Raw genomic sequence first — 57,671 nt, forward strand, 5'->3', positions numbered from 1 at the left:
ACGTGCCCGGCATGCGCGCGGCGCTCGCCCAGGCCCCCGGACCCGTCGTCGGGATCTCGCCGATCATCGACGGGCACGCGGTGCGCGGCATGGCCGAGGCCTGTCTGTCCGCGGTCGGCGTCGAGGTGTCCGCCGAGGGGGTCGCCCGCCACTACGGGGCCCGCGCGGAGGGCGGGCTGCTCGACGGGTGGCTGGTCCACTCCGGCGACACCGCCGACGTACCCGGGGTCGCCGTCCGGTCGGTGCCGCTGCTGATGAGCGACGCCGAGGCCACCGCGGCCATGGTGCGCGAGGCGCTCGACGTCGTGGGGCTGGCGGGTGTCTGAGCAGGCGGTGCCCACCGACCATGCCGCCCTCGGCGGGATCTCGGCCTGGGGCGTCGCCGGCCTCCCCGAGTTCCGCCCGGGCGACGACCTCGTGGCGGCCCTCGCTCCCGCTCTGGAACCCACCCTGGCCGACGGCGACGTCGTCGTCGTCACCTCGAAGATCCTCTCGAAGGCCGAGGGCCGCCTGGTCACCGTCCCGCGCGACCCCGAGGAGCGCGACGCGGCCCGGCGCCGGCTCATCGACGGCGAGACGGTCCGCGTCCTGGCCACCAAGGGCCGGACGAAGATCGTCACCAACCGCCTGGGGATCGTCCAGGCGGCCGCGGGGGTCGACGGCTCGAACGTCGAGGGCGACGAGGTCGCGCTGCTGCCGGAGGACCCGGACGGCACGGCCGAGACGCTGCGGGCGGGGCTCGCGGCCGCGCTGGGGGTCCGGGTCGCGGTCGTCGTCACCGACACCATGGGGCGCTGCTGGCGGCTCGGGCAGACCGACGCCGCGATCGGCTCGGCCGGGCTGGTCGCGCTGCACGGCTACGGCGGCGCGGTCGACGCCCAGGGCAACGAGCTGGTGGTCACCGAGGTGGCCGTCGCCGACGAGATCGCGTCCGCCGCGGACCTGGTCAAGGGCAAGCTCGGCGGGGTCCCGGTCGCGGTCGTCCGGGGCCTGCGCCACCTCATCGGGGCCGGGCGCTCGGCCGGCGAGCTCGTGCGCCCCGTCGAAGAGGACCTGTTCTGGCTCGGCACCGCCGAGGCGCTCGCCCGCGGCGCGCGGGAGGCCGTCCCGGCCCGCCGCTCGGTGCGCGCCTTCACCGCCGACCCCGTGGATCCCGAGGCGGTCCGCCGCGCCGTCGGCGCCGGTCTCACCGCGCCCGCGCCGCACCACTCCCGGCCGGTCCGATTCGTGTGGCTGCGCTCCGCGGAGCGACGGGCCGCGCTGCTCGACGCCATGGGGCGGGCGTGGCGGGCCGACCTCGCCGGCGACGGGTTCACCGAGGAGCAGATCGCCCGCCGGACGGCCCGCGGGGAGCTCTTGCGCGACGCCCCCGAGCTGGTGCTGCCGTTCCTGGTCCGGGGTCCCGACGGCGGGTCGCACGACTACCCCGACGAGCGCCGCGCCGCCTGCGAGCGCGCGATGTTCACGGTGGCCGGGGGTGCGGCGGTGCAGGGATTGCTCGTGGCGCTCGCCGCCGAGGGCCTCGGCTCCTGCTGGGTGGGCTCGACGATCTTCGCGGCCGACGTCGCACGGTCGGTGCTGGAGCTGCCCGAGGACTGGGAGCCGCTGGGCGCGGTGGCGGTGGGGCACCCCGCGGAGGCGGTGCCGCCGCGGGGCGAGGTCGTGGCCGACGACCGGCTGGTGGAGCGGTGAGGGAACCGACCGCCGCGGTGCACGTCGACGCCACCGCGACCCTCGCGGGATGGGAGGCGCCCGACCCCGGCCAGGCCGCCGTCCGCGAGGCCCTGTTGGCCTACCTCGCCGCCCGCCCCGACGCGTGCTCACGGTCCTGCGCCGCCGGGCACCTCACCGCCTCGGCGCTCGTGGTGGACGACGCGGGCGAGCGGGCGCTGCTCACGCTCCACCCGCGGGTCGGGCGCTGGGTCCAGCTCGGTGGGCACATCGAGCCGACCGACACCACCCTCGCCGGGGCCGCGCTGCGCGAGGCGAGCGAGGAGTCGGGGATCGAGGGCCTGGTGATCTCGCCGGAGCCGGTCCACCTCGACGTGCACCCGGTGACCTGCTCACTCGGCGTCCCGACCCGCCACCTCGACGTCCGCTACCTCGTCCGCGCGCCGGCCGGCGCCCGAGAGGTGCGCAGCGAGGAGTCGGTCGACCTGCGGTGGTGGCCGCTGGCGGAGCTCCCCGACGACGTGGCCTTCGGGCGCGCCCTGCTGCTGCGCTGAGCCGGGCCAGGGGCCGCTGGGGTGGGGCCCGGGTCGCCGTCCTGCGACCAACGCGTCACGCACACTCTTCCGCCTGCCGGCGGATCGCCGTTGGCACCACCGACGCGCCGCACACACACTCCTGTCCCCCGGCGGATCGACACTGTCAGCACCGACGCGTCCCGCACACGATCTCGCCCGCCCTCTGATCGACAGACGATGGACGTGGTGGCGCTCGATGACGAGGGCCGCACCAGGGTGCCGGGGTTCCTCGACCGCGCCGCGGCCGGGGCCGGCGGGGTCGCAGCGATCCCGCACGACCGAGTCGCCGCGACTCGGTGGCGCCGAAGGTGGTTGGGCCGAAGGTGGCCGGGCCGGCCGGGATCGTCCTGTGCCGTTCGAGCGAAGGGCACCCTCGCTCGATCTATCCGACCGACGGTGCCCCTCGCTCGAGAGCGGGTTCCTGTTCCGCGCGGCGGTTCCGTTCCCGCGGCTCGTGGCGTGCGCGCCCGTTGCCGTGCGCTGTCGTCGTCGTGTGCGGCACGCGCAGGTCCCACCGCGGCCTCTCGCCTCCCGGCCGACCGTGTGTGCGGCACGCGCAGGTCCCCCCACCACGACCTCGCGCCGGGCAAGGCGCAGGTGTGTGCGGCACGCACACAGCTGCGCCGCTCGTCCAGCCGGCCCGCGCCGGCGGATCAGGCCGGGGTGACGGCGAGGGCGTCGCGGGCGTAGGCCGCCGTGCCGGGCGCGTGGTGGTCCAGGACCTCGGCGAGGCGCGGCGGGACGTCGGGGCCGGTGACCGCGCGGTGGTGGCGGGCCAGCGCCTGGGCCGCGGCCCCGTCCACCGGCTCCCCCGCCGCCCAGGTCCGGGCCCACGCGGCGCCGAGGTCCGCGAGCGTCTCCGGGTCGAGGCCGGGGTCGGGGTCGCCGAAGCCGTCGAACATCGTCGCCGGGTCGTCGGCGCGCCCGCCAAGAGTGGCCCGGACCGCGGCGGCCTGACGGTCCAGCCGGTCGCGCACCGCGTCGAGGACGTCGAGGTGCCCACGCAGCGCGGTGTCCGGGTCGGGAGCGTCGGGGCCGGACAGGGCCGCGGCCACGTCGTCGTCGGGGAACCCGAGCGCGCGCAGGAGCAGCACGCGCTGGAGGCGGACGAGGTCGTCGCGGCCGTAGGCGCGGTACCCGTCGTCGGCGACGACCCCCGGCACCACGAGCCCACAGCGTTCCCAGCCCCGCAGCGACGCCACCGGCACCCCGCTCGCGCGGGCCACCTCCGCGGTGCTCCAGCCGCGCACGCCTACATCTCGCGGAAGTCGCGGGGCGAGTAGCGGGGGCCGAACCGCGGCCGGCGGAAGCCCGAGGCCTCGATGTAGCGGACCGCGCGCTGGCGCTGCGGGGCGTAGCAGGCGAGGACCTCGAGCATCCCGGCGTCGTCGAGCTTGCGGCCCACGAGGGCGTAGCCGACGGTCGAGGGGATGTGGAAGTCGCCGACCGAGACGGCGTCGGGGTCGCCCCAGGCCCGCTGCGCCACCTCGGCGGCGGTCCAGACCCCGATCCCCGGGACCTTGCGCAGCAGCGCCCGCCCCTCGGCCCCGCGCAGCGCGACCGCGCCCTCCAGCCGGTGCGCGACCGTGGCCGAGGCGAGGATCGCCCGACGCCGGGACTGGTCGACCCCGGCCTTGTGCCACTCCCAGTCCGGGATGGCCCTGGTCGCGCGCGGGGTCGGCGGGACGCGCATCCCGCGCGGGGCGGGCCCCGGGGCGGCCGTGCCGAAGCGCCAGCAGAGCTCCCGCCAGGAGCGGTGCGCCTCGGTCCCGGTCACCTTCTGCTCGAGGATCGCGGCGAACAGCACGTCCCACACCGCGCCGCACGCGCCGAGCCGCAGCCCGGGCATGCGGTGCCGCGCGTCGGCGACCACGGGGTGGTGCCCCACGAAGCCGGCGTCGTCGTCGTCCGCCCCGAGCAGCGCGGGCAGGCCGTCGAGCACCCAGTCGGCGCCGTCGCCCCACGCGTCGGCGACGACCTCGCTGCCGACCCGCCGGATGCGTGTCGTCGCGGGGCCGTCGGGCGTCGAGCCCACCCGCCAGACCACGCCGGCCTCGTCGATGCGGCACGTGGGGTCGCCCCGCCCGTGGCGCAGCGGGCCGATCAGGGCGCCGATGTCGAGGACGTAGCCGGGCTCCCACCGCCGGGTCCGCGCCGGGGCCGCGGGCTCCGCCGCGGGGAGGACGTCAGGCACTCCCCGAGAATCGCAGACCGCCGTCCGGGATGGTGATGCCGGGCCAGAGCCGCACGCCCTCGCGCAGCTCGCAGCCGGCGCCGACCGAGACGCCGTCGCCGACCACCGCGTCGCTCACCACGGTCTCGTCGCCGATCACGGCACCGGGACCGATCACCGAGCGGGTCACGGTGACGTTGTCGCCGATCCGGGCCCCGTCCATGACCACCGACCCGATGACCCGCGAGCCGTCGCCCACGACGACCTCGCGGCCGAGCGTGGTGCCGTCCGAGAGCGACGCCGAGGCGGCCGTCTTCGCGCCCGGCAGCAGCAGCGCCGTCCCGACCGGCCCGGGGAGGGCGGAGGTGGGCGCGATGCCCTGCACGAGGTCGGCACAGCCGCGGACGAACGCGGCGGGGGTGCCGAGGTCGAGCCAGTAGGACGACTCGACGTGGCCCTGCAGCCGGGCGCCCTGCCGCAGCAGCCCGGGGAAGGTCTCGCGCTCCACGGAGACGGCCCGGCCGGTCGGGATCGCGTCGACCACCGCGCGCCGGAAGACGTAGCAGCCGGCGTTGACCTGGTCCGTCGGCGGTGTGAGCGTCTTCTCGAGGAAGGCCTCCACCCGGCCGCTGGCGTCGGTGGGCACGCAGCCGAAGGCGGTCGGGTCGGCCACCTTCACCAGGTGCAGCGTGGCGTCGGCGCCCGCGGAGCGGTGCTCGTCGACGACGGCGGGCAGGTCGACCCCGGAGAGGATGTCCCCGTTGAAGACCATGACCTCGTCGTAGTCGCCCTCGAGCGCGTCGGCGGCGTGCCGGATGCCGCCGCCGGTGCCGAGCGGCTCGGGCTCGGGCACGCAGTCGAGCTGCAGGCCGAAGGCGGAGCCGTCGCCGAGGTAGTCGGCGAAGACCTCCGCGCGGTAGGAGGTGCCGAGCACCACCCGCCGGATGCCGGCCGCCGCGATCCGCGAGAGCAGGTGCCCGATGAACGGCACCCCCGCCGTCGGCAGCATGGGCTTGGGCGTCGAGGCGGTCAGCGGCCGCAGCCGGCTCCCCTGTCCCCCGACCAGCACGACGGCAGCCGTCCGCGCGAGCCGGTCACCGGCCTCGCCACGTCCCCCCGTGGTGTCCACGACCGACCTCCCTGATGATCGTGTGGGCCCGGTGTGACGACGGCGTCCCGTCCGGGCGCTACTGTTGGGTCCCTCGGCGCGTGCCGGTACGGCCTCGGATCGTCGGGGCCCCTCCGACCGAGATCGGGCAGGAGAAGCGTGGTGGAGCCGACGAACGCCTGGGACCGTGCTCAGCAGGCTATCGCCCGCGCGCAGCAACGCAACGGCACCGTCGTGACCCCGGACAACGCGGAGTCACCGTTCGATGCCTCGCAGACGCAGATGATCCCCACCCCGCTGAACCCCGACGGCTCGCCGAACACGCACGGTCAGCGGGGGCGTCCCGCGCCGGCGCCGCGTCGCCCGGGCGACGGCCGCCGATCGGGTCCGGGACCCGACCCCCAGTGGGGCGGGTACGGCCGGGGCCGGCCGGGCGAGCCGGAGACGACGCCGGTCGAGGTCTCCGACCCCACGCTCATGCGCCCGCTGCCGCCGGACGCGCCGACCGTGCGCACCTCCCGGCCGCGCACCGCGCCCTTCCCGGCCCAGCACACCCCGGCGCAGCACACCCCGGCGGGCGGGCAGCCCCGGCCCGGCCCCGCGCCGGACGACACCCCCACCACGCCGCCCGTCGGGATCCGCGTGCCGTGGTGGAAGCGCCTCTTCGGCCGCGGGTAGCGGATCAGGCCTTCCGGGTCGCCCACCGCGCGCGGGCCGCGAGCGCGGCCCGCAGGCCCAGCCGCAGCGGGGCCCACCGCGGGCCCCGGTAGCGGTCGGCCAGGAAGCGGTAGGCGCTGCGGTGGTGCTCGCGCAGCATCCGCGCCGACGTCGGGGCGTCGCGGGTGGTGGCGTGCCCACCGGTGTGGACCACGGCCGCCGTCGGGACGTAGACGTTGAGCCAGCCGGCGCGGCCGAGCCGGTCTCCCAGGTCGACGTCCTCGAAGTACATGAAGTACCGCGGGTCGAAGCCGTCGACCGAGTCCCACGCCTCGCGGCGCAGCAGCACGCACGAGCCGGAGAGCCACCCCGCGGGCCGCTCCTCGACCACGCCCTCCTGCCGGTAGGAACGGGTCCAGGGGTTGCCCGGCCAGACCACGCCGAACAGCGCGTGCCCCACCCCGCGCCCGAGGGACGGAACGAGCCGCGCGGACGGGTAGATCTCGTCGTCGGTGTGGATGAGCGGGCCCAGCGACCCGGCCCGCGGCCACCGGTCGGCGGCCTCGAGGAGAGTGTCGAGCGACCCGGCGCCCAGCACGATGTCGGGGTTGCTCACCAGCACCCAGCCGACCGAGCCGTCGAGTCCCGCCACGGCCCGGTTGGCGGCCGCCCCGTAGCCGAGGTTCTCGCCCATCGGCAGCACCTCGGCCCGGCCGGCGGCCGCGGCGGCCTCAGGCGCCCCGTCGACCGAGCCGTTGTCGGCGAGCACCACGTGCACCGGCCGGGACGTCGCGCCGGCCAGCGAGTCGAGGAAGGTGCCCAGGGAGTCGCCCGGGGAGTAGGTGACGACGACGACCGCCAGCCCGTCGCCGTAGGTGCGCAGGGCGTCCGAGCTGCGGGGGGCCGCGGTCATGGGGGCATCTTCGCGGAGCGCGCCCGGGACTCCCCGCGCGCCCCGCCGGAGTCGGCTCAGACGGGCCGGCGGACCTCGTCGGTGGCCGGCAGGGCGAGCGGCCAGTACCGCCAGGCGTCCGGCCCGGCACCACCGGTGTTCGCCGTCGCGGGCCGCGGCCCGGTCACCGGCCGCTCGACGGGCCGGCGGGGCGCGGTGGCGACGCCGAGCGGGCCGTCGTCGACGACCGTCCGGCGGGTGGCGCGGTCCATCCGCGCCTTGAGGCGATGGCGCTCGCGGCCCGCGTCGACCACCAGCCAGACCGCGACGACGCCCAACAGGGCGAGCAGGATCGTCTCCAGCGCCATGCCGGTCCAACGCGCGAGTCGCCGAGAGGTGACGCCCGGTCGGCGACACGCATCGACGGCTCCCGAGAACGGTCCCCTCGCCCACCGCGCGGCACCCGGTCCCGCCGCTCGACCGTCCGGCGTCTGACGACCGCCCCTCAGCGCACGACCGGTGCCCGTCCGAGCAGGTCGGGGTGGCGCCGGACGGCCGCGGCGAGGGCCTCCCGCCACGGGCGCAGAGGCGGTAGGCCCGCCGCCTCCCAGGACGCCGGCGACAGCACCGACCAGGCCGGGCGCGGCGCCGGCCGCGGGAACTGGTCGGTGGTGCACCCGTGCACGCGGCCGGGATCGGCGCCCAGCTCCTCGAACACCGCGCGCGCCAGGCCGCACCACGTGGTCACCCCGCCGCCGGTCGCGTGCCGGGTGCCCGACGGCGTCCCCGAGCGGCCCAGCGCGACCAGGCCCGCGGCGAGGTCGGCCGACCACGTGGGCGAGCCGTGCTGGTCGTCGACGACGTCGAGCGTCTCCCGCTCGCCCGCGAGGCGGGCCATGGTGCGGACGAAGTTGGCCCCGGTGCCGCCGTAGACCCAGGCGGTGCGCACCACGTGGTGGGCGTCCGGGGCGGCGTCGCGGACCCGCTGCTCGCCCTCCTCCTTGGTGCGGCCGTAGACCCCGGCGGCGCCGGTCGGGTCGTCGGGCTCGTAGCCGGCGGGCCCGCCGTCCGGACCCCGCCGCCCGCGCGGGCCGGCGCCGTCGAAGACGTAGTCGGTGGAGACGTGCACGATCCGCGCCCCGTGGCGCACGCACGCGCCCGCGAGCAGGCCGGGGGCGACGGCGTTGACCGCGTGCGCGGCCCGGGCGGCCTCCGGGTCCGTCTCGGCGAGGTCGACGGCGGTGAAGGCGGCCGCGTTGAGCAGCACGGCGCCCTCGTCACCACCACCGTCGGCCCACCGCGCGACGGCGTCCCCGACGGCGTCGGCGTCGGTGATGTCGAGCTCGGCCCGGGTCCGTGCGGTCACCGGCTCGCCCTGCTCGCGGAGCAGGCGCACGAGGTCCGTCCCGAGCGCCCCTCCCGCTCCCGTCACCATCCAGCGCACGTCGTGACCCTCCTGTCGTGGGCGTCCGCGGCGTCCCGGCCGACCGGGCCGTGGATCCCCCCTCGGGGCCCTCCTCCCGGCTCCGGGACCCCGCGGGGGCGTGTGTCATCCTCCGACGCGCCGTGAGAGGTCCGAACGGGTGGTGGGCACGAAAAGCACGGAGAGCCGTCTAGCCTGCCCTCCAGGCTGTGGTGCCGGAGGTCGATGTCCTCCGCGGGAGGACGTCGCCCGGGCGAGGATGCCCGTGCGGCCCGCACGTCCCGACGCCGCGCGCGACCCGGGGACACCGCACTGAGCCGATCGGAGATCGTGGAGGGAGGCCGCGTGGAGGACGAGCGCGGTCCCCGTCGTGATCCCGGGCGCCGGTTCGGGCCGTCCGCCGGGCGCGGTCCGGCCCCCGCTCCCCCGCGCGACCCGGCCCCGGGCCCCTCGGCGCGGCGCGGCAGCGACCTGCGGGAGATGCGCCCGGCCGGCGAGGGCCGGGACCGCCGCGGCACCGTCGGGTTCCGCGACGGCGCCGGCGACGCCCCGTCACGGGCCGCGACCGCGCCCACGGCACCGTCGCGCCCCGGGGGCCCGTCGAAGAACGGCGGCCGGTCCGACGCGCCGCCCGCCCCGCCGCCGCCCCGGCGGACGGCCCCCGCCCCGCCCGGCGGGCCGCCGCCCCGGCCCGCCCGGCCCGCGGCCGCCCCCGCGGGGAGGCCGCCGGGCCGCCGCGGCCGACGGCTGCTGCGCATCCTCGCCGTCGTCGCCTCCGCCCTGGTCTTCGCGGTGAGCGGCACCGCGTGGGCCGCCCTGTCCGGCAGCTTCTCCAGCTCCGGCGCCCTGTCGAAGAAGGGCACCGCCGCCGACGGGGCCACCGACATCCTGCTCGTCGGCACCGACAGCCGGACCGACGCGCAGGGCAACCCGCTGCCGCGTGACGTGCTCGCCCAGCTCGACGCCGGCTCGGCGGACGGTGAGCTCAACACCGACACGATGATGCTGGTGCGGGTGCCGAACGACGGCAGCCGCGCGGTCGCCTTCTCGCTGCCCCGCGACAGCTTCGTCCCGCTGCCCGGGGGCGGCAAGGGCAAGCTCAACTCGGTCTACCCGGGCGCCAAGGCCGCGATGACCCAGCAGCTGATCTCCGACGGCGACTCGAACTCCGCCGACGTCGACGTCAAGTCCTCCGAGGCCGGTCGCCAGGCACTGATCGACGCGGTCCAGGAGCTCACCGGCATCGGGGTCGACCACTACGCCGAGGTCAACCTGCTCGGCTTCTACAACCTGACCAACGCGATCGGCGGCGTCGACGTCTGCCTGAAGAACGCCGTCGACGACGACTTCTCGGGCGCCCACTTCCCCGCCGGTCCCCGCACCGTGCAGGGCCGGGACGCGCTCGCGTTCGTCCGGCAGCGCCACGGGCTGCCGCTCGGCGACCTCGACCGGGTGCGCCGCCAGCAGGCCTTCCTGGCCGGGCTCTCCCACAAGGTCCTCTCGGCGGGCACCCTCGCCGACCCGGTGACGCTCACCCGCCTGCTGGACGCGGTGAAGCAGTCGGTGATCCTCGACCAGGGCTGGGACCTGCTCGGCCTCGCCCAGCAGATGCAGGGCGTCTCCGGCGGCGCGGTCACGTTCATGACGATCCCGACCCAGGGCGGCGAGAACACCTCGGCCGGCGACGCGCTCAAGGTGGACCCCGCGGAGGTCCAGCAGTTCGTCGCCGACGCCATCGGCCCCAAGCAGGCGCCGGCGGCGGCCCCCGCGGGCCCGGCGCCCGCGACCATCCCGGTCGACGTCCGCAACGGCTCGGGCACCGAGGGCGCGGCGGCCCGCGTCGTGCAGATCCTCGGCGCCCAGGGCTACACCCACGTCACCTCGGGCAACGCCGGCCAGCGCACCGCGAGCTCGGCCGTGGAGGTCGCGCCCGGCAGCGAGGCGGCCGCGGGCGTCGTCGCCAAGACGCTCGGGGGCCTGCCGACGCGGACCGACGCGACGGTGCCGCCCGGCACCGTGCGCGTGCTGCTCGCCTCGGACTACAAGGGCCCCGGTGCGGTGACGACCCAGCCGAACGGCGACTCCGCGGACGCGGCCCCGCCGCCGCCCGCCCAGCCGCCGATCACCGCCGACGGGATCCCCTGCGTCAACTGAGCCGGCCGTAGGGTGCCGACCCGATGACCGTCACCGACGCGCTCCTGGCCCCCGTCCTCGCCGCCGACCCGCGCCGGCCGCTGATCACGTTCTACGACGACGCGACCGGCGAGCGGCTCGAGTTCTCCGGCGAGACGCTGGCCAACTGGATCGCCAAGACCGCGAACCTCCTGCGTGACGAGTGCGACGTCGAGCCGGGTCAGCGCGTGGCCGTGCTGCTGCCGGCGCACTGGCAGACCGCGGTGGCGCTGCTGGGCGCCTGGTGGAACGGCGCCGTCGTCGTCGGGGATCCGGCCGGGGCCGACGTCGCGCTGGCCGACGCCGAGCACCTCGACGCGGCGGCCGCGGCCGGCCTCGTCGTCGGGTTCTCGCTCGACGCGTTCGGGCGCCCGCTCGCGGACCTGCCGGGCGACGCCGTCGACTACGCGAGCGAGGTCCGGATGCACGGCGACGCGTTCGCCCCGTCGCCGGTGCCCGGCGACGCGCCCGCGCTGGCGGACGCGAGCGTGGACGACGTCGTCGGGACCGCGCGACGGCGGGCGGCGGAGCTCGGGTACGACGCCGGGTCGCGGGTGCTGTCGACGGCGGACTGGCCGCTCACCCCGGACGGCGACCTCGTCGACGGTCTGCTCGCGGTGCTGGCCGCCGGCGGGTCGCTCGTGCAGGTGCGCCACGCCGACGAGGCGGGGCTGGCGCGCCGGGCGGAGACGGAGCGGGCGACGCTCCGGTGAGCGCCCGGGGCGCGCCGCTGCGGCGTCAGCCCCGCAGGACCTGGCGGGCCATCACCATGCGCTGGATCTGGTTGGTGCCCTCGTAGATCTGGGTGATCTTGGCGTCGCGCATCATCCGCTCCACCGGGAAGTCGGTGGTGTAGCCGGCGCCGCCGAAGAGCTGCACGGCGTCGGTGGTGACCTCCATCGCGGTGTCGGAGGCGAAGCACTTCGCCGCCGAGGCGATCAGCCCGATGTTCTTCTCGCCCCGCTCGGCCTTGGCCGCGGCGACGTAGACCAGGTGGCGGGCCGCCTCGATCTTCATGGCCATGTCGGCGAGCATGAACTGGACGCCCTGGTTCTCCGAGATCGCCCTGCCGAACTGCTTGCGGTCCTTGACGTACTCCACGGCCGCGTCGAGCGCGCCCTGCGCGATGCCGACCGCCTGGGCGCCGATCGTCGGGCGGGTGTGGTCGAGGGTGGCGAACGCGGTCTTCAGGCCGGTGCCGGGCTCCCCGATGATGCGGTCGCCGGGGACGCGGCAGTTCTCGAAGTAGATCTCGGTGGTCGGCGAGCCCTTGATGCCGAGCTTGTGCTCCTTGGGGCCCACGGAGAAGCCCTCGTCGTCCTGGTGGACCACGAAGGCCGAGATCCCGTTGGCGCCCTTGTCGGGGTCGGTCTTGGCCATGACCGTGTACCAGTCGGAGATGCCGCCGTTGGTGATCCAGCACTTGGTGCCGTTGAGGACCCAGTCGTCGCCGTCGGGCTGCGCGCGGGTGCGCATCGAGACGGTGTCGGAGCCGGCCTCGCGCTCGGAGAGCGCGTAGCTGATCATCGCCTCGCCGGACGCGATCGTCGGCAGGACCTTCTGCTTCAGCTCCTCGGAGCCGGACAGGATGATCGGCATCGAGCCGAGCTTGTTCACCGCCGGGATCAGCGACGCCGACGCGTCGACGCGCGCGACCTCCTCGATGACCATGCAGGCGACGATCGAGTCCGCGCCCTCGCCCTGGTAGGCCTCCGGGATGTGGATGGCCTGGAAGCCGGCCGCGGTGAGCGCGTCGCGGGCCTCCTGCGGGAACCGGGGCGTCGCGTCGACCTCCGCCGCGAAGGGCGCGATCTCCTTCTCGCACAGCGCGCGCACCGACTCGCGCAGCGCGGCGCGCTCCTCGCCCAGGTCGTAGACGTCGAACTCCGGGTCCACCGCGAACTCCTCCCGCCGCAACACGTGGCACTCACGGTACAGCCAGGTGCTAGGACGTCCTATGGTTCGCGCTGTTGACTCCGTCTCGCCCGCCGGGAACGGGTCTCGACGTGCCCGTCTCCGTCGTCCCCCCGTTCCCCGCCTCGTGGCAGTACGCTCGGACCGTCCCCGGGGGCCGTGCCGGACCGGGCCGCGAGGAGCACGGATGCCGAAGCTGGTGGACCACGACCTGCGCCGCGGCGAGATGGCCGAGGCGCTCTGGCGCATCGCCGCGCGCGAGGGGCTCGAGGCGGTCAGCCTCAACCGGGTCGCCGAGGAGGCCGGGGTCTCGAAGGGCCGCGTCCAGCACTACTTCCCGTCGCGGGACGCCCTGCTCGCCTTCACCGCGGAGCACCTCGTCGACCGCGTGACGGACCGGCTGCGGGCCGCGGTCGCGGCGGCGCCCGACGCGCTCTCCGCCGTCCGCCGCGCCCTGCTCGAGGCGCTGCCGCTGACCGACGACTCGGTCGCCGACACCCGCGTCGGCGCCGCCTTCCTCATCCGCGCGCTCGGCGACGACGCGCTGCGCGCCCGCTACCGCGCGCGGAACGCCGAGTTCCTCGGCCTGCTCGCGACGCTCCTGACGACGGCCCGGGACCAGGGCGCCCTGCGCCCCGGCCGGGAGCCGGGCGCGCTCGCCGTCGAACTGGCCGCACTGGTCACCGGGCTCGCCGAACCGCTGCTGCTCGGCGACCTGACGCCGTCGCTGGCCACGGCGATCGTCGACGACGCCCTGGCCCGGCTCGTCTGACCCGGCCGGTCTGACCTGGCCGGGCCGGCGGGGTCAGACCAGCTGGGGCGCGACCTGGGAGGCGACGATCTCGAGCTGGTCGAGGTCGGCGAGGTCGAGGGTCTGCAGGTAGACGCGGGTGATCCCGGCCCGCTCCCGCCACCGCCCCAGGGCGTCGACGATCTCGGCGGGCGTCCCGGCGAGCGGGTTGTCGCCCAGCTTCTCCCGGTCCGCGCCCAGGGTCTCGGCCCGGCGGGCGACCGCGGCGTCGTCGCGCCCGATCACCAGCTGGTGCGCGGCGGAGCGGACGATCTCCGCCGGGTCGCGGCCGGCGGCGGTGCACGCCTCGGCGACCCGCTCGAACTGGGCCGCCGCGACGTCCAGCGTGGCGAACGGGATGTTGAACTCGGTGGCGAACCGGGCGGCGAGGGCCGGCGTGCGGCGCGGGCCCAGCCCGCCGACGATCACCGGCACCGGGTGCGCCGGCTTGGGCAGCGCGGGCGAGTCGACGACGGTGTAGTGCTCGCCGTCGAACGAGTAGGTCCCGCCGACCGGGGTCTCCCACAGCCCGGTGACGATCTCGAGCTGCTCGGCGAGCCGGGCGAAGCGCTCCTTCGTCGGCGGGAACGGGATGCCGTAGCCGGTGTGCTCCGCCTCGAACCACCCGGCGCCCAGCCCGAGCTCGACCCGGCCACCGGACATCTGGTCGGCCTGCGCCACGGCGATCGCGAGCGGGCCGGGGAGGCGGAAGGTCGCGGACGTGACGAGCGTGCCCAGCCGGATGCGCTCGGTCTGCACCGCGAGCGCCGAGAGCGTGGTCCAGGCGTCGGTCGGTCCGGGCAGCCCGGACGTCCCGCCCATGGCCCGGTAGTGGTCGGAGCGGAAGAACGCGTCGAACCCCGCGTCCTCGGTCGCGCGGGCGATGCGCAGGAGGTCGGCGTAGGAGGCGCCCTGCTGGGGCTCGGTGAAGATCCTCAGGTCCACGATCCCCACGCTAGCCGCCGTCCTCCGGGATCGGCCGCCGTCCTCCGGGGTCAGCCGCCGGCGGGGAGGACCCCGCCGATCGCGACGCGCAGGTGCTGGGGCCCGCGCAGGACCGGGTTGGCCCGGTACGGCGGCGGGTCGACGACGAGCCGCGGGTCGACCAGCCGGCGGCTCAGCTCCGTCAGGGCGATCTGGGTCTCGAGCCGGGCCAGGGGCGCGCCGAAGCAGTAGTGGGGGCCGCCGCCGAACCCGAGGTGCTGGTCGGTGTCGCGGGCGAGCCCGAACCGGTCCGGGTCGAAACGGTCGGGGTCGAACCGGTCCGGGTCGCGGACGTGGGCGGGGTCGCGGCTGCCGGCGGCGAGCACCAGCGTCACCGGGGACCCCGCCGGGATGGTGGTGCCGCCGATCTCGATGTCGTCGAGGGCGGAGCGGTTGGGCAGGAACTGCACCGGGGGCTCGTAGCGCAGCAGCTCCTCGACCAGGTGGATGACCAGCTCGGGCTCGCGCCGCAGCCGCGCGAGCACGTCGGGGTGGCGCAGCAGGGTGAGCATGCCGTTGGCGATGAGGTTGACGGTGGTCTCGTGCCCGGCGTTGAGCAGCAGGAACGCCGTCGTCAGCAGCTGCGGGTCGGTGAGCCGGCCCTCGGGGCTGTCGTCGGTGGCGAGCGCCGACAGCAGGTCGGACCCGGGCGCCTGGCGGTGGGCGTGGATGAGCCCGGCGAAGTACTGGCCCATCTCCGTCATGGCCGAGACGCGGCGGCGCTGCCGCTCGGCCTGGTCGCCGCTGCCGGGGTCGAGCGCCGAGATCAGGGCCTCCGACCAGGGGTGGAACCGGGGCTCGTCCTCGCGCGGGACGCCGAGCAGGTCGCAGATCACGGTGACCGGGAACGGGTAGGCGACCTGGTCGACCAGGTCGACCTCGGTGCTCCCGTCGAGGCCGTCGACGAGCCCGCTGACCACCCGCCGCAGGTCGGGGATCATGGCGTCGACCCGGCCGGGGGTGTGCGGCGGGCCGTAGTGACGCGTCACGATGCGGCGCAGCCGGTCGTGCTCGGGCGGGTCGAGCTGGAGGAAGGCCGGCGGGAGGGGCGACGCGGCCGCACCGGCCGGGAGGTCGTGCTGCTCGGAGCTGATCCGCGGATCGTGCAGGAGCGCGACGATCTCGGCGTAGCCGGAGACGATCCAGGTGCCGTCGGTCTGCCGGGCGACCGGGGTCCTGCGCAGCTCCGCGTAGAGCGGGTACGGGTCGGCGCGGTGGGCGGGGTCGAGGATCTGGTCGAAGACGCTCGGCGGCGCGGTGATCGCCATGGCGGCGGCCTCCTCCGTGCGGGCTGGTCGGGTGGTGTCGGCGCGGGTCACGGCGGGAGCAGGGTGGCGCGGCGCTCGTCGGGGTCGTGGCCGGTGAGGACGACGGTCGCGTCCTGGGTGGGGCTCGGGTGGGTGGGGAAGCCGGCGGGTTCCGGCTCGAGCGCCGCGGGCTGGTCGACGGTCCGCCAGCGCGGCGGGAACGGCGCCGCCCGCTCGATCTGCCCCTTGTAGAAGTCTAGCCACGTGGAGTGGTCGACGGTGACCGCGCCGACCAGGCGGCCGCGCCGCCCGTAGGCCGCGACGAACCGGCGGTCGGGCACCGACCCCTGGGTGACGACGACCTCGTCGGCGATGTTCGGCACACCGACCGACTTGATCTCGTGGCCGAACTGGGTGGACCAGAAGACCGGCACCTCCAGGTGGGGCCAGCGGTGGGCCTGGTCGCTGAGCATGTTGTGCGCGGCCACCTCGGCCTGCGCGACCGCGTTGCCCCAGTGCTCGAGCGCCAGGAACTGGTAGCCGAACGCCGGCTGGGGCGCGCGGGCGACGTCGCCGGCGACGAAGACGTCGTCGGTGACCAGGCCGTTCGCGTCGAGGGCGCGGCAGCCGGCGTCGCACGCGACCCCCCACGGGCCCGACGCGAGCCCGGAGCCCTCGAGCCACTCGACGTTGCGGATGCCGCCGAGCGCGGCCACCGCCACGTCGACGTCCAGGGTGCTGCCGTCGGACAGCCGGGCCCGCCGCAGCCGGCCGCCCTCGCCCTCGAGCGCGGAGACCCGGACCCCGCAGCGCAGGTCGACCCCGGCGTCGCGCTGCACCTCGGCCGCGATCGCCCCGATCGTCCCGCCCAGGGCGGCCACCAGGGGCGCCGCCCCGGCCTCGGCGACGGTCACCGGGATGTCGAGGGTCCGGCACACCGAGGCGACCTCCGACCCGGTGAACCCGGCGCCGATCACGAGGACCCGGCGCGGTCGCCCGGCCAGCAGCCGCGCAAGCCCGTCGGCGTCCTCCCGGGTGCGGAGGACGAGCACCCCCTCGAGCGCCGCCTCGTCGGGGTCCGGCCACGGCCGGGCCCGGACGCCGGTCGCGATCAGCAGCCGGTCGAACCCGACCGAGGAGCCGTCGGCGAGCCGCACCTGCCGCGCAGCCAGGTCCAGGCCGGTGGCCGCGACGCCCAGCCGCCAGTCGGCCTCGATGGCCCGCCGGCGGGGCAGCCCGGTGTGCCCCGCGTCGACCCGGCCCTCCTGGACCTGCTTGCTCAGCGGTGGCCGGTCGTAGGGGTCGTGGGCCTCGTCCCCGATCACGGTCAGCGAGCCGCGGAACCCCTTGTACCGCAGGGCGCCGGCGGCGCGGGCCCCCGCCAGCGAGGCACCGACGACCACGATCCGCCCCGTCCGCAGGAAGTCACCGGTCGAGCCGCCCCGGCGCGGGGCGGGCACCGCGGCGCGGTCACCGTTCCGGGCCGGTCCGCGGTCGAGGACGATGGCCTGGACGGGACACGCCGCGGCCGCACGCAGCACCCGCTCCCGCCGCTCGTCGGCGGGCTCGGGGTCGTAGAGCAGCGCCTCGCCCTGCCCCTGCATGGTGAAGTCGTCCGGGGCCAGGAAGGCGCACTGCGCGTACCCCTGGCACCGGGTCAGGTCCACGACGAGCCTCATGGGGGCGCTCTCCCGTCGCGCGGAGGTGTGTGCCGGACGCACCCACTCTCCGGACGCCCCGGCGCCGCGGCATCACCCGACGAGGATGAGGCGCACCGTGGACCAGCGCGGATGTCAGGTGCCAGGCGTCAGGAGTCCGCCCCCGCCGGCCCCAGCTTGCGGACCGCCTCGTCCTTGCCCGCCACGGACGTGCGCAGGTCGGCCTGGAAGTCGGCCATCCGCGCGGCGAGGCCCGCGTCGGCCGCGGCGAGGATGCGCACGGCGAGCAGGCCCCCGTTGCGGGCGCCCCCGATCGACACCGTCGCCACCGGCACCCCGGCCGGCATCTGCACGATCGAGAGGAGGGAGTCCATCCCGTCGAGGTGCTTGAGCGGCACCGGCACGCCGATCACCGGGAGCACGGTCGCCGCGGCGACCATGCCGGGCAGGTGCGCCGCGCCGCCCGCCCCGGCGACGACGACGCGCAGGCCGCGCTCGGCCGCCGTCTCGGACCACTCGAGCATCGCCCGCGGGGTCCGGTGCGCCGAGAGGACGCGCGCCTCCCACGGCACGCCGAACTCGTCGAGCGCCGTCGCGGCGGCCTGCATGGTCGGCCAGTCGGAGTCGCTGCCCATGACGATGCCGACGAGCGGGGGCAGGCGGGCGCCCGCCACCTGGTCGGCCTCGCCCCGGGTCGACACGGCCTGCCCGGGCACCAGCTCGCTGGAGGACATCAGTGCGCGCTCCATCCGTCGGTCCAGACACCCGTCGCGAGGTGGTCGGCGGCCAGGCGCGCCCGCCGCCGGACGTCGTCCATGTCGTCGCCCGTGACGTTCACGTGCCCGATCTTCCGGCCGGGCCGCTCACCCTTGCCGTAGAGGTGCACCCGCGCCTCGGGGAAGCGCGCGAGGGTGTGGTGCAGCCGCTCGTCCGGCCCGGTCGACGGCATCGTCGTCTCCCCGGCCGCCCAGCCGCCGAGCACGTTGGCCATCGCGCAGGCCGGGCGCAGCGTCGCCGTGGAACCCAGCGGATAGTCGAGCACCGCGCGGAGGTGCTGCTCGAACTGCCCGGTCACGGCACCGTCCATCGACCAGTGGGCGGAGTTGTGCGGGCGCATCGCGAGCTCGTTGACCACGACACGCCCGTCCGGCGTCTCGAAGAGCTCGACCGCGAGCAGCCCGACGACGCCGAGCGCCGCGGCGATGCGGAGCGCGAGCTCCTCGGCGGCCTCGGCGGCGTCGTCGGAGAGCCCGGGTGCGGGCGCGAGGACCTCGGTGTTGATCCCGTCGACCTGCACCGTCTCCACCGTCGGGTAGACCGCCGCCTGCCCGAACGGCGAGCGCGCGAGCACCACCGCCAGCTCCCGGCGCAGCGCCACCTTCTGCTCGACCATCAGCGGCGTCCCGGCGTCGAGCAGTTCGGGGACGGTCCGCGCGGTGTCGTCGGCGGAGCCGAGCATCCAGACCCCGCGGCCGTCGTACCCGCCCCGGACGGCCTTCAGCACGACGGGCCAGCCGTGCTCGGCCGCGAACGCCTCGACGTCGGCGGGCGAGGACACCGGAGCGAACGGCGGGACGGGCTCGCCGAGCTCGGCGAGGCGCCGACGCATCACCAGCTTGTCCTGGGCGTGGCGCAACGCCTCCGGGCCGGGGTGGACGGTGACCCCCTCGGCGACCAGCTTCTCGAGCAGCTCGCCCGGCACGTGCTCGTGGTCGAAGGTCAGGGCCTCGGCACCCGCGGCGGCGCGGCGCAGCGCGTCGAGGTCGCGGTGGTCGCCGAGGACGACGTCGGGGGCCACCAGCGCGGCCGGGTCGTCGGCGGAGACCGCGAGCACGCGCAGCGACTGGCCGAGGGCGATCGCCGCCTGATGGGTCATGCGGGCGAGCTGACCCCCGCCGACCATCGCGACCACGGGCAGGCCGGTGCGCTCCTCCACGAGCAGGGAACCCTATCCGCCGCGGGCGTCCGGGGCCTCACGTGGACCCGTCGTCCGGCTCTCCGGTCGCAGGGACGTCGAGGCCGGGGATGCGGTCGCGGCGCGGGGCGGGCGGCTCGGCCTCGCGGAGGCGGGCGAGGGTGTCGCGCGCGCCGGCGAGGGTGGCCGGCAGCGCGACGATGCGCGCCCCCGGCGTCCCGGTCACCCCGGCCGCCCCGGACAGGCGGCGGGCGAGCAGGCCGCGCAGCACCCGGACACGACCGGCCAGGCCCTCGCGGGGCGCCAGCACCACGACGGTGGACCGCCCGACGACCGCGATCGTCTCGCCGGCGTCGAAGACCACCGACGCGGCGTCGCCGGCCACGGTCAGCGGCGCGACGCGCGTCCACCCGGCGACGGGCAGGGTCACCGCGACGAGGGCGTGGGTCTCGGGGACGCGGGTGCCGCGGGCCCGGGCGGCGCGGTGGACCTCCGCGAGGCGGGTGATCAGGTACCGCGAGCTGGCGAGGCCGGAGAGGGGGTCGACGGCGGCGGCCTCGGAGAGGTCGCCGCACGCCACGTCCGTCCAGCCCAGCGAGACGACGCGCACCAGGCGCGAGCCGTCGGTGCCGGGCAGGGCGAGGCGCCGGCGGGGGCCGAGCTCGCCGAGCGCGCCGCTCACCGCGGTGTGCAGGGCGGCGAGGTCGGAGAGCGTCTCGTCGAGCCCGATCCCGGCGGACGCGCGGGCCCCGGCCCAGCGGGTCAGCGCCCGCTCCAGCGGCGGCCCGGCCGCGCCGTCGACGACGGCCCCGCAGACCTCGTCGACGGCGGGGTCCGGCCACTCGGAGGGGACGGACCAGCCGAGCGCGTTGGTGCAGGCGAACCAGCGTTCGCGCAGCGCCTCGAGGGCGAGCCCCCGACCCGGGCGGCGGGCGACGTCGTCGCCGTGCGGGCGGTCCTCCGAGGACGTGGTCTCCTCGGTCCGCTCGTCCGCGAGGGTCATGCCCCGTGCCTCCTCCGGGTCCGCCGGGCCCGCCCCCACGGCCGGGTCCTGTGGGGGCGACGCGCGAGACGGTCATCCGTGACGGTGACGCTGCCCGGATCCTCCCGCGCGCGGCCGCAGACTCCCCCGCGAGGGGGGTGGTGTGCCCAGATGGTGGACGGCGGAGTTCCCGAGCACGGGCCCGCGACCGGCGACGAGCCGGCCGGGCCCTCGGGCACGGACGCGCGCAGCGACGCCGAACTGCTGGCCGACCTGCGGGGACGGCCCGCCGACCACGCCTCCTCGTCGGCGTTCGCCACCCTCTACGACCGCCACCGCGACGCGGCCCGCGGCCTGGCCCGCCAGCTGGCCCGCTCCCCCTCCGACGCCGACGACCTCGTCTCGGCCGCCTTCGCCCGCCTTCTGGAGATCCTCCGGGCGGGCGGCGGTCCGACCGAGGCGTTCCGCGCCTACCTGCTCACCTCGCTGCGCCACCTCGCGTACGACCGCACCCGCGCCGAGCGCCGCCTCGACCTCACCGAGGACATGGGTGAGGTCATCGGCATCGACCCCGAGCGCACCGTCATCCCGTTCACCGACCCCGCGGTCGCGGGTCTCGAGCGCTCGCTCGCGGCGCGGGCGTTCGCGACGCTGCCCGAACGGTGGCAGGCCGTGCTGTGGCACCTGGAGGTCGAGGGCGACTCCCCCGCCGACATCGCCCCGCTGTTCGGGCTGACGGCCAACGCGGTGTCGGCGCTGGGCTACCGCGCCCGGGAGGGGCTGCGGCAGGCCTACCTCCAGGAGCACCTGGCCGGTGGGGCTGCGACCCCGCCGCGCGACCGCCGGCACCGCGAGACCGAGGAGAAGCTCGGGGCCTACACCCGGGGCGGGCTCTCGAAGCGCGACGCGGCCAAGGTCGAGGAGCACCTGCGCGAGTGCGCGGAGTGCCGGGCGCTGGCCGGCGAGCTCCGCGAGGTCAACTCGGGGATCCTGCGCTCGACGATCGCGCCGCTGGTGCTCGGCGCGGCCCTCGTCGGGTACCTGGCCGACCGGGCGGCGCCCGGGGTGTTCACCGGGGCGTGGCCGACGACGGCGGAGTGGGTCGTCGCCGGGGGCGGGGTCCTGGGGGTGCTGGGCGCGGTCGGGGGCGTGGCGCGGGCCGCCGAGGTGCCGCGGGCCCGCCGGCTCGGGATCGCGGCGGTCGGGCTGGCGGGACTGGGGGTCGCGACGGCGACCGCGCTGGGACAGGGCCCGACGACGCCCGAGGCCGCGCCGCCGACGTCGGTGGCGGTGCCTGGGGCGGTCGTGCCGGGAGCGGTCGTGCCGGGGGCGGTCGCGCCGGGAGCGGTCGTGCCGGGAGCGGTCGCGCCGGGCTCGGCGCTGCCCGGGCCGGGGCTCCCGGGCACCCCGACGCGCCCCCCTCCCACCACCGCACCCGCGTCGCTGCCCACCACGGATCCCCCGGGGTCGGACGCCGTCGAACCCGACGCCCCGCCGCGCCGGTCCGCCGCCTCGTCACCGGAGGCGTGGCGGACCGGCGCGGCAGCGCGCCCGGCGGATGTCCCGGCCAGCGGCACGGTGACCGCCGGCACCTGGACCTCCGGCGCCTCCGCCCGCCACGCGACGGCGGTGCCGACCGCTACCGCGCGACCGGGTCACGACGACCCGGTCGGCGACGACCGCACGACCCGGACCTCCCTGGTCGGCCTCCGCGTCGTCGGGCTGGGCCTCGACGTCCGCGCCGCACGCCGCGGGCCCGTCGAACCCGCCCTCGACGTCGTCCTGCGCTGATCCCAGCTCGCCCTGACCCGAGCGAAGGGCCCCCTCGCTCGGATAGATGGGCCGGGGGCGCCCCTCGCCGGAAGACCCCACCGTCGATCCCGATGACCGACGGGCCCCTCCGATCGAATAGAGCGACCGAAGGTGCCCCTCGCTCAGCACGGCCCGAAGACCCCCCGCGGGTCGTGCTCCGCCCGCACTCGGGCCAGCAGCTCGCGGACCGCGGGCGAGTGCAGCTCCGCCGCCGACACCGGCGACCCGCCGTAGACGAACGCCGCCATCCGCCCCAGCCCCGCGTCCGCCACCGGCGCGAGGACCGCCGCGTGCGCGGCCCGCACCGCCGCCGTCGACTCCCCCTCGGTCGACGACAGCACCCGCACGATCCACCCCGCGTCCCGGAACGACACCGCGTCGGGCCCGTCCGCCGGCCGGGCCAGCGCCCCGCCGAGCCGGCGCACGTCGACCACGCACCCCACCGACGCCGACCGCGCCGCGGCCACCACCGACCCCAGCGCCTCGTCCGACAGCGTCGTCACCAGCACGTTCGTCCCCTCGTAGGCGTGCGGCACCTCGGGCTCCCCGACGATCGACCCGCTCTCGGTCCACGGCAGTTCCCGCAGCCCCCCGAGCAGCACCGGCGCCGCCTCCCGGACGGCGTCCTCGGCGGCGCGGGCCACGGCGGCGTCGGGAGCCACGAGCCGCACGTGGAGCACCGTCCGCCCGCGAATCGGGGCCGGGACGACGTCGAGGTCCGGCACCGGCACGACGCCGAGCGAAATCCCCAGCGACTCCGGCGCCTCGTCCCCCAGCCGCCGGACCACCGGCACCAGCCGGCCCGCGTCCTCGGCCTCGACGAAGAGGCCCCCGCCCACGACCTCGCCGAGCGGGACGAGGCCGACCTCCACCGCGGTCACGATCCCCACCTCCGGCCGGCCCCCGCGCAGCGCCGCGAACAGCTCGTCGCCCGGACCCACCCGGCGCAGGATCCCGTCGGCGGTGACGACCTCGGCGGCCCGCAGGTGGTCGGAGGCCCATCCGTGCTCGCGGCCGAGCAGCCCCAGCCCGCCACCGAGGGTGTAGCCGACCACCCCCACCCCCGGGAACGAGCCGGACACCGGCGCGAGCCCGTGCCCGGCCGCCGCGCCCACCAGATCCGCCGAGCGCGCGCCCGCCCCGACCCGCGCGGTCCGCGACACCGGGTCGACACTCACCCCGCGCATCCGGCCGGTGGTGACGACGACGCCGCGCTCGAGGCCGGTGGTGTGCCCGTGGCCCGTGGCCTGGACGGCGACCGGGAGGTCGTGGGCGGCGGCGTGGCGGACGGCGGCGACGACGTCGTCGGCGTCCCGGGCCCCGACGACGACGTCGGGCCGGTGCGGGTGCGCGGTCTGGAACCCGGCGAGCTCGTCGGGCAGCCGGTCGTCGCCGCGCCGGAGGACGGCGCCACGGACGTCGCTGGTCAGGGCGGTCTCGGTGCTCCTCATGAGCTCATCGTCGGGAGCCATCGAGCAGAAGTCCAAGACCTGCTGGTGACCCCGGCCAGAAGCCCTGGTTCTGACCCGGGAGTCGTCACCCTCGCGGACGCACCTCCACCCCGGCCGGCGTCCGCGCCCCGGCGAGCCCGACGGTGAGGTCGAGCTCGGCGAGGACGTCCTCCACGACCTGCGCGACGCCCTCCGCGCCCGCCAGCGCGAGCCCCCACACCCACGGCCGGCCCAGGCAGACCGCCGTCGCGCCGAGCCCGAGCGCGATCGCCGCGTCCGACCCGGAGCGCACCCCCGAGTCGAGCAGCACCGGCACCCGCCCGTCGACCGCGCCCACCACCTCGGGCAGCGCGTCCAGGGCGGCGACGGCCCCGTCGATCTGGCGGCCGCCGTGCGTCGAGACCAGCACGCCGTCGACCCCGGCGTCGACCGCGCGGCGGGCGTCGTCGGGGTGCAGCACGCCCTTGAGCACGATCGGCAGCCGGGTGCGCCCGCGCAGCGTCGCGAGGTCGTCCCAGGACAGGTGCGGGCGGGAGTAGACGTCGAGGAAGGTCTCGACGGCGGCCCGGGGCAGCGGCGAGGTGAGGTTGTCGAGGAAGCCACCGGGGTGGTGGCGGCTGATCTCGAGGAACGTCCGCACCGCGCGTGGGGTGATCCGCGGCTCGGGCCCGGACCGCGGGGCCGCGGCCCGCTCGGCGGCCAGCCGGAGGAAGACCGGGTCGGAGGTGTACTGCGCGATCCCGAGGCCGCGGCTGAACGGCAGGTGGCCGAGGTCGAGGTCGCGCGGGCGCCAGCCGAGCATCGTCGTGTCCAGCGTGACCACCACCGCGTCGCACGCGCTGGCCTCGGCGCGGGCGAGGAAGCTGTCGACGAGGTCGTCGGAGGTCGACCAGTAGAGCTGGAACCAGCGCGGGGCGGCGCCGCCGGCGGCCGCGATGGCCTCCGTCGGCGACCCGGCCTGGTTGCTGATGATCATCGGGACGCCCGCGGCGGCGGCGCCGCGGGCGACGGCGAGGTCGGCGTCGCGGCGGACCAGGTCGAGCGCACCGATCGGGGACAGCAGCAGCGGCGCCGCCAGCGGCCGGCCGAAGAGCTCCAGCGAGAGATCCCGCTCGGCCGACCCCCGCAGCACGCGCGGGACGATCTCGTACCGGGCGAAGGCGGCCCGGTCGGCGCGCATCGTCGCCTCGGCGCCCGCACCCCCGCTGACGTAGGCGTCGGCGGCCCGGCCCATCGCCCGCCTGCCCCGGTGCTCCCGCTCCGCCGGACTGGTGGGGACGCGGGGCCGACGCCCCGAGACGCCGTCGCGGTAGATCTCCTCCTGGCGGGTGCGACCCGGTCCGACCGTCACGTCCCGGTCGTCTAGCACGGAACCCTCCCCGGTGACCACGCGTACACGACGCGTGTCGACATCGTCACCCTCCGCTTGCACGCCGGGAGATCCTCGCGGACGCTCGTTGCTGAGGCTAACAACCAATGCGAGGAGGTACCCGGTGGCGGACGACCGATCGCTGGCGAGCCGGTTCGAGCAGTGGGACGTCGTGTCGAGCGTGGGCCTGACCGCCCTCGTCGTGGCCGCGGGCCGCGCCGTCGACACCCACCGTGCGGACTCCCTGATCAACGACCCGTACGCCGAGTCGTTCGTCGCCGCGGCGAACCCGCCGAAGGCCCTGCCGACGCGTCCCACCTCGCCCAAGGACGACTCCGAGGACGAGACCTGGCAGATGATGTCGGGCTACATGGGGACCCGGACGCGGTTCTTCGACGAGTTCTTCGCCGCGGCCGGCGAGCGGGGCATCCGGCAGGTCGTCGTCCTCGCCGCGGGCCTGGACACCCGCGCGCAGCGCCTCGACTGGCCGGAGGGCACCGTCCTGTTCGAGGTCGACCAGGAGCTCATGATCCGGTTCAAGGACGAGGTCCTCGACGCCGAGGGCGCCACGGCCCGCTGCGACCGCCGCACGGTGCGCGTCGACCTGCGCGACGACTGGCCGGCGGCGCTCGAGGCCGCCGGGTTCGACCCGACGGCGCCCACCGCGTGGCTCACGGAGGGCCTCCTCCCCTACCTGCCCCCGGAGGCCCAGGACGCGCTCATGCGGGCCATCGACGAGCGCTCGGCGCCGGGCTCGGAGTGGGCGATCGAGGACTTCACCAACATCGGGCAGCAGCTGGCCGACCCGGCCTTCCGCCGCATCGCGGCGAACATCGGCGTCGACATGACCCAGCTCATCTACACCGACGAGCGCCCCGACCCCGCGGCCTGGCTGCGGGACCGGGGCTGGACCACGGACGTCTCGGTGGCCATCGAGGTCGCGAAGTCCTACGGCCGGGAGCTCGACACGCTCACCCAGCGGCTCAACGGGCAGAGCTTCCTGGTCGTCGCCCGCAAGCCCTGATCAGGCCTGCGCCCGGGCGGCCGCCAGCCGGGCGGCCGCCAGCCGGGCGGCCGCCCGCCGGCGCCGGCGGAGGGTCACGAGCACGACCGGCCCGATGATCGCGGCGGCGAGGAACGGCGAGACGGCCAGCAGCGTCCCCGGGGCCAGCACGAAGGCCAGCGCCGTCCGCACCCCGGCGTCGAGCAGGAGCGCGGCGCCCCATTGGAGCGTCGTGCGACGGTGCCCGGAGCGGATGCGGTCGTCGTCCCAGCTCGCCTCGAACGCGGCCAGCTCCGCGGGGGTCGAGGCCATCATCGAGCGGGAGAGCAGGAACGTCAGCGGCCGCGCCGCGAGCAACGAGGAGAGGAACACCAGCCCGATCGAGCCGGTGACCACCGACTCCTTCAGCAGCAGGAACAGCGGGCTGTGGAAGAGCAGGGCCCCGAGCAGGCCCAGGACGATGCCCGCGAGGGTCATCAGCGCGACCGGGTCGGGACGGCGGGTGCGCACCAGCGTCCACAGCGTGGCCGCGGCCGGGAACGCGGCCCCGACGGCGAGGGCGGTCGCCTCCGAGGTGCGCCCGCTCAGCAGCTCGTAGACCACGAACGGCGCGACGATCCCGCACAGCAGCGTCGGGTTCGCCGCTGCCCGCAGCGCCCGGCGCAGCCGGTTCCCCGACGGCGCCGCGCGGTGGGCGGCTGCGGTGCGCCGCGGCGTGGGGTCGGTGGCGGTGGTCATCTGGTCCTCCCCGGTGGTCCGTGGCCCGGTGTCCCGGACGGCGACGACGCTAGGGAGACGCCGGGCCCGCGACCTCGTCCTGCGGGTGGAGGCCGGGTGGAGGCCGGGGTGGAGACCGGGGTGGAGGCCGCGGCGGCGAGCGGCAACCCGACCGTCACACGCCCGGACGAACCGCGCCCGGCACCGGCTCGTTGGGCCGTTCGTGTCGGTAACCACACGGCTGCTCCCCGTGGCAGCCGCCGCGGCCCTCGCCGTCGCGTCCCTGCTCGTCCCGGGCGCGGCGACCGCGGCGACGCCCGCACCGGGCCTCGTCTCGCTGCACAACGTGCTGCCCGGGCTCTCGAAGGCGACCGACACCGGCGCGGCGCCGGCCGCCGCCCCGATGCACGTGGTGGTGACGCTGCAGCGCCCCGACGTCGCCGGCGAGGAGGCGATGCTGGACGCGCAGCGGAACGGTCGGGCGACGCCGATGTCGGTCGGCGCGTTCGTCGACCGCTTCGGGGTGCCCGCCGCGACCGCGGACGCGGCGAAGGCCTGGCTGGGCTCCACCGGCATGCGCGTGGTGTCGGTGTCGGCGGCGCGCGACCAGATCGCCGCGGACGGTCCGGCGAGCGCGGTGTCGCAGCTGTTCGCGACGCCGATCGACGCGTTCACCGGCCAGGACGGGAGGTTCCTCGCCAACACCGCGGAGCCGCGGGTGCCGGGGGACCTGGGGATCACCAACGTCGTCGGGCTCAACACCGTCCAGCAGATGCACACCCCGCACCCGCTGCCCCGCGGGCCGCAGCAGTCGACGTGCGCGACCGGGGCCTGCACGGGCGGCACGACGCCGGCGGACCTCTGGTCGGTCTACGAGCAGCCCGCCGCGCACACCGGGGCGGGCCAGCGGGTCGCGATCTTCGGCAACGGGGCCACCGACGGCGTCATCACCGACCTGCGGGCCTTCGAGAAGCACTTCGGGCTGCCGAACCCGCCGGTGACGGTCAAGCACCCGGCCGGCGACACCGACTTCGCCGACGACTCCGGCCACGTCGAGTGGAACATCGACACGCAGGCGGCCCACGGGATGGCGCCGGCCCTCGGCGGGCTGGACCTGTACTTCGGCACGGACCTCTCCGACGCCGACGTCGCCAAGGTCTTCAGCCGCTACACCGACGACCAGGACTCCCCGCGGCAGGCGTCCGCGAGCTACGGCGAGTGCGAGTCGGTGCCGGTGGTGTCGGGGATCCTCAACAACTCGATCACCAACCCGCAGCCCGCGCCGCCCGTCGCGCAGGGGCTGGGCAACGCCCTGGACACCACGCTGACCGCGATCACCCGGCAGGCGGCGCTCGAGGGCAAGACGATCTTCTCCTCGACCGGCGACACCGGCTCGTCGTGCCCGGTGGTCTCGCTGCCCGTCGTCGGGGCGGGCAACGGGGTGCTCAACCAGGGCGTGCCGATCACCAACTCGCCCGCCTCGCTGCCCTACGTCGTCGGGGTCGGCGGCACGGTGCTCTACACCGACGGCCACGGCGGGCGGGCCCGCGAGTACGGCTGGACCTTCGGCGGTGGCGGCTCGTCGCTGTTCACCCCGGCCCCGGCCTACCAGCAGGGGACGCCGGGCCTGACGATCCCGTGCGTCACCGCGCCGACCAGCGTGTGCCGCGGCATCCCCGACGTGTCGGCCCAGTCCGGCGACGTCCTCGGCAACGGCTACGACATCGTCACCAACGGGGAGCTCACCGACGGCGGGGGCGGTGGGACGTCGTTGTCGTCGCCGCTGTGGGCCGGGATGTGGGCGCGGATCCAGTCGGCGTCGGCGAGCGCCCCGCAGGGCGGGCTCGGGTTCGCCGACTTCGGCTTCTACCGGGTCGGGAAGAACCCGGCGACCTACGCGCGGGACTTCCACGACATCACCCCGACCGACCTCGGCTCGGGGCTGCCGAGCACGAACGGCGCCTACCCGTCGCTCCCGGGCTGGGACTACCAGACCGGGTGGGGCGTGCCCCGCGTCGGCGGGCTGATGTGCGACCTGGCCGGCGCCTGCTAGGTGGCCTCCGGCCTCGTGAGCACCAACTGTCGGTATAGCGACACTTGGTGCTCACGGGGCCGGAGGCCGCCTTAGACTCGGGCCCGATGGAGCACCCGACGACGCGGAACCGCGGCTCCCTCGCGTCGCTCACGACGCTCCTGGGGCGCCACGCCGAGCTGGTCCGGTTCGCCGTCGTCGGGGCCGGCACGTTCGTCGTCGACACCGGCGTCTTCCTGCTCCTCAAGACCACCGTGCTCGAGCCGAAGCCGGTCACCGCGAAGATCCTCGCAGTGCTCGTCGCGACGCTGGTCGGCTACCTGGCCAACCGCGAGTGGTCGTTCCGCGCCCGTGGCGGCCTCGCCCGGCGGCGGGAGGCGACCCTCTACTTCGTGGTCTCCGGGATCGCGCTGCTCGTCAACGCCGCGCCCCTCGGCGTCTCGCGCTACGTGCTCCACCTCGCCGAGCCGTTCGTCTCCGGCTTCACCGAGCAGGTCGCCGACCTGGTCAGCGCCCAGGTCGTCGGGACGCTGCTCGCCATGGCCTTCCGGTGGTGGGCGTTCCGCCGCTGGGTGTTCCCGACGGCGCTCGGGTCGGCCTGACGGCCTCGGGTCCCCGACGACGCGCCGTTCCTGCCACGGGATGCCAGCGAAGCGTCGTTGCTTGCGTCCAGTGGCAGGAAAGCCGCGTCCTCGTCAGCGCGGACCGGTCGCGGGCAGCGGTCGCGGGGCCGCGACGACCTGGTCGGTCCGGGGGACGGGCAGGAACACCGCGAACACCGCGGGCCGGGTCCGGGCCAGCTCGAGCCGCCCGCCGTCGGCCTCCACGAGCGCGCGGGCGAGCGCGAGCCCCACGCCGGTGGACGCGGCGCCGGACACGCCACGATCGAACACGTGCGGCGCGAGCTCGGAGGGCACGCCGTCGCCGTTGTCGGACACCTCGACGACGATGGTGTCCTTGTCGGAGTGCCGCCCGGTGAGGGTGATGGTGCCGGCGCCGTGGCGCAGCGCGTTGTCGACCAGTACGCCGAGCGCCTCGCGCAGCCGCGCCGAGGTCGCCCGGGCCACCAGCCCCTCGGCGCTGCGGACCCGCAGGGTGCGCCCCTCGGCCGTCACCGGGCCCTGCCACTCGTCGCGGACCGCCGCGAGCTCGCCGTCGAGCTCCAGCGGTGACGCGCTCGCGGCGCGCGCCGCCCGGGCCGAGCTCAGCAGCTCGTCCAGGACCTCGGAGAGCCGCTCGGCTTGCTCGAGGGCCGCCGCGCCCTCGACCGACACGTCCGGGTCGGGGTGCGAGGACAGCTCGTCGAGTCGCAGCTGCAGCGCGGTGAGCCGGCTGCGCAGCTGGTGGGAGACGTCGCCGACGAGGTCGCGCTCGCGCTGGACCAGCTCGGCGAGCGCGACGGCCGAGGAGTCGAGCACGTCCGCGACGCGGTCGAGCTCCGGGATGCCGTGACGGTGCGGCGCGGGCCGGAAGTCGCCCGCGCCCAGCCGGGCCGCGCGTCCCGCCACCTGCTGCAGCGGGTCGGCGAGGCGGCGCGCGGTGAGGGTGGCGACGACGGCCCCGACCGCCACCGAGAGCAGGACCGCGGACAGCACGAGCGCGGTGGCCTGCAGCTGCCGCGAGCGCATCTCGGCGGCGGGTTCGGAGAGCACGGCCGACCCGTTGAGCCCGAACGGCAGGGTCTCGGCGACCTGGGTGTGGTCGGTGGTGTCGCCGATGGCGCTCACACCCCGCGGGGTGCGGACGACGAGCGACCCGCCGGGCGGGACCGCGATCGCCACCGCCTCGAGGTTCACCGCGTGGTCCGACTGCGCCTGGGCGTCGAGGGTGTTGACCACCTGGCGCAGCCGCCCGGCCAGCTCGGCGTGGGTGAAGTCCTCGACGAGGCGCCACGTGGTGATCGCGAGCGGGCCGCCGAGCACGGTCACGGTGATCGCGACGACGAGCAGCGTCGAGACCAGGATGCGGCGGCGCACGGTTCGACCCGCCTCAGGTGTTGAAGCGGAACCCGACCCCGCGCACCGTCGAGATCCGCTTGGCCGTCGACGGCGCGGCGTCGGTGTCGCCGAGCTTGCGGCGCAGCCACGACATGTGCATGTCCAGGGTCTTCGAGGTCTTCATCTCGGGGTCGTTCCAGACCTCGCGGAGGATCTCCTCCCGCGAGACGACCTGCCCGGCGTGGGCGAGCAGCACCCGGAGGAGCTCGAACTCCTTGTTGGCGAGCCCCACCTCGACGCCGTCGACGAGCACGCGCCGCGCCGACGGCTCCATCCGCACCCCGCCCGCGTCGAGGATCTCGGGCGCGCGCCGGCGCAGCAGCGCCCGCACCCGGGCGAGCAGCTCGGCGAGGCGGAAGGGCTTGCCCACGTAGTCGTCGGCGCCCGCGTCGAGACCGACGACGAAGTCGACCTCGTCGGTGCGCGCGGTCAGCATGAGCACGGGCAGGTCGGGCTTGCCGGCCCGGACGCGACGGCAGACCTCGAGACCGTCCATGCCGGGGAGGCCGAGGTCCAGGACCATGAGGTCCACCTCGCCCTCGCCGGCACGCGTGACGGCCGACGGCCCGTCGTCGATGACGTCCACCTCGTAGCCCTCGCGGGTCAGGGCGCGCGAGAGGGGTCCGGCGATCGCCGCATCGTCCTCGACGAGCAGCACGGTGGTCATGGCAGGCAGAGTAGTCCCCACGTGCGTGATCTCCGTGCGGCGACGACGGCGGCCCCGGCGCGGTGGCTGGCAGGATGCGCGGCCGTGACCGACGCGTCCGCACTCGCCGCCGACCTCGACCTCGCCCGCCGGATCGCCGACGCGGCCGACGCCGTGACCCACGGCCGCTTCCGGGCGAGCGACCTGCGCGTCGACCGCAAGCCCGACCGGACCCCGGTCACCGACGCCGACGTCGCCTGCGAGGACGAGGTCCGGCGGCTGCTCGCCGCGGAGCGCCCGGACGACGCGGTCCTCGGCGAGGAGCGCGGCGGCGACACCACGGCCCGCCGGCACTGGATCGTCGACCCCATCGACGGCACCAAGAACTACTCCCGCGGGGTCCCGGTCTTCGCGACGTTGCTGGCGCTGGTCGCCGACGGCGAGCCGGTGGTGGGCGTGGTCAGCGCCCCGGCGCTCGGGCGCCGCTGGTGGGCCGCGCGCGGGCTCGGGGCCTTCACCTCCGACGTCGCCCGCGGGATCGACGCGGCCCCGATCGGGGTGTCCGCGGTGGCCGAGCTCGGCGACGCCTACGTGTCCACCACCGACCTGGACTACTGGCGGGAGATCGGGTCCCAGGACCGCTGGCTCGCCCTCACCCGCGCGACCTGGGAGAGCCGCGCGTTCGGCGACTTCTTCCACCACGTCCTGGTGGCGGAGGGCCTGCTGGACGCGGCCGTGGAGCCGGGGGCGAGCGCGTGGGACCTCGCCGCGCCCGCCGTCGTCGTGCGGGAGGCCGGCGGCCGGCTCACCGACTTCGCGGGCACCGAGCGCATCGACGGCGGGGACGCGCTGTCGACCAACGGACGGCTGCACGACGCCGTGCTGGGCCTCGTCGGGCGCTGAGGGCCCACCCGGGGTCACCGGCCTGCGGCGACCGCGCCGCGCAGCATCTGGGTCCAGGCCAGTCGGCCGAACAGGTGCAGGCAGGCGCTCGACTCCTCGTCGAACCGCGTCCACGACCACCGCGCGCCCTCCTCGGCCCAGTAGACGTCCCAGCCCTCGGGCCCGGAGACCACGCACCAGATCCGGTCGGCGCCGTCGGGGAGCGCGCCGTCCTCCCGCGCCCGGGCGACGAGGACCGTCGGCGGCGGTAGCCCGAGCGCCTCGAGCCAGCCCGGCAGTGCGTCCACTCCCACGGGTCTCCGACGACGCCGGGCCGGCGGCGGTTCCGATCTTCGTCGAGGGGCACGTGGGGCAGCCCCGAAACCCGCCCGACCTGCACACTGTGCCCCTGATCGGGGCCTTCCCGGGCGCGCGGACCTAGCGGGCGGCGGGGAGGGCCCGACGGCGGGTGAACGGCAGGCGGCGCCGACGCCGTGGGGCGGGCACGGCGGCCAGCGGACCACCGCCGTCGTCCCACTCGGCGAGGTCCTCGTCGTCCCGGTCGTCGGCGACGTCCCAGTCGTCGTCCCAGTCCTCGAGGTCCTCGTCGAGGTCCTCGTCCAGGTCGTCGTCGAGATCGTCGTCGCCCCGCCAGGCGCCCCACCGGTCCGGGCGCAGCCCGCCGCGTCGGCGCGCCATCCGCTCGACCTCGGACGCGACCCGCTCGATGCGCCCGATGCCGTCGAACTGCCACGGCTCGCGGCTGTCGTCGACGGCCACGACCAACGTCCCGCAGCCGAGGAACCGCTCGGACATCGTGCGGGTGGTGCGCACCGCGGTGATCGACGCGCCGACGACGGCGACGCCGGTGCGGGAGAGCACGCCCTCGCGCACCAGGATGCGCCGGTCGGTGACGACGAAGTGGGTGGAGCGCCACCGCATCACCGGCGCCAGCGAGAACCACCCGACGAGACCGAGCCCCACCACGAGGACAGCGACGAGGACCGGCACCGACCACGACGTCGGGCGCGTGAGCGCCACGAGCCACGCCCCCAGGAACGCCACCACCGGCGGGAGCGCCGCGGGCAGCACGAGCATCCGCCAGTGCGGCCGCACGTGCCGCGCGACCCGCTCCCCCGCCACGAGCAGGCGCTCCGGGTAGGCCGCCACGGTCCCCTCCCTCCGGTGCTCGTGGCCGAGCGTATCCGCAGGAAGAGCCGGATCCGAGCGCCGCGCCGCGCGCGTCCGCCGGTCGGAGGGCGGTCAGGGCCCGCCGTCAGGACCCGCCGTCGGGACCCGCCGTCACGACTCCACGGTGCGCACGTGCACGACGTCACCCGCCGACACCGTCGTCAGGGCTCCGTCGGTGCCGCGGACGACGAGGCGCCCGTCGTCGTCGATGTCCTCCGCGACCCCGTCGAGCTGCCGGTCCCCGGGCAGGGCCACCCGCACGGTGGAGCCGAGGGTCGCGCAGCGGCGCCGGTACCCCGCGAGCAGGCCGGCCCGGGCGGCGTCACCGCGGGCGGCGCGCCAGTCGGCGTCGAGGGACGCGAGGGTGGCCAGGACGTCGCCGAGCACGTCGGGCCGCGACCGCCGCACGCTCTGGGCGAGCAGCGAGGTGCCGCCCTCGGGCAGCTCGGCCTCCGGGGTGGCGACGTTGATGCCGATCCCGACGACGAGCGCGTGCCCGCCGTCACCACCGTCCACCACCTCGGACAGGATCCCGGCACCCTTGCGCTGGGCGGGACCCAGCAGCAGGTCGTTCGGCCACTTCAGCGCCGCGGTGACGGCGGCGTCGCCCGCGGCGGGCCGGTAGTCCTCCATGGCGACGACGAGGGCCAGCCCGGCGATCAGTGGCGCCCACCCCCACTGCTGCAGCGGCACCTCGGCCGGGCGCAGCAGCACCGAGAAGGTGAGGCCCTCCGACGGGGCGGACTCCCACGTCCGCTCGCGCCGCCCGCGCCCGGCGTCCTGGTGGTGGGCGACGAGCACGGTGCGGTCGGGCGCGCCGTCCGCCGCCGCGGCGGCGAGGTCGGCGTTCGTCGAGCCCGTGCGGTCGACGACGTCGAGCCGCGCCCACGGCCCCTGCGGCGCGACGGCGGTCTGCCGCAGCGCGGCCCAGGCCGCGGCTTCCTGGATCCCGGGTGGCATGCGCCGCACGCTATCGGCCACCCCCGACACCGACGCCGACGTGCCCGTTCTCACTCCCGGGTTCGTCTGGGTACGCGGCACCGGGTGTCGCTAGGGTCCGCGCTCATGACCGCCGCGACGACGCCGCCGCCCGAACCAGACGAGGCCGCGGACGAACCCGACGTCCACACCTCCGCCGGCAAGCTCGCCGACTGGTACCGCCGCCAGGACGACGTCGTCCACGCCGGGTCCGAGCGCGCCGTCGAGCGCCAGCACGCGCGGGGGCGCAAGACCGCCCGCGAGCGCATCGACCTCCTGCTCGACGAGGGCAGCTTCCTCGAGTTCGACGCCATGGCCCGGCACCGGTCCACGAACTTCGGCCTGGAGGCGAACCGCCCGTACGGCGACGGCGTCGTCACCGGCCAGGGCACCGTCGACGGCCGCCCGGTCTGCGTGTTCTCCCAGGACGCGACGGTGTTCGGCGGGGCGCTCGGCGAGGTCTACGGCGAGAAGATCGTCAAGGTCATGGACGTGGCCATGAAGATCGGCTGCCCCGTGATCGGCATCAACGACGGCGGCGGCGCGCGGATCCAGGAGGGCGTGGTCGCGCTCGGGCTCTACGGCGAGATCTTCCGCCGGAACTCGCACGCGTCCGGCGTCGTCCCCCAGATCTCGCTGGTCATGGGCCCGGCCGCCGGCGGCGCGGTGTACTCCCCGGCGCTCACCGACTTCACGGTGATGGTCGACGAGACGTCGTTCATGTTCATCACCGGCCCGGACGTCATCAAGACGGTCACCGGCGAGGACGTGGAGTTCGAGACCCTCGGCGGGGCCCGCACCCACAACACCACCTCCGGCAACGCGCACTACCTCGCCTCCGACGAGGAGGACGCGATCGCCTACGTGCAGGAGCTCCTGGGCTACCTGCCGTCGAACAACCTCGCCGAGCCCCCGCGGCTGCCCGCGGAGGAGGAGACCGGGTCGGTCGAGGACGGGATCACCGACGAGGACCGGGCGCTCGACGCCCTGGTGCCCGACTCGCCGAACCAGCCCTACGACATCCGTGAGGCGATCCGCGGCGTCGTCGACGACGACGAGTTCCTCGAGGTCCAGGAGCTGTACGCGTCGAACATCGTGGTCGGGTACGGCCGCGTCGAGGGCCGGGCGGTCGGGGTCGTCGCCAACCAGCCGACGCAGCTCGCCGGCTGCCTCGACATCGGCGCGTCGGAGAAGGCCGCCCGGTTCGTGCGCACCTGTGACGCCTTCAACATCCCGGTGCTGACCTTCGTCGACGTCCCGGGATTCCTGCCCGGCACCGACCAGGAGTACAACGGCATCATCCGGCGCGGCGCGAAGCTGATCTACGCCTACGCCGAGGCCACGGTCCCGCTGATCACGGTGATCTGCCGGAAGGCCTACGGCGGCGCGTACGACGTCATGGGCTCCAAGCACCTCGGCGCCGACCTCAACATCGCCTGGCCGACCGCCCAGATCGCCGTCACCGGCGCGTCGGGGGCGGTGAGCATCCTCTACCGCAAGGAACTGAAGAAGGTGGAGGACGAGGGCGGGGACGTCGAGGCCCGGCGTGCCGAGCTCCAGCAGGAGTACGAGGACACGCTGGCCAACCCGTACGTCGCGGCCGAGCGCGGCTACGTCGACGCGGTCGTCCCGCCGTCGTACACCCGCGGCTACGTCGCCCGGGCGCTGCGCTCGTTCGGCAACAAGCGCGAGACGCTGCCGCCCAAGAAGCACGGGAACATCCCGCTGTGAGACGCAGCGGAGCGGAGCTCGACCGGAGGGTGCTGTGAGCGGCGAGCAGGAGGGTCCCGACGGCGAGGCGGTGCCGCAGCGACCCCTGCTGCGGATCGTGCGGGGCGACCCGTCGCCCGAGGAGGTCGCCGCGCTGACCGCCGTGCTCGCGGCCGCCTCCGGCGGCTCCGGGGAGCCGGAGGACACCGGCCCGGCGTCGGCGTGGGTCGAGCGGGAGTCGCTGGTCCGCCGGCCGCTCACGCCCGGGCCGCACGCCTGGCGGATGTCGGCCTGGCGCTGACGGGCCCTCCGCCTCCGCCGGGCGCGAGGGGAACCCTCGTGCGGCTGGAGCGACCGCATCGTCCCCTCGCGTCCCGCCCCGCCGGGCGCGAGGGGAACCCTCGTGCGGCTAGAGCGACCGGACCGTCCCCTCGCACCCGGCGCGCACCGGCCCGGCCCCACCCCTAGGGTCCCGGGCCGTGCGCCTGGTCCTCGCGTCCGCGTCCCCCGCCCGCCGTGCCGTGCTGAGCGCGGCGGGCGCCGAACCCGACGTCGTGGTCTCCCACGTCGACGAGGAGGCCCTGCTCGGCGAGCTCGGCGAGGCCGACCCCGCCGAGAAGGTGACGGCCCTGGCGCTGGCCAAGGCGCGGGTGGTCGCGGGGCAGGTGGCCGCCGAGGTTGACGGGGACGGGATGCCGTTCGACGGCGTCGTCGTCGGGTGCGACTCGATGCTCGACCTCGGCGGCGAGCTGGTCGGCAAACCGGGCACCGTCGAGGCCGCCCGGGGCCGCTGGGACCAGATGGCCGGCGGGCACGGCGAGCTCGTCACCGGCCACGCCGTCATCCGCGTGCACGACGGGGCACCCCAGGCGGAGATCTCCGGCCACGCCGCGACGTTCGTGACGTTCGCGACGCCGACCACGGCCGAGCTGGAGGCCTACCTGGCGGCGGGCGAGCCGTTGTCGGTGGCGGGGGCGTTCACCCTCGACGGGCTCGGCGGCTGGTTCGTGGAGGGCATCCAGGGCGACCCGAGCAACGTCGTCGGGATCAGCCTGCCGCTCACCCGCCACCTGCTCGCCGAGCTGGGCGTGGGGATCAACGATCTGTGGGCGGCGCCGGCCGGGCCGGTGGGCGGCTGACCGGGGGTCGCGACGACGGCGGGCCCGCCACGGGCGCGCGCGAGACGCCGGGCCGCGGTGGCAGGCCCGGCGCGGCCGACGCGGGCGGTGCCGCGGCGCGACCGGCCGCCGGCGGCGCCTCGGCAGGTGCCGAGGAGAGCGAGCGGACGACGCGGTCGGCGGCGGTGGCGTCGGCGGCCTGCCGGGGTCCCGGGCCGGCCACCGCGAGCAGCACCAGGCCGGGCTCCCCGCGTCCGCCCGCGACGGTGGTGACGCGGACCAGCGACCCGGGCCCGTCGGCCGTCGTCACCCGGCGCACGGTGGTGTGGGCGTCGCGCCCGTCGAGGGTGCCGGCGTCGTCGGACACGTCGGCGATGCGAGCCCGGTCCCCGGGGGTCTGGCGCATCGCGCCGTCGGCGAAGGCCCCGACGAGGCGGCGGGCCTCGTCGGCGAGAGCGTCCCGGCCGAAGCCCCGCGCCGGATCGAGCCGGCCGACGAGGACGGCGGCGCGGTCGGCGAGGGTCACGACCGTGGGGAAGCGCCCCGGCGGGACGGGCACGAGGTCCTGCGACCCGTCCGGCGCCCAGCCGGGGAGCACCTGCACCGTCGCCCCGAGGCTCGGCGCGCCGGCGCGGCCCGGGGCGGCCGCCAGTCTCGGGGCGGCCGCCGCGGTGTCCGCCGCGGGCACCGGCGTCGGCTGGCGCGACGCATCCGCGGCCACGCGCAGAGCCGCCTCGCGCTGGGCCGCATCGCGCTGGGCCGCCTCACGCTGCGCCGCGTCGCGGGCGGCCTCGGCGTGGCCGGCCTGCTCGCCGTCCGCGCCCGCGGCCGTGGCCACCGCCGCCACCGTGCCCGCCAGCGCCGCCAGCGACGCGCACGCGACGACGGCCTTCCCCCACCAGCGGCTCGCCCCGGCTCCGCCCGGGACGGGCTCGCTCTCGCGTCGGCTCATCGGGGACCGACGGTAGCGACCACCCCCGACGGTCCCGCCACCGACGCCCCCTGCCGCTGTGGCCATGACCACGCGGGGACCGGTGGTCCACGTGGCCTGACGTACGGGAGAGTCGCCGGAACGGTCACGGTGGACCGTTCGGTCGCGGCCCGGCCGGTCCGACGGCGACTCCACCCCTACACTGCGCGCGGATTCACCGACCAGTCCACGCAACGAAGCGCCCCTTGGAGGCAGTCCGATGGCATCGCCCGCTCCGCTGCACACCGTGCTGATCGCCAACCGCGGGGAGATCGCCGTCCGCGTGGCACGGGCGTGCAAGGACGCCGGGCTGACCAGTGTCGCCGTCTACGCCGAGCCCGACCGGGACGCGCCGCACGTGCGGATCGCCGACCAGGCCTTCGCGCTGGGCGGCGAGACCGCCGCGGACTCCTACCTGGACATCGAGAAGATCATCGCGGCGGCGAAGGAGTCCGGGGCGAACGGGATCCACCCCGGCTACGGCTTCCTCTCCGAGAACTCCGACTTCGCGCAGGCCGTCCTCGACGCCGGGCTCATCTGGATCGGCCCCTCACCGCAGGCCATCCGCGACCTGGGCGACAAGGTCACCGCCCGCAAGATCGCCGAGCGCGCCGGGGCGCCGCTGGTGCCCGGCACCAAGGACCCCGTGGCCGACGCCGACGAGGTGGTCGCCTTCGCCGACGAGCACGGCCTGCCGGTGGCCATCAAGGCGGCCTTCGGCGGCGGCGGCCGCGGCATGCGCGTCGCCCGTGAGCGCGACGAGATCAAGGACATGTTCGACGCGGCGGTCCGCGAGGCGGTCTCGGCGTTCGGCCGCGGCGAGTCGTTCGTGGAGCGCTACCTCGACCGGCCGCGCCACGTCGAGGCCCAGGTCCTCGCCGACCAGCACGGCAACTGCATCGTCGTCGGCACCCGCGACTGCTCGCTGCAGCGCCGCCACCAGAAGCTCGTCGAGGAGGCGCCCGCGCCGTTCCTGACCGACGAGCAGCGCAAGCGCATCCACACCTCGGCCCGCGACATCTGCGTCGAGGCCGGCTACTCCGGCGCCGGCACCGTCGAGTTCCTCGTCGGCGAGGACGGCACGATCTCGTTCCTCGAGGTCAACACCCGCCTCCAGGTCGAGCACCCGGTCTCGGAGGAGACCAGCGGGCTCGACCTGGTCCGGGAGCAGTTCCGGATCGCGAACGGCGAGGAGCTGCGGTTCACCGAGGACCCGGAGCCGCGCGGCCACTCCATCGAGTTCCGGCTCAACGGCGAGGACGCCGGCCGTGGCTTCCTGCCCGCGCCGGGCACGGTGACGCGGTTCGTCGCGCCCGCCGGGCCGGGCGTGCGCGTCGACGCCGGGGTCGAGGACGGCACCGTCATCGGCGGGCAGTTCGACTCCATGGTCGGCAAGCTGATCATCACCGGCGAGGACCGCCAGCAGGCGCTGGAGCGCTCGCGCCGGGCCCTGGACGAGATCGTGGTCGAGGGCCTGCCGACGGTCATCCCGTTCCACCGTCTGGTGGTCACCGACCCGGCGTTCACCGCCCCCGAGGGCGCCTCGTCGTTCACGGTGCACACCCGGTGGATCGAGACCGAGTGGGACAACACCGTCGAGCCGTACGTGGCCTCCGGCGGGGGCGAGGAGGACGACGACGAGGCGGCGGCGCGGCAGACGGTCGTCGTCGAGGTCGGCGGGAAGCGCCTGGAGGTGTCGCTGCCCGGTGGGCTCTCCCTGGGCGGGGGCGGCGCCGCGGCGCCGGCGGCCAAGAAGAAGTCGCGGAAGCGGACCGGCGGCGGCGCCAAGGTCTCGGGCGACGCGGTCACCTCGCCGATGCAGGGCACCGTCGTGAAGGTCGCCGTCTCCGAGGGCGACACCGTGTCCACGGGCGACCAGATCGTCGTCGTCGAGGCCATGAAGATGGAGAACCCGGTGACCGCCCACAAGGACGGCACGGTGACCGGGCTGTCGATCGAGCCCGGCGCGTCGGTGAACCAGGGTGCGGTGATCTGCGAGATCGCCGACTAGGGCCCGGGGGTTGCAAGCGAAGCGGCGTTGCTTGCATCCAGTGACAGGAAAGCCCCGTCGTCGTGGCAGCGCCTACCCTGGGTCGGGTGGGCGAGCTGCGGATCGGGACCCGGGAGCGTGAGCTCGCCATGGCCGCCCTCGACGAGCACCTGCGCGAGGGCCGGCTGGACCCGGGCGAGTACGCCGAGCGGTCCGCGACCGCCGCCAACGCCCGGTTCCGCTCCGAGCTCGACGGGCTGTTCACCGACCTGCCCGCCCCCCACCCGGCGTTCCCGTCGGCGCCCGCTCCCCCGCCGGGTCCCGACGCCGGGTCGGTGCCGGCTCCGTCGCCGGCCGCCGCTCCCACGACCGAGGCCCGGCACGAGCGCCCCGAGGCCGACCTCCCCGAGCTCGTGGCGCCGCTGGGTGCCCGCCTCGGCCGCAACGCCGGGAAGCTCTCGGCGCTCGTCCCCGTCGTCGTGTTCGCGCTGTTCGTGCTGACCGGCTTCCGCTTCCCGCAGCTGTTCCTGCTGATCCCGGCCTCGATCGCCCTCCTCGGCTACCTCGGGCACCGCCACGGCGGCTGAGCCCGGCACCGGATCCGCGTCACCCCCGGGGACAATCCGGTCGTCGGTTGTCAGGAGGTCGTGGTTCTCTGGGAAGAGTCGGCGGTGCGGCCGACGTTCCGACGACGAGCGGGCGGCCCTCCGTCCGCCCGCTGCTCCCGCCCATCCGAGAGGTTCTCGCCCATGAGCTCGGCCCCGACCACGTCGGACGCGCCCGCCGGCCCGGCGCCGGACGCCGAGGCCGCGGTCACCGCACCGGGCACCACGCGCGCCGGGGTGGTCATCGCGGTCCTCGTCGTCTCGGCGTTCGTGATGATCCTCAACGAGACGATCCTGTCGGTCGCGCTCAAGGACCTCACGGTCGACCTCGGCGTCTCGACCACCACCGTGCAGTGGCTGACCAGCGGCTTCCTCCTGACGATGGCCGTGGTCATCCCGACCACGGGCTTCCTGCTCGAGCGCTTCACGCCCCGCCAGGTCTTCCTCGCGTCGCTGACGCTGTTCAGCCTCGGCACGCTCATCAGCGCGCTCGCCCCGGGCTTCCCGGTGCTGCTCGTCGGCCGCGTGGTGCAGGCGTGCGGCACGGCAGTGATGATCCCGCTGCTGATGACCTCGATCATGCGTCTGGTGCCGCCGGAGCGGCGCGGTTCCACGATGGGCACGATCACGATCGTCATCGCGGTGGCCCCCGCCATCGGCCCGACGATCGGCGGGGCGATCCTGGCCTCGCTGAGCTGGCGGTGGATGTTCTGGATCGTGCTGCCGCTCGCGGTGGCGGCGCTGGTCCTGGGCGCGGTGCTGATGCGGCTCGACAGCGAGACGCGCTCGGTGCCGCTCGACCTGCTCTCGGTCCTGCTCTCGGCGATCGGCTTCGGCGGCATCCTCTACGGCTTCTCGACGCTCGGGGAGTCCGGCGGGTCGGGGCTGCCGCCGTGGGTGCCGATCGTGGTCGGCGCGGTCGCGCTGGTGCTGTTCGTGTGGCGCCAGCTCCGGCTGCAGCGTCGCGACGCGGCCCTGCTCGACCTCCGGCCGTTCACCCACCGGCAGTTCGTCGTGGCGCTCGTCCTGTTCGCCCTGCTGTTCATGTCGCTGCTGGGCGCGGCGGCGATCCTGTTGCCGCTGTTCCTCCAGACGGTGCTCGGCCAGGACACGTTCTGGACGGGCCTCGCCGTGCTCCCCGGCGGCCTGGTGCTCGGGCTGCTCGGGCGGCCGGTCGGCGCGCTCTACGACCGTGTCGGGGCCCGTCCGCTGGTGATCCCCGGGGCGATCATGATGGCCGTCGCCCTCTGGCTGTTCACCCTGCTCGGGGCGGGCTCGCCGCTGGGTGCGGTGGTCGGCATCCACGTCGTGCTCATGGCCGGTCTCGGCCTGATGATGACGCCGCTGATGACCGAGGGACTCTCGACCCTGCCGGGCGCGCTCTACTCCCACGGCAGCGCGATCCTCGCGACGCTGCAGCAGGTCGCCGGCGCGTTCGGCACCGCGGCGTTCGTGACGATCTCGGCGATCGCCTCGGTCACGGTGGGCGCGACGCCCGACGCGCAGGGGCTGCGGGTCGGGTTCATGGCCGCGGGCGTGGTCGGGGTCCTCGCGGTGATCGTGTCGCTGTTCCTGGGTGGCAAGCCGCAGCCGGTGGCCGACCGCTCCGCCGAGGTCGGGGAGCCGCTCGCCGCACCACCGGGCCCTGCCCCGGTGGACGACGCCTCCGACCACACCGGTCCGGTCGACGTCCGGCCGTCCCGCACGTCCTCCGCGGAGGGTCCGGCCGGGGTCCGCGTGCGGGGTCAGGTCGACCTCGCGGGTCCGGGCGAGGCCGTCGTCACGCTCGTCGACGAGCACGGCGCCCAGCACGGCCGGGCGGGCACCCGGGGCGGGCGCTACGAACTGGTGCTCCCGACGTCGGGCGCGTGGCTGCTCGTGGTCAGCGCGCCGGGGCACGCTCCGACGGCGGCCCGGCTCGTGGCGGAGCCGGGCATCACCGAGCTCACCCACGACGCCACGCTGCCGGTCGCCACGCCGCCGGCGTCCGGTCCGTCGGCCACGCCGCGGGAGCCGCAGCCCGCCGCCGGGTCCTGACGCCCCCTCCTGGGCCCGGGGGCCTGGGCCGCTCGCGGTGGTGGCTCCGCTCCGCGGTGACAGCAACGGCACATTGCTCTGGCTTCACACCGGCGGCCGACGCCGCTCACGCAGCCGGGCGAGGGGAGGATCCGGCCGCTCTATCCGCACGAGGGGCCCCTCGCGCGCCGGCCGAAGCCGACCGGCGACGGTCCGCGGGCCTTGGTGGCGCCGAGTGGTCCCCCACGGCTGCCGCGAGAGCCACGGCCGCCCACTCGGCGGGAACCCCGGCCGGCTAAGACGCCGAGTGGACCCCCACGGCTGCCGCGGCAGCCATGCAAGCCCACTCGGTCGCCCGCGCGGCCGTCGAGTGGACCCCCACGGCTGCCGCGAGAGCTATAGGAGCCCACTCGGCGGGTCGGCCGTGCACGGCGGCGACACGCGAGGGGACGATTCGGTCGCTCTAGCCGCACGAGGGCTCCCCTCGCGCGCCGGGCAGCCACTCACGCGAGGGGACGATTCGGTCGCTCTAGCCGCACGAGGGCTCCCCTCGCGCCCGGGGAGAACGGGTCGGATCAGCCCGTCCCGAGCGGCTCGAGGCGCTCCGCCCGCGGGTCGGGCGCCGCGACCCGGAGCTTGTCGGCCTCCTCGTCGGTGTCGACGGTCTGGGAGCGCCGCTCCGCCTCGACCCGCTCGACGTACGAGCGGACCTCCCGCTCGCGGGTCGCGTCGTCCCATCCCAGCAGCTCGGCCATCTGGTCACCGACGGACGCCGCGCACTCGGCCCCGCGGTGCGCGTACTCGATGGAGATGCGCGTGCGCCGGGTGAGGACGTCGTCGAGGTGCAGCGCGCCCTCGTAGGCCACCGCGTAGGCGACCTCGACCTTGAGGTAGTCGGACGCGCCCGGCACGGGCTCGAGCAGCGACCGGTCGTCATCGCTCATCGCGAGGAGCCCGTGCAGCAGGGAGCCGTACCGGTCGAGCAGGTGCCGGATGCGGTGCGGGTGCAGCCCGTAGCGCCGCCCGAGGTGCTCCGACTGGTTCACCAGCGCGAAGTAGCCGTCGGCGCCGATGAGGGGCACCCGGTCGGTGATCGACGGGGCGACACGGGCGGGGATGTCCTCGGCGGCCGCGTCGAGGGCGTCCTTGGCCATGACCCGGTAGGTCGTGTACTTGCCCCCGGCGATCGACACCATCCCGGGCATCACCCGCGACACCGCGTGCTCGCGGGAGAGCTTCGAGGTCTCCTCGCTCTCCCCGGCGAGCAGCGGCCGCAGGCCCGCGTAGACGCCCTCGATGTCGTCGTGCGACAGCGGCGTCACGAGCACCGAGTTGATGTGCTCGAGGAGGTAGTCGATGTCGTGGCGCGTCGCCGCGGGGTGGGCGAGATCGAGGCGCCAGTCGGTGTCGGTGGTCCCGACGATCCAGTGGTTGCGCCACGGGATCACGAACAGGACCGACTTCTCGGTCCGCAGGATCATCCCGACGTCGGACGGGATCTTGTCCCGGGCGACGAGGAAGTGCACGCCCTTGGAGGCCTGCACGTGGAAGCGCCCCCGGGTGCCCGCCTTCTGCTGCATCTGGTCGGTCCACACCCCGGTGCAGTTCACGACGACGTGTGCGCGGACGTCGGTCTCGCGCCCGGTCTCGACGTCGCGCACCCGCACGCCGGCGACGCGGTCGACCTCGTGGAGGAAGTCGACCACCTGGGTCGATGTACGTACGACGGCGCCGTATTGCGCAGCGGTGCGTCCGACCATCATCGTGTGGCGGGCGTCGTCGGCCTGGGCGTCGTAGTACCGCACCGCGCCGACGAGCGCGTCGCGCTTGAGCGCCGGCGCCATCCGCAGCGCCCCGGACCGGGTGAGCTGGCGCTGCTTGGGCAGCGAGCTCTTGCCACCCATCGTGTCGTAGAGGGTGACGCCGGCCGTCACGTACGGCCGCTCCCACACGTGGTGGGTGAGCGGGTAGAGGAACGGCACCGGCTTGATCAGGTGCGGCGCGAGGCGGGTCATGTTGAGCTCCCGCTCGTAGAGCGCCTCGCGCACGAGCCCGAAATCGAGCTGCTCCAGATAGCGCAACCCGCCGTGGAAGAGCTTCGACGACCGGCTCGAGGTTCCCGCCGCCAGGTCGCGGGCCTCGACGAGCGCCACCGTGAGGCCCCGGGTGGCCGCGTCGAGCGCCGCTCCGACGCCGACCACCCCGCCGCCGACCACCACGACGTCGAACCGCTCGTCGGAGAGCCGCTGCCACGCGGCCTCCCGCTGGGCCGGGCCGAGCCGTGAGGGCTCCGCGGCGGCATCCAGGTCGTCGGCGTCCGTGGTGGGCGGCGTCGACCGCCGCCCCGGATCGTGCCCTGCGGACTGCGCGGCCACGCGAGAACCTCCTCGTGTCCGATCGATCTGACCTGACCGTGGTGTATGCCCCTCACCACCCTGCCGCACGCGTCGCGGCAGGGGGCGTCACACCTGTTCGGGAGGGACCCGCTGCGCGGTGCTCGAGGCCGCCCCGTCGCCCCGTCCCTGGGCCGGGACCTCGACCTCGTCCTCGGTGCGCCCGGGCGGCGGCGGGGGCTCGACGCCGCCGTGCGCGGCGGCGCGGGCGTCGAGCACCTGGCCGATGACCAGGTCGTACACGAGGATCCCGATGACCCCGCCCACCAGCGGCCCCACGATGGGGATCCACCAGTAGTTGTCGAAATACGTGCCCGCGCCGGGGAAGGCGAGCGGACCCCAGCCCTCGATGTAGGTCCACAACCGCGGACCGAGGTCACGGGCCGGGTTGATGGCGTAGCCCGCGGACGTACCGAAGCTGAACCCGATGCCGACGACGACCAGGCCGATGATGAACGCCCCGAGGTTGCCGGTCGGCGCCTGGTTGCGGTGGTCGACGATCGCGGCGATGAGGGCGACCAGGAGCGCGGTGCCCACGATCTGGTCGAACAGCGGGCCCCACAGCGCCCCGCCGAAGTACTTGGCGGGGAACGTCGCGAAGATCGAGAAGGTGTCCTGCGAGGCAGCACGCGAGGCGATGTTCTTGGTCGCGTTGTACGTGTCGATCGCCGGGTAGTACACCGCGTAGATGAGCGCGGCTGCAACGAACGCGCCGGCCACCTGCGCCAACCAGTAGGCAGGGACCTTCCGCCACGGGAACCCGCGCCGCACGGCGAACGCCAACGTCACCGCGGGGTTGATGTGGGCACCGCTGACGCCGCCGGCGATGTAGACGCCGAAGACGACGGCCAGACCCCAGCCCCATCCGATGATGATCCAGTTGGCGGGTCCGAAGTCGGCGGTCTCGCGGCCCGAGCCGGGGAGCCCGACCACAGCGACCGCCACACAGCCGAGACCGAACATGATCAGGACGAAGGTCCCGAGGAACTCCGACAACATCTCGCCGCCCGTGCCGGACCTCCATCCGGCGGGCTTCTGCGCGCGGGTCACCTGCCACCTCCTCGTGGAGCTGAACACGCCCGGCATCGATAGGGCGTGGGTCACAGGCAAACGCCTGCTTGTGACCTGCGTCAACCCCTTGCCACGGCGCGGTCCGTGGGCAAGCGTTCCGGGCGAACAGGGCGGTCGACGCCCGGGCGCGAGTAGAGGAGACACGTCATGACCCAGTACGTCGCGGCGATCGACCAGGGAACCACCTCGACCCGGTGCATGATCTTCGACCACTCCGGTCGGGTGGTCGCCGTCGACCAGCTCGAGCACCAGCAGATCTTCCCGCAGGCGGGGTGGGTGGAGCACGACGCCGCGGAGATCTGGGGCAACACCCGACAGGTCTGCGGCGGCGCGCTCGCGCGCGCCGACCTGGACTCGTCGAGCATCGCCGCCGTCGGGATCACCAACCAGCGCGAGACCACCGTCATCTGGGACAAGGCGACCGGCGAGCCCATCCACAACGCGATCGTGTGGCAGGACACCCGCACCCAGGAGATCTGCGACGAGCTCGGGGCCCTCGGCGGCGGCGCCGAGCGGTACCGGGCCAAGACCGGACTGCCGCTGGCCACCTACTTCGCCGGGCCCAAGGCGCGCTGGATCCTCGACCACGTCGAGGGCGCCCGGGAGCGCGCGGAGCGCGGTGAGCTGGCGTTCGGGACGATGGACACCTGGGTGCTCTGGAACGCCACCGGCGGCGCCGAGGGCGGGCTGCACGTCACCGACCCGACGAACGCCTCGCGCACCCTGCTCATGAACATCGACACGCTGGAGTGGGACCCGGAGCTCTGCGAGGAGATCGGGGTGCCGATGGCGATCCTCCCCGAGATCCGGTCGTCGTCGGAGACCTACGGCAACATCCGCGCCCGCGGCACGTTCCGCGACGTCCCCGTCGCCGGCATCCTCGGCGACCAGCAGGCGGCGACGTTCGGGCAGGCCTGCCTCGAGGTCGGCGAGGCCAAGAACACCTACGGCACCGGCAACTTCGTCCTGCTCAACACGGGCACCGAGAAGGTCGAGTCGAAGAACGGCCTGCTCACCACCGTTTGCTACAAGATCGGCGACCAGCCGCAGGTCTACGCCCTGGAGGGCTCGATCGCCGTCACGGGCTCGCTGGTGCAGTGGTTGCGCGACAACCTCGGGCTGATCTCGTCGGCCCCGGAGGTCGAGGACCTGGCGAAGTCGGTGGACGACAACGGTGGGGCCTACATCGTCCCCGCGTTCTCCGGCCTGTTCGCGCCGTACTGGCGCTCGGACGCCCGCGGCGTCATCGTCGGGCTCACCCGCTACGTGAACAAGGGCCACATCGCGCGCGCCGTCCTCGAGGCGACGGCGTTCCAGACCCGCGAGGTCATCGACGCGATGAACGCCGACTCGGGGGTCCCGCTGACCACGCTCAAGGTCGACGGCGGGATGGTCGGCAACGAGGTCCTCATGCAGTTCCAGGCCGACCTGCTCGGCGTCGAGGTGGTCCGCCCGGTGGTCTCGGAGACGACGGCGCTCGGCGCGGCCTACGCCGCGGGCCTCGCCGTCGGGTTCTGGGAGTCCGAGCAGGACATCCGGGACAACTGGGCGCAGGACAAGGTCTGGGAGCCCTCGATGGACCCGGCCGAGCGGGACAAGCTCTACGAGAACTGGAAGAAGGCCGTCACCCGGACGTTCGACTGGGCGTAGCGCGGAGCGCATGTGAACGGATTCGGTCGTTCCGGCGACCACATCCGTTCACATGGCCTCCGGCCTAGTCCAGGTCGTCGTGCTGCATCAGGCGGCGACCCGCCTCGGTGACCGAGCCCGACAGCGACGGGTAGATCGAGAAGGTGTGGGCGAGGTCGTCCACCGTGAGGTTGTTCTGCACGGCCATGGCGAGCGGCAGGATCAGCTCGCTCGCGACCGGCGCGACGATGACGCCGCCGATCACCACGCCGGTCGCCGGCCGACAGAACACCTTCACGAAGCCCTGCGAGACGGCCTGCATCTTCGCCCGCGGGTTGGTGCCGAGCGGGAGCAGCACCTCGCGGGCGGCGAACTCGCCCGACTCGACCTGCCTGTGCCCGATCCCCACGGTCGCGACCTCGGGGCGGGTGAACACGGCGGACGCGACCGTCTTGAGCCGCAGCGGCGCCACGCCCTCGCCGAGCGCGTGCCACATCGCGATCCGTCCCTGCATGGCGGCCACCGAGGCGAGCGGGAGCAGCCCGGTGCAGTCGCCGGCCGCGTAGACCCCCGGGACCGAGGTGCGGGAGACGCGGTCGACGTCGATGTGGCCGGACTCGCGGAGCTCGAGCCCGATCGCGTCGGCCCCGAGGTCGCCGGTGTTCGGCACCGAGCCGACGGTCATCAGCGCGTGCGAGCCGGTGACCTCGCGGCCGTCGGACAGCGTCACCCGCACCCCGTCGGCGGTGGCGACGACCTTGTCGGCCCGCGACCGCGGCTCGATCACCACGCCGCGCTCGGTGAAGACCTCCTCGAGCGTGGCCGCGGCGTCGGGGTCCTCGTGCGGGAGCACCCGGTCGCGGCTCGAGATGAGGGTGACGGGCACCCCGAGCTCGGCGTACGCCGACACGAACTCGGCGCCGGTGACCCCGGACCCGACGACGATCAGGTGCTCGGGCAGCTCCTCGAGGTCGTAGAGCTGGCGCCAGGTGAGGATGCGGCGGCCGTCGGGCACCGCGTCGGGCAGCACGCGCGGCGACGCCCCGGTGGCGATGAGCGCGACGTCGGCCGTGACCGTCTCGGTCCGCCCGTCGGCGTGGGAGATCTCGATGTCGTGGGTGGCGCTGTGGGCGTCGCTGGTGCGAAAGCGCCCGCGGCCGTCGTGGACCCGGACGCCGGAGCGCTCCAGGTTCGCCTTGATGTCGGCGGACTGCGCCAGGGCCAGGCCCTTGACGCGACCGTTGACGCGCGGGACGTCGATGACGGCTTCGTCGTCGTCGACCTCGATGCCCATGTCGCCGTTGCGGCGGAAGCCCGCGCGCACCCCGGCCGAGGCGATGAAGGTCTTGCTGGGCACGCAGTCGTACGCCACGCAGTTCCCGCCGACGCTGTCCTCCTCGACCAGGACGACGTCGGCCTCGTGCTGGGCGGCGACGAGGGCCGCCTCGTACCCGGCGGGTCCGCCGCCGAGGATCACGATGCGGGTCATGGGAAGGACGTCCTCCGTTCGGTGACGGCTCCGAGGCGACGGTGCGGCCCGGGGTGGTGATCTCGGGCGGGTGGTGGTGGGGTGCCCGATCTGCCGGTCACGGACCATCCTGCCCGTTCGGCGTAGTGGGTGGCCTTCCGGCGTCGGTGACGGCCGTCCCCCGTGGCTACCCTGTCCGCCGTGCCGCTCTACGCCGCCTACGGGTCGAACATGGACCCCGCGCAGATGATGCAACGCGCGCCCCACTCCCCGGTGTCCGGCACCGGCTGGCTGGAGGGCTGGCGCATCACGTTCGGGGGCGAGGACCTCGGCTGGGAGGGCGCCCTGTCCACCGTGGTCGAGGACCCGACCTCACGGGTGTTCGTGGTGCTCTACGACGTCAGTCCCCTCGACGTCGACCAGCTCGACCGCTGGGAGGGCGGCGAGCTCGGCATGCACAAGAAGCTGCGACTGCGCATCCAGACCATGGACGGCCCCCAGCTGGCCTGGGTCTACGTCCTCGACGCCTACGAGGGTGGCCTGCCCTCGGCCCGCTACATCGGGGTGCTGTCCGACGCGGCCGAGGCTGCCGGGGCTCCCGACGACTACGTGCAGGCGCTGCGGGAACGCCCCTGCCGCTCGATCGGACCCGGCACGGCGACGTAGGCACGGCCGGCCGACGTCGAGGGGCACAACAGGCAGGCCGGAGCGCCTCGGAGCCCGCACTCCGTGCCCCTCGCGCTCGGCACCGCGGCCGCGCCCCTCTCGGCGGGCACAACAGGCAGGGCGGAGCGCTTCCGAACCTGCACCCCGTGCCCCTCGCGCTCGGCACCGCGGCCGCGCCCATCTCGACGGGCACAGCAGGCAGGCCGGCGAGGTCCGGCGCTGCGTCCAGTGCCCCTCGGCGACGCCGGCCCGCACCGGGTGGCTCTCGAGGGGTGCACCACGCAGGTCGCGGGGTGCCGCGGGCCGGGTGGTGTGCCCCTCGAGCCCGGACGTCAGCGGTCGAGGCCGGCCCGGCGCAGCGCGTCGGCCATGGCGCCGCCCGGCGCGGGGCGTCGGTCGTCGCCTCCACGACGACCGCCGCCCGACTGCCCGCCGCGGCCCTGCCCCTGCTGGCCGCCCCGGCCACCCTGGCCCTGGCCGCCGCGGCCCTGGCCACCCTGACCCTGGCCACCGCGACCCTGCCCCGACGACCCACGACCCTGCCCGCCGCGACCGCCCCGGCCCTGACCCTCCTGGCCGCCGTCGCGACCCTGGCCACCGCCGCGGCGCTCTCCGGGCTGGCCGCCCGCACCGGGCTCGTCGTCGAGCCGCAGCGTCAGCGAGATCCGCTTGCGGGGGACGTCGACGTCGAGGACCTTCACCCGGACCACGTCGCCGGGGCCGACGACGGCCCGCGGGTCGGACACGAACTCCTTCGACATCGCCGAGATGTGCACCAGCCCGTCCTGGTGCACGCCGACGTCGACGAACGCCCCGAAGGCGGCGACGTTCGTGACGACGCCCTCGAGCACCATCCCGGCCGCGAGGTCGGTGATCTGCTCGACGCCCTCGGCGAAGGTTGCCGTCTCGAACGCCGGCCGCGGGTCGCGTCCCGGTTTGTCGAGCTCGGCGATGATGTCGGTGACCGTCGGGACGCCGAAGGTGTCGTCGGTGAACTCGCGCGGGTCGAGCCGGCCGAGCAGCGAGGAGTTCCCGACCAGCGACGCCACGTCGGCGCCGGTCTTCTCGACGATGCGCCGCACGACCGGGTAGGCCTCGGGGTGCACCCCGGAGCGGTCGAGCGGGTCGCTCGCGTCTGGGATGCGCAGGAAGCCCGCGCACTGCTCGAACGCCTTCGCCCCGAGCCGCGGCACCTTCGTCAGCGCGGTGCGCGACGCGAACGGCCCGTGCTCGTCGCGGAACCCGACGATCGTCGTCGCCAGCCCGGACGAGATGCCCGAGACGCGGCGCAGCAGCGGCGCGGAGGCGGTGTTGACGTCGACGCCCACGGCGTTCACGCAGTCCTCCACGACACCGTCGAGCGAGCGCGAGAGCAGCGTCGCGGAGACGTCGTGCTGGTACTGCCCGACGCCGATCGACTTCGGGTCGATCTTGACGAGCTCGGCAAGCGGGTCCTGCAGGCGGCGGGCGATGGAGACCGCGCCGCGGATCGAGACGTCGAGGTCGGGCAGCTCCTTCGAGGCCTCCTCCGACGCCGAGTACACCGACGCGCCCGCCTCGGAGACCATCGCTGGGGTCAGCCCGGGAACGTTCCGTGCGAGTTCCTGGGCCAGCTTGTGGGTCTCCCGGGAGGCGGTCCCGTTCCCGATGGCGACCAGTTCCACCGCGTGCTGCTGGGCGAGCCGGGCGAGGGTGGCCAGCGACTGGTCCCACTGGTTGCGCGGCACGTGCGGGTAGATCGTCTCGTGCGCGACGACCTTCCCGGTGCCGTCGACGACCGCGACCTTCACGCCGGTGCGCAGCCCCGGGTCGAGGCCCATGGTCGGACGGGCGCCGGCGGGGGCGGCGAGCAGGAGATCGCGCAGGTTGCCGGCGAACACCCCGACCGCGCCCTCCTCGGCCACCTCGCGCAGCCGCACCCGCAGGTCGACCACCAGGCGCGACGAGATGCGGGTGCGCCACGCCCACCGCGCGACGCCGAGCAGCCAGGTGTCGGCGGGACGGCCGTGGTCGGCGATCCCGGCGGCCGCGGCGATGCGGCCCTCGTAGGCCGAGGTGTCGCCGTCGTCGTCGGCGGAGCACGGGTCGAACGTCAGCGCCAGGACCTCCTCGGACTCGCCGCGCAGCAGCGCGAGGATCCGGTGGGAGGGGAGCTTGGTGTAGGGCTCGTCGAACGCGAAGTAGTCGGAGAACTTCGCTGCCGCCGGGTCCTCGGCCTTGCCCTCGCGGGCGACGGCGACGACGCGGCCGCGGGTCCACATCCGCTCGCGGAGCTCGCCGACGAGGTCGGCGTCCTCGGCGAGCCGTTCGACGAGGATCGCGCGGGCGCCGTCGAGGGCGGCCTCGGCGTCGGGGACGCCCTTCTCGGCGTCGACGAACGCGGCGGCGGCGGCCTGCGGCTCGACCGTGGGGTCACCCAGCAGGCCGTCGGCGAGCGGCTCGAGCCCGGCCTCGCGCGCGATCATCGCCTTGGTGCGGCGCTTCGGCTTGTAGGGGAGGTAGACGTCCTCGAGCCGGCTCTTGGTCTCGGCGCGGAGGATCTGCGCGTGGAGCTCGTCGGTGAGCTTGCCCTGCTCCCGGACCGACTCCAGGACCGCGGACCGTCGCTCCTCGAGCTCGCGCAGGTAGCCGAGACGCTCGTGCAGCGTGCGCAGCTGCGCGTCGTCCAGCCCGCCCGTGGCCTCCTTGCGGTACCGGGCGACGAAGGGCACGGTCGCGCCGCCGTCGAGCAGCTCGATCGCGGCGCGGACCTGGCCCTCGCCGACCTCCAGCTCGGTGGCGATCCGGCTCGGGACGGGCGGCAGCGCGGCGGGTGCGGGCGTGCTCGGAGCGGTCACGGCAACCATCGTGCAACACCCCACCGACAGCCCGGGCCGGACCCGTGAAACGTCGTCGGGACCGCGTATGGCAGCCGGCACGACGGTGTGGATTTCCTGACGATGAGTGTCTGCGATGCGACACCGCTGACGCCGGGACTAGCCCTCCAGCGACAGCAGCGCCGCCTGCACCATCGTCCGCACGCCCACCGGCAGCGCCCGCTCGTCGAGCGCGAACGTCGGCTGGTGGATGTCGGACTGCCGGCCCTCGCCGGACCACACGCCGAGCCGGCCCATGGCGCCGGGGACGTGCTCGAGGTACCAGCCGAAGTCCTCGCCGCCGGAGGACTGCTCGGTGTCCACCGCCGCCCCCGGGCCCGCTGCCCGCTCGGCCGCCCGGGCCAGCAGGTCGGCCGACACCGGGTCGTTCACCACCGGCGGCACCCCACGACGGTGCTCGAGCACGTACCCGACCCCGGTGGGCGCCAGCAGCGCGGTGACGAGCTGGCGCACCAGCGGCTCGAGCTCGTTCCACGTGGCGTGCTGCGCCGTGCGCAGGGTCCCCGAGAGCGTCCCGATCTCCGGCACGGCGTTCGCGGCGTGCCCCGCGTCGACCTGACCCCAGACCATGACCGTGCCGGACCGGGGGTCGACCCGGCGCGAGAGCAGGTCCGGCAGCCCGGTGATGACGGTGCCGAGGGCGTGGACCAGGTCGGCCGTCAGGTGGGGCCGGGAGGTGTGCCCGCCGGGCGAGGTGAGGCGCAGCTCCAGCATGTCGCAGGCCGAGGTGATCGGCCCGACGCGCGTGCCGACGTGCCCGACCTCGAGGCGCGGGTCGCAGTGCAGCGCGAAGATGCGGTCGACGTCGGCGAGCCCGTCGGCCGCGATGACGTCGAGCGCGCCCCCGGGCTGGACCTCCTCGGCGGGCTGGAACACCAGCCGCACGCGCCCGGGCAGGCGGTCGGCGACCGACGCGAGCGCGAGGCCCGCGCCGAGCAGCACCGAGGTGTGCGCGTCGTGCCCGCACATGTGCGCCACGCCGGGAACGGTCGACGCCCACGGCACGTCGGCCTGTTCGTGCAGCGGGAGCGCGTCCATGTCGGCGCGCAGCGCGACGGTGCGCGGGCCGGAGCCGACGTCGCAGATCAGGCCGGTGCCCGGGAGCAGCCGCGGGCGAAGACCGGCGGACTCCAGGATCCGCGCGCAGAGCGCGGTGGTCGCCTGCTCGGAGCGCGCGAGCTCGGGGTGCGCGTGGATGGTGCGGCGCCAGGCGACGACGTCGGGGGCGTGCTCGGCGAGCCAGGCGTCGAGCCACTGCGGCCCGGTGCCGCTCCCGAGGTCCGTCACGCCGGCGTTCGCCCGCACGGTCCTCGGATCGTCCGGGCGGGTCTGCAGCAGCGTCACCGTTCCACCTCCTCGCGCCGCCGAACGGGTGCGTCCGGTAGCTGGTGACCCCAATATGCCTGGCGAGGTCGCGTCACCGAGGGCGTCCGGCGGCGATGGCGCCGAGGGGTCCGGACGATGCTGTCAGTGGCGGGATGCCCGGTCGTCCGGCGAGACGAACGGCGGGTCGGTGCAGGTCACCGGGTCAGCGGGCCGGAAACCCCGGTCGTCGCCCGACGAGCGGTCGCACACCGCGTGACGAGCGGCGCCATCGGGTTGTCCACCACCGTTGGTCGCCGGGCGCGGCCGGACGGGTGGGGCGACGGTCACCGGTGCCGGGGGCGCCATCATGGGGGTGTGAGCCCCCGCCCCGCCGAGACGCGCCGCCTCGTCGGCCGCTACCGCCTCGACTCCGAGCTCGGGCGGGGCGCGATGGGCACGGTGTGGTCGGCCTACGACGAGGTCCTGCACCGCCCGGTCGCGGTCAAGGAGGTGCGGCTCTCGCTGGTGCCGGTCTCCGAGCGGGCGATCGTGCGCGAGCGGACGCTGCGCGAGGCCCGCGCGACCGCGATGCTCAGCCACCCCAACGTCGTCACCCTCTACGACGTCGTCGAGGTCGACTCCGAGCCCTACGTCGTCATGGAGCTGCTGCCCTCGCGCAGCCTCGCCTCCTACATCGCCGAGCGCGGCACGCTGTCGCAGGCCGAGACCGCGGAGATCGGGTCGGCGGTCGCGTCCGCGCTGATGACCGCCCACCGCGCCGGGATCACCCACCGCGACGTCAAGCCCGGCAACGTGCTGATCGGCACCGACGGGCAGATCAAGCTCACCGACTTCGGCATCGCGCGCAATGCCGCCGAGTCGTCGATGACCCAGACCGGCACGGTCCTCGGGTCGCCGCCCTACATCGCGCCCGAGGTGGCGATGGGCCGCGCGGTCGGCCCGCCGGCGGACCTGTGGGGGCTGGGCGCGACGCTCTTCGCCTGCCTCGAGGGCCGGCCGCCCTACGACGCGGGCGATCCGGTCTCGACGGTGTCCGCGGTCGTCCACGGCGAGATCCCGCGGCCGTCGGGCCACGGCCCGGTGGTCGACGTCGTGCGCGGGCTGATGGTCAAGGACCCGTCGCTGCGCATGCCGCTGCCCGCGGTGCGTCGCCGGCTCCGCCCGCTGATGGCCGACCCGGAGGGCCCCATGCTCTCCGCGCCGCCCGCCCCGGCGACGACGGAGTTCCGCCTCCCGCCGACGCCGTCCGACCCGCCCGCCGACGACGCCCGCTCCGGCCTGATCCGGGCGCAGGGCCGCAGCGGGACGCTCGTCGAGGGCGCGCAGCCTGCCGGGCCCTCCGGGAGCGCGCCGCCCGGCGCGCCGGCGCAGCCCCCGACGCCCAGCCCCCCGACGTCCAGCCCCCCGACGCCCAGCCCCGCGCCGCGCCGGCCCACGCCGACGCCCGGGGCGCCCCGCACCGCCCCCCTGGCCGGCCCGGCCGCCGAGGGCGCGGCCGGGGCGGCGAGCGGGGTGGCCGCCGCGGAGGCCGGGACCGGCGACCGCGAGGCCTCCGGACCGGGCGCGACGACGGGTGCGGCGGGCACGCCGACGACCACGCCCGACGACGAGGCCGCCCCGGCGGCCGGGGAGACCGCGGCCGACGAGACCGTGGCCCCGGACGACGACGCGGAGGTCGGTGCGGCCGAGGCGGAGGACCACACCGACGCGCCCGGGGCGGCCGACGCGCGGGACGGCGCCGCGGCGGGCACCGCCACCGCCGGGCGGGGAGCCGCCGACCCGGCCGCGGACGACGACGCCGACGCCGCCGACGACGACGACGACGCCGCGGAAGGCACGGACGCCGCGGCGGAGGCGGCCCCGGACGTCAGCGGTGACGAGGCGGCCGGCCCGTCGTCGGGCCCGGTCCCGACGACGACCGACGGCACGGACGCCCCCGACGCCGCCGGCCCGGGGACGGGCGCCGGCCCGGGCACGGACGGCACCGCGACCGAGGAGGACGCGGCCGACGCCGACGGGACGGGCGCCTCCGCAGCGGCCGCCGGAGCCGCCGGAGCCGCGGTCGCGGCCGGAGCCGCGGTCGCGGCGGGAGCCGCGGCGCGGTCCGGTACGGGCGAGGCGGAGCCCGACCCCGCGGCGGCCGCCGGGGACGGGTCCGACGCCGAGGACGGGGCCGAGGACGGGGCCGAGGACGCCGACGCGGCCGACGACGGGGCCCCGACCGACCCGCCCGACGAGGACTCCCCCACCGACCCGCCCGCGGAGGAGGCCGCCGACGCCGGCCCCACCGACGAGCCCGGCTCCCCGACGCGGCCCGACGACTCCCCCGCCGGCACCGACACCCCCGCCGGCCGGCCGCCGAGCACGCCCTCGTCCGGCACGCCCGCGCGGGGCCGCACCCCCACCCCGCCGTCGGGCACGTCCCGCACGTCGACGCCGTCGTCGGGGTTCACCCGCACCCCGACCCCGTCGTCGGGGACGGGCGTCCCCGAACCGAGCGCGGCCGAGACGACGATGGTCACGCCGCGGCTGCCCGAGAGCGCCCGCCCGGCGCCGCGGCCCGCGCCCTCGACGCCGGGGCCCTGGTCGCAGCCCTACCAGCGGCCGCCCCGGGCGCCGATGGCCGCGCCGATGCGGCCGGGAGCGCCCCAGGCCCTGGCGGCCGACCCGGGTCCGCTGCCCTTCACCCCCTCGGCCCGCCCGGCCCCGGCCGCGAGCCGCGGGCGTCGCGTGGGAGTCGTCGTCCTCGTCGTCGTGCTGGCCCTCGCCGGGCTCGTCGGCGGCTACGCGGCCGCGCGGATGCTCGGCGGCCAGCAGCCGTTCGCGGTGTCGCTCGCGCCGCAGGGACCCGTCGTCGACGGCGAGCGCATGGTCTCCCACAGCGACGACAACGCCCGCTACAGCGGCACCGGGATGGGCTTCACCTCGCTGGTGCCCAGCACCTGGCAGCAGTTCCGGCTCCAGCAGCCCGGCGGCGACATCGTCGTGCGCTACGTCTCCGACGACGCCGACCGCGAGCTGCGCATCGACCGGCTCGCCGGCTTCTACCCCGCCCAGCGCGCCGCCGGGTACGCCGCGCTGCTCGCCCAGCCCTCGCGCATCGGCGCCGACGCGGTGCGGGTCGAGCCGCTCACCGTCGTCGCCCCGGCCCGGCCCGGCGCCGCGGAGCCGGTGCAGCAGACCGTCTACCGGGCGCGCAGCGGGAGCACGGACGACCGCACGACGTGGACCCGGCTCATCCCCTCCGGCCAGGACCTCTGGGTGGTGCGGATGACCGCGCCGAGCACCTCCCCGGGCGGGGCGCCCCAGCAGTTCTCGGTGATCGCGGACAGCTTCACCCCACCTGTCTAAGGTGGCGCGGCGATGAGCGCCGACCCCACCCCCCGCACCGACCCCGACGGCGCCGCCCGCGCCGCCGCCGCCGAGCTGGCCCGCCGGACCGGGGTGGCGCGCCACGACGTCGCCGTCGTCCTCGGCTCGGGCTGGGCGCCCGCCGCCGACGGGCTCGGGGCCCCCGACACCGAGATCCCGGTCGCGGAGCTGCCGGGCTTCACCCCGCCGGGCGCGCCCGACCACCGCGGCACCGCCCGGTCG

48 protein-coding genes and 1 pseudogene (2 of these 49 only partly in view) are annotated in these 57,671 nt (G+C 75.8%); 22 read left to right on the forward strand and 27 right to left on the reverse strand.

The features are described 5' to 3' along the window. The 3 genes in view from cofD to HH311_RS13450 are tightly spaced (each overlapping or abutting the next) and all read left to right on the forward strand, a layout consistent with a single transcriptional unit that may run on beyond the window. Positions 1 to 326: the end of a 2-phospho-L-lactate transferase gene (gene cofD / locus HH311_RS13440; protein WP_169184163.1), read on the forward strand. The gene continues 637 nt to the left of window position 1, outside the view; 326 of the gene's 963 nt are visible here — the last part of the coding sequence; the start codon falls outside the window, past its left edge; its stop codon occupies positions 324 to 326. Then, a complete protein-coding gene (locus tag HH311_RS13445) occupies positions 319 to 1,692 on the forward strand; it encodes a coenzyme F420-0:L-glutamate ligase (protein WP_312030127.1) in 1,374 nt (457 codons plus the stop codon). The genes cofD and HH311_RS13445 overlap by 8 nt, the downstream gene beginning before the upstream one ends. Then, positions 1,689 to 2,225, forward strand: a complete 537-nt coding sequence (locus HH311_RS13450; protein ID WP_169184164.1) for an NUDIX hydrolase — start codon at positions 1,689 to 1,691, stop codon at positions 2,223 to 2,225. Before HH311_RS13445 ends, HH311_RS13450 begins: the two co-directional genes overlap by 4 nt. A 674-nt stretch (positions 2,226 to 2,899) precedes the next feature. Here HH311_RS13450 and HH311_RS13455 read toward each other — a convergent pair. The 3 genes from HH311_RS13455 to HH311_RS13465 are packed head-to-tail and all read right to left on the reverse strand — an operon-like array spanning position 2,900 to position 5,548. Continuing rightward, a complete protein-coding gene (locus HH311_RS13455; protein ID WP_169184165.1) occupies positions 2,900 to 3,496 on the reverse strand; it encodes a MerR family transcriptional regulator in 597 nt (198 codons plus the stop codon). A gap of 2 nt (positions 3,497 to 3,498) precedes the next feature. After that, the gene (locus tag HH311_RS13460) at positions 3,499 to 4,440 is read right to left on the reverse strand and encodes a DNA-3-methyladenine glycosylase (RefSeq protein WP_169184166.1); all 942 of its coding nucleotides are present in this window, start codon (positions 4,438 to 4,440) and stop codon (positions 3,499 to 3,501) included. Beyond that, complete coding sequence (locus HH311_RS13465; RefSeq protein WP_169184167.1) at positions 4,433 to 5,548, reverse strand: sugar phosphate nucleotidyltransferase; 1,116 nt, start codon at positions 5,546 to 5,548, stop codon at positions 4,433 to 4,435. The genes HH311_RS13460 and HH311_RS13465 overlap by 8 nt, the downstream gene beginning before the upstream one ends. A gap of 138 nt (positions 5,549 to 5,686) precedes the next feature. Here HH311_RS13465 and HH311_RS13470 point away from each other — a divergent pair, with 138 nt between their 5' ends. Then, entirely contained in the window at positions 5,687 to 6,205 is a 519-nt protein-coding gene (locus tag HH311_RS13470; RefSeq protein WP_169184168.1) for a hypothetical protein, read from the forward strand. A 4-nt stretch (positions 6,206 to 6,209) separates the two neighbouring features. Here the strand turns inward: HH311_RS13470 and HH311_RS13475 are convergent, their stop codons facing one another. The 3 genes from HH311_RS13475 to rfbD all read right to left on the reverse strand — a co-directional run bounded on the left by HH311_RS13475 (position 6,210) and on the right by rfbD (position 8,511). Beyond that, a complete protein-coding gene (locus HH311_RS13475; RefSeq protein WP_169184169.1) occupies positions 6,210 to 7,097 on the reverse strand; it encodes a glycosyltransferase family 2 protein in 888 nt (295 codons plus the stop codon). Positions 7,098 to 7,153: 56 nt separating this feature from the next. Beyond that, positions 7,154 to 7,444 (reverse strand): hypothetical protein, encoded by a 291-nt coding sequence (locus HH311_RS13480; RefSeq protein ID WP_169184170.1) that lies wholly within the window; start codon positions 7,442 to 7,444, stop codon positions 7,154 to 7,156. 137 nt (positions 7,445 to 7,581) lie between these two features. Next, positions 7,582 to 8,511, reverse strand: coding sequence for a dTDP-4-dehydrorhamnose reductase (gene rfbD, locus HH311_RS13485; protein WP_169184271.1), 930 nt, complete (start codon positions 8,509 to 8,511; stop codon positions 7,582 to 7,584). A 333-nt stretch (positions 8,512 to 8,844) separates the two neighbouring features. Here rfbD and HH311_RS33295 point away from each other — a divergent pair, with 333 nt between their 5' ends. Then, a complete protein-coding gene (locus HH311_RS33295) occupies positions 8,845 to 10,653 on the forward strand; it encodes an LCP family protein (protein WP_312030128.1) in 1,809 nt (602 codons plus the stop codon). 23 nt (positions 10,654 to 10,676) lie between these two features. Beyond that, the gene (locus HH311_RS13495) at positions 10,677 to 11,384 is read left to right on the forward strand and encodes a TIGR03089 family protein (protein ID WP_169184171.1); all 708 of its coding nucleotides are present in this window, start codon (positions 10,677 to 10,679) and stop codon (positions 11,382 to 11,384) included. Between the two features lie 25 nt (positions 11,385 to 11,409). On the opposite strand, the gene HH311_RS13500 is transcribed toward HH311_RS13495, so the two are convergent. Continuing rightward, positions 11,410 to 12,567, reverse strand: coding sequence for an acyl-CoA dehydrogenase (locus HH311_RS13500; protein WP_169184273.1), 1,158 nt, complete (start codon positions 12,565 to 12,567; stop codon positions 11,410 to 11,412). A 205-nt stretch (positions 12,568 to 12,772) separates the two neighbouring features. On the opposite strand from HH311_RS13500, the gene HH311_RS13505 reads away from it, so the two are divergent. Beyond that, positions 12,773 to 13,357, forward strand: a complete 585-nt coding sequence (locus tag HH311_RS13505; RefSeq protein ID WP_169184172.1) for a TetR/AcrR family transcriptional regulator — start codon at positions 12,773 to 12,775, stop codon at positions 13,355 to 13,357. 33 nt (positions 13,358 to 13,390) lie between these two features. Here the strand turns inward: HH311_RS13505 and HH311_RS13510 are convergent, their stop codons facing one another. From HH311_RS13510 to HH311_RS13535, 6 genes are all read right to left on the reverse strand, one after another. Continuing rightward, entirely contained in the window at positions 13,391 to 14,320 is a 930-nt protein-coding gene (locus tag HH311_RS13510) for an LLM class F420-dependent oxidoreductase (protein WP_169184173.1), read from the reverse strand. A gap of 50 nt (positions 14,321 to 14,370) precedes the next feature. Further along, entirely contained in the window at positions 14,371 to 15,627 is a 1,257-nt protein-coding gene (locus tag HH311_RS13515; RefSeq protein ID WP_169184174.1) for a cytochrome P450, read from the reverse strand. A 47-nt stretch (positions 15,628 to 15,674) separates the two neighbouring features. After that, positions 15,675 to 17,285, reverse strand: a complete 1,611-nt coding sequence (locus HH311_RS13520; protein WP_169184175.1) for an FAD-dependent oxidoreductase — start codon at positions 17,283 to 17,285, stop codon at positions 15,675 to 15,677. A 128-nt stretch (positions 17,286 to 17,413) separates the two neighbouring features. Beyond that, a complete protein-coding gene (gene purE, locus HH311_RS13525) occupies positions 17,414 to 17,923 on the reverse strand; it encodes a 5-(carboxyamino)imidazole ribonucleotide mutase (protein WP_169184274.1) in 510 nt (169 codons plus the stop codon). 74 nt (positions 17,924 to 17,997) lie between these two features. Beyond that, the gene (locus HH311_RS13530) at positions 17,998 to 19,200 is read right to left on the reverse strand and encodes a 5-(carboxyamino)imidazole ribonucleotide synthase (RefSeq protein ID WP_169184176.1); all 1,203 of its coding nucleotides are present in this window, start codon (positions 19,198 to 19,200) and stop codon (positions 17,998 to 18,000) included. Between the two features lie 37 nt (positions 19,201 to 19,237). Further along, positions 19,238 to 20,182: a GGDEF domain-containing protein gene (locus tag HH311_RS13535; protein WP_169184177.1), complete on the reverse strand. Its 945-nt coding sequence runs from the start codon at positions 20,180 to 20,182 to the stop codon at positions 19,238 to 19,240. Positions 20,183 to 20,332: 150 nt separating this feature from the next. Between HH311_RS13535 and HH311_RS30990 the strand changes: the two genes are divergently transcribed. Then, the gene (locus HH311_RS30990) at positions 20,333 to 21,952 is read left to right on the forward strand and encodes a sigma-70 family RNA polymerase sigma factor (RefSeq protein WP_211190199.1); all 1,620 of its coding nucleotides are present in this window, start codon (positions 20,333 to 20,335) and stop codon (positions 21,950 to 21,952) included. A 143-nt stretch (positions 21,953 to 22,095) separates the two neighbouring features. On the opposite strand, the gene HH311_RS13545 is transcribed toward HH311_RS30990, so the two are convergent. Both HH311_RS13545 and HH311_RS13550 read right to left on the reverse strand, forming a co-directional pair. Continuing rightward, on the reverse strand, positions 22,096 to 23,424 hold the full coding sequence (locus HH311_RS13545; RefSeq protein ID WP_169184178.1) for an FAD-binding oxidoreductase: 1,329 nt from the start codon (positions 23,422 to 23,424) through the stop codon (positions 22,096 to 22,098). Positions 23,425 to 23,509: 85 nt separating this feature from the next. Next, positions 23,510 to 24,775, reverse strand: coding sequence for an alpha-hydroxy-acid oxidizing protein (locus tag HH311_RS13550; protein WP_169184179.1), 1,266 nt, complete (start codon positions 24,773 to 24,775; stop codon positions 23,510 to 23,512). A 142-nt stretch (positions 24,776 to 24,917) separates the two neighbouring features. Here HH311_RS13550 and HH311_RS13555 point away from each other — a divergent pair, with 142 nt between their 5' ends. Further along, positions 24,918 to 25,817: a class I SAM-dependent methyltransferase gene (locus tag HH311_RS13555; protein WP_312030129.1), complete on the forward strand. Its 900-nt coding sequence runs from the start codon at positions 24,918 to 24,920 to the stop codon at positions 25,815 to 25,817. Here the strand turns inward: HH311_RS13555 and HH311_RS13560 are convergent, their stop codons facing one another. Continuing rightward, entirely contained in the window at positions 25,818 to 26,534 is a 717-nt protein-coding gene (locus HH311_RS13560; protein WP_169184180.1) for a VC0807 family protein, read from the reverse strand. It lies immediately after the preceding gene. 229 nt (positions 26,535 to 26,763) lie between these two features. On the opposite strand from HH311_RS13560, the gene HH311_RS13565 reads away from it, so the two are divergent. Both HH311_RS13565 and HH311_RS13570 read left to right on the forward strand, forming a co-directional pair. Further along, positions 26,764 to 28,566, forward strand: coding sequence for a protease pro-enzyme activation domain-containing protein (locus HH311_RS13565; protein WP_169184181.1), 1,803 nt, complete (start codon positions 26,764 to 26,766; stop codon positions 28,564 to 28,566). Between the two features lie 86 nt (positions 28,567 to 28,652). Next, positions 28,653 to 29,147, forward strand: coding sequence for a GtrA family protein (locus HH311_RS13570; RefSeq protein ID WP_169184182.1), 495 nt, complete (start codon positions 28,653 to 28,655; stop codon positions 29,145 to 29,147). Positions 29,148 to 29,240: 93 nt separating this feature from the next. Here HH311_RS13570 and HH311_RS13575 read toward each other — a convergent pair whose 3' ends face one another. After that, positions 29,241 to 30,521, reverse strand: a complete 1,281-nt coding sequence (locus HH311_RS13575; RefSeq protein WP_169184183.1) for an ATP-binding protein — start codon at positions 30,519 to 30,521, stop codon at positions 29,241 to 29,243. A gap of 13 nt (positions 30,522 to 30,534) precedes the next feature. After that, entirely contained in the window at positions 30,535 to 31,209 is a 675-nt protein-coding gene (locus HH311_RS13580; protein ID WP_169184184.1) for a response regulator transcription factor, read from the reverse strand. A gap of 84 nt (positions 31,210 to 31,293) precedes the next feature. On the opposite strand from HH311_RS13580, the gene HH311_RS13585 reads away from it, so the two are divergent. Beyond that, the gene (locus HH311_RS13585) at positions 31,294 to 32,091 is read left to right on the forward strand and encodes an inositol monophosphatase family protein (protein WP_169184185.1); all 798 of its coding nucleotides are present in this window, start codon (positions 31,294 to 31,296) and stop codon (positions 32,089 to 32,091) included. Positions 32,092 to 32,105: 14 nt separating this feature from the next. On the opposite strand, the gene HH311_RS13590 is transcribed toward HH311_RS13585, so the two are convergent. From HH311_RS13590 to HH311_RS13600, 3 genes are all read right to left on the reverse strand, one after another. Continuing rightward, positions 32,106 to 32,384 (reverse strand): hypothetical protein, encoded by a 279-nt coding sequence (locus HH311_RS13590; protein WP_169184186.1) that lies wholly within the window; start codon positions 32,382 to 32,384, stop codon positions 32,106 to 32,108. 124 nt (positions 32,385 to 32,508) lie between these two features. After that, on the reverse strand, positions 32,509 to 33,240 hold the full coding sequence (locus HH311_RS13595) for a PH domain-containing protein (RefSeq protein WP_169184187.1): 732 nt from the start codon (positions 33,238 to 33,240) through the stop codon (positions 32,509 to 32,511). A gap of 132 nt (positions 33,241 to 33,372) precedes the next feature. After that, a complete protein-coding gene (locus HH311_RS13600) occupies positions 33,373 to 34,221 on the reverse strand; it encodes a biotin--[acetyl-CoA-carboxylase] ligase (protein WP_169184188.1) in 849 nt (282 codons plus the stop codon). A gap of 105 nt (positions 34,222 to 34,326) precedes the next feature. On the opposite strand from HH311_RS13600, the gene HH311_RS13605 reads away from it, so the two are divergent. The 3 genes from HH311_RS13605 (at position 34,327) to HH311_RS13615 (ending at position 37,088) form a co-directional block, all read left to right on the forward strand. Further along, positions 34,327 to 35,970: an acyl-CoA carboxylase subunit beta gene (locus HH311_RS13605; RefSeq protein ID WP_169184189.1), complete on the forward strand. Its 1,644-nt coding sequence runs from the start codon at positions 34,327 to 34,329 to the stop codon at positions 35,968 to 35,970. A gap of 34 nt (positions 35,971 to 36,004) precedes the next feature. After that, entirely contained in the window at positions 36,005 to 36,250 is a 246-nt protein-coding gene (locus HH311_RS13610; protein WP_312030130.1) for an acyl-CoA carboxylase subunit epsilon, read from the forward strand. A 178-nt stretch (positions 36,251 to 36,428) separates the two neighbouring features. Beyond that, entirely contained in the window at positions 36,429 to 37,088 is a 660-nt protein-coding gene (locus HH311_RS13615; RefSeq protein WP_169184190.1) for a nucleoside triphosphate pyrophosphatase, read from the forward strand. Here the strand turns inward: HH311_RS13615 and HH311_RS13620 are convergent. Continuing rightward, positions 37,045 to 38,019: a hypothetical protein gene (locus HH311_RS13620; protein WP_169184191.1), complete on the reverse strand. Its 975-nt coding sequence runs from the start codon at positions 38,017 to 38,019 to the stop codon at positions 37,045 to 37,047. The genes HH311_RS13615 and HH311_RS13620 overlap by 44 nt on opposite strands. Positions 38,020 to 38,257: 238 nt before the next feature. On the opposite strand from HH311_RS13620, the gene HH311_RS13625 reads away from it, so the two are divergent. The 3 genes and pseudogenes from HH311_RS13625 to HH311_RS13635 form a co-directional block, all read left to right on the forward strand. Further along, positions 38,258 to 40,048: an acetyl/propionyl/methylcrotonyl-CoA carboxylase subunit alpha gene (locus tag HH311_RS13625; RefSeq protein ID WP_169184192.1), complete on the forward strand. Its 1,791-nt coding sequence runs from the start codon at positions 38,258 to 38,260 to the stop codon at positions 40,046 to 40,048. An 86-nt stretch (positions 40,049 to 40,134) separates the two neighbouring features. Next, positions 40,135 to 40,614, forward strand: a complete 480-nt coding sequence (locus HH311_RS13630) for a DUF1707 domain-containing protein (RefSeq protein ID WP_169184193.1) — start codon at positions 40,135 to 40,137, stop codon at positions 40,612 to 40,614. Positions 40,615 to 40,776: 162 nt separating this feature from the next. Continuing rightward, a pseudogene (locus HH311_RS13635) lies at positions 40,777 to 42,207 on the forward strand (DHA2 family efflux MFS transporter permease subunit); the annotation flags it as partial. Between the two features lie 1,016 nt (positions 42,208 to 43,223). On the opposite strand, the gene HH311_RS13640 reads toward HH311_RS13635, so the two are convergent. Both HH311_RS13640 and HH311_RS13645 read right to left on the reverse strand, forming a co-directional pair. Beyond that, a complete protein-coding gene (locus tag HH311_RS13640) occupies positions 43,224 to 44,954 on the reverse strand; it encodes a glycerol-3-phosphate dehydrogenase/oxidase (protein WP_169184277.1) in 1,731 nt (576 codons plus the stop codon). 156 nt (positions 44,955 to 45,110) lie between these two features. After that, the gene (locus tag HH311_RS13645) at positions 45,111 to 46,040 is read right to left on the reverse strand and encodes an MIP/aquaporin family protein (RefSeq protein WP_169184278.1); all 930 of its coding nucleotides are present in this window, start codon (positions 46,038 to 46,040) and stop codon (positions 45,111 to 45,113) included. Between the two features lie 219 nt (positions 46,041 to 46,259). On the opposite strand from HH311_RS13645, the gene glpK reads away from it, so the two are divergent. Continuing rightward, complete coding sequence (gene glpK, locus HH311_RS13650) at positions 46,260 to 47,762, forward strand: glycerol kinase GlpK (protein WP_169184195.1); 1,503 nt, start codon at positions 46,260 to 46,262, stop codon at positions 47,760 to 47,762. A 64-nt stretch (positions 47,763 to 47,826) separates the two neighbouring features. Here glpK and HH311_RS13655 read toward each other — a convergent pair whose 3' ends face one another. Beyond that, positions 47,827 to 49,230: an NAD(P)H-quinone dehydrogenase gene (locus HH311_RS13655; protein ID WP_169184196.1), complete on the reverse strand. Its 1,404-nt coding sequence runs from the start codon at positions 49,228 to 49,230 to the stop codon at positions 47,827 to 47,829. Positions 49,231 to 49,410: 180 nt separating this feature from the next. On the opposite strand from HH311_RS13655, the gene HH311_RS13660 reads away from it, so the two are divergent. Further along, positions 49,411 to 49,875, forward strand: a complete 465-nt coding sequence (locus HH311_RS13660; RefSeq protein WP_169184197.1) for a gamma-glutamylcyclotransferase — start codon at positions 49,411 to 49,413, stop codon at positions 49,873 to 49,875. Positions 49,876 to 50,207: 332 nt separating this feature from the next. Here HH311_RS13660 and HH311_RS13665 read toward each other — a convergent pair whose 3' ends face one another. Together HH311_RS13665 and HH311_RS13670 are read right to left on the reverse strand one after the other, a co-directional pair. Further along, entirely contained in the window at positions 50,208 to 52,712 is a 2,505-nt protein-coding gene (locus HH311_RS13665) for a Tex family protein (protein WP_312030131.1), read from the reverse strand. A gap of 138 nt (positions 52,713 to 52,850) precedes the next feature. Then, on the reverse strand, positions 52,851 to 54,095 hold the full coding sequence (locus tag HH311_RS13670; protein WP_396027441.1) for an amidohydrolase: 1,245 nt from the start codon (positions 54,093 to 54,095) through the stop codon (positions 52,851 to 52,853). Positions 54,096 to 54,431: 336 nt separating this feature from the next. Between HH311_RS13670 and HH311_RS33300 the strand changes: the two genes are divergently transcribed. Both HH311_RS33300 and HH311_RS13680 read left to right on the forward strand, forming a co-directional pair. Continuing rightward, positions 54,432 to 57,428, forward strand: coding sequence for a protein kinase domain-containing protein (locus HH311_RS33300; RefSeq protein WP_312030132.1), 2,997 nt, complete (start codon positions 54,432 to 54,434; stop codon positions 57,426 to 57,428). 12 nt (positions 57,429 to 57,440) lie between these two features. Further along, a protein-coding gene (locus HH311_RS13680; protein ID WP_169184199.1) for a purine-nucleoside phosphorylase crosses the window boundary here: on the forward strand, positions 57,441 to 57,671 show its 5' end (the start). 594 nt of this gene lie beyond the right edge of the window; the window shows 231 of its 825 coding nt (coding positions 1–231); the start codon lies at positions 57,441 to 57,443; its stop codon lies off the right edge, out of view.

The sequence above is a fragment of the Actinomycetospora sp. TBRC 11914 genome (assembly GCF_012933465.1).
Taxonomy (GTDB): Bacteria; Actinomycetota; Actinomycetes; order Mycobacteriales; family Pseudonocardiaceae; genus Actinomycetospora.

Bases quoted from the DNA above. Each gene is read 5' to 3' on its own strand.
- HH311_RS13580 (WP_169184184.1), bottom strand. From the start codon at position 31,209: ATGACCACCGTGCTGCTCGTCGAGGACGATGCGGCGATCGCCGGACCC.
- glpK (WP_169184195.1), top strand. From the start codon at position 46,260: ATGACCCAGTACGTCGCGGCGATCGACCAGGGAACCACCTCGACCCGG.
- HH311_RS13505 (WP_169184172.1), top strand. From the start codon at position 12,773: ATGCCGAAGCTGGTGGACCACGACCTGCGCCGCGGCGAGATGGCCGAG.
- HH311_RS13655 (WP_169184196.1), bottom strand. From the start codon at position 49,230: ATGACCCGCATCGTGATCCTCGGCGGCGGACCCGCCGGGTACGAGGCG.
- HH311_RS13600 (WP_169184188.1), bottom strand. From the start codon at position 34,221: ATGCCACCCGGGATCCAGGAAGCCGCGGCCTGGGCCGCGCTGCGGCAG.
- HH311_RS13560 (WP_169184180.1), bottom strand. From the start codon at position 26,534: ATGACCACCGCCACCGACCCCACGCCGCGGCGCACCGCAGCCGCCCAC.
- HH311_RS13645 (WP_169184278.1), bottom strand. From the start codon at position 46,040: ATGTTGTCGGAGTTCCTCGGGACCTTCGTCCTGATCATGTTCGGTCTC.
- HH311_RS13515 (WP_169184174.1), bottom strand. From the start codon at position 15,627: ATGGCGATCACCGCGCCGCCGAGCGTCTTCGACCAGATCCTCGACCCC.
- HH311_RS13535 (WP_169184177.1), bottom strand. From the start codon at position 20,182: ATGACCCTCGCGGACGAGCGGACCGAGGAGACCACGTCCTCGGAGGAC.
- rfbD (WP_169184271.1), bottom strand. From the start codon at position 8,511: ATGGTGACGGGAGCGGGAGGGGCGCTCGGGACGGACCTCGTGCGCCTG.
- HH311_RS13605 (WP_169184189.1), top strand. From the start codon at position 34,327: ATGACCGCCGCGACGACGCCGCCGCCCGAACCAGACGAGGCCGCGGAC.
- HH311_RS13495 (WP_169184171.1), top strand. From the start codon at position 10,677: ATGACCGTCACCGACGCGCTCCTGGCCCCCGTCCTCGCCGCCGACCCG.
- HH311_RS13620 (WP_169184191.1), bottom strand. From the start codon at position 38,019: ATGAGCCGACGCGAGAGCGAGCCCGTCCCGGGCGGAGCCGGGGCGAGC.
- HH311_RS30990 (WP_211190199.1), top strand. From the start codon at position 20,333: ATGGTGGACGGCGGAGTTCCCGAGCACGGGCCCGCGACCGGCGACGAG.
- HH311_RS13475 (WP_169184169.1), bottom strand. From the start codon at position 7,097: ATGACCGCGGCCCCCCGCAGCTCGGACGCCCTGCGCACCTACGGCGAC.
- HH311_RS13480 (WP_169184170.1), bottom strand. From the start codon at position 7,444: ATGGCGCTGGAGACGATCCTGCTCGCCCTGTTGGGCGTCGTCGCGGTC.
- HH311_RS13545 (WP_169184178.1), bottom strand. From the start codon at position 23,424: ATGAGGAGCACCGAGACCGCCCTGACCAGCGACGTCCGTGGCGCCGTC.
- HH311_RS13520 (WP_169184175.1), bottom strand. From the start codon at position 17,285: ATGAGGCTCGTCGTGGACCTGACCCGGTGCCAGGGGTACGCGCAGTGC.
- HH311_RS13570 (WP_169184182.1), top strand. From the start codon at position 28,653: ATGGAGCACCCGACGACGCGGAACCGCGGCTCCCTCGCGTCGCTCACG.
- HH311_RS13625 (WP_169184192.1), top strand. From the start codon at position 38,258: ATGGCATCGCCCGCTCCGCTGCACACCGTGCTGATCGCCAACCGCGGG.